General features: G+C 66.9%; 51 protein-coding genes, 1 tRNA gene, 1 pseudogene and 1 riboswitch. Of the genes and pseudogenes, 22 read left to right on the forward strand and 31 right to left on the reverse strand.

The features are described from left to right. Positions 1–246: 246 nt before the first annotated feature. Entirely contained in the window at positions 247–1,542 is a 1,296-nt protein-coding gene (locus tag FJU31_RS15795) for a tryptophan--tRNA ligase (RefSeq protein ID WP_150455580.1), read from the reverse strand. Positions 1,543–1,650: 108 nt separating this feature from the next. Here FJU31_RS15795 and FJU31_RS15800 point away from each other — a divergent pair, with 108 nt between their 5' ends. Continuing rightward, positions 1,651–2,463, forward strand: coding sequence for a hypothetical protein (locus tag FJU31_RS15800; protein ID WP_150455581.1), 813 nt, complete (start codon positions 1,651–1,653; stop codon positions 2,461–2,463). Positions 2,464–2,543: 80 nt separating this feature from the next. Here FJU31_RS15800 and FJU31_RS15805 read toward each other — a convergent pair whose 3' ends face one another. The 5 genes from FJU31_RS15805 to FJU31_RS19510 all read right to left on the reverse strand — a co-directional run bounded on the left by FJU31_RS15805 (position 2,544) and on the right by FJU31_RS19510 (position 5,736). Then, positions 2,544–2,765, reverse strand: coding sequence for a CsbD family protein (locus FJU31_RS15805; RefSeq protein ID WP_116863167.1), 222 nt, complete (start codon positions 2,763–2,765; stop codon positions 2,544–2,546). Between the two features lie 200 nt (positions 2,766–2,965). Beyond that, on the reverse strand, positions 2,966–3,103 hold the full coding sequence (locus FJU31_RS15810) for an entericidin A/B family lipoprotein (RefSeq protein WP_079224917.1): 138 nt from the start codon (positions 3,101–3,103) through the stop codon (positions 2,966–2,968). A 153-nt stretch (positions 3,104–3,256) separates the two neighbouring features. Continuing rightward, positions 3,257–4,177 carry an arginase gene (rocF, locus tag FJU31_RS15815; RefSeq protein ID WP_150455582.1) on the reverse strand — a complete coding sequence of 307 codons (921 nt, stop codon included), beginning with the start codon at positions 4,175–4,177 and terminating at the stop codon, positions 3,257–3,259. A 788-nt stretch (positions 4,178–4,965) separates the two neighbouring features. Further along, positions 4,966–5,304, reverse strand: coding sequence for a DUF3011 domain-containing protein (locus tag FJU31_RS19505; protein ID WP_246161381.1), 339 nt, complete (start codon positions 5,302–5,304; stop codon positions 4,966–4,968). Between the two features lie 12 nt (positions 5,305–5,316). Then, positions 5,317–5,736: a hypothetical protein gene (locus tag FJU31_RS19510; protein ID WP_246161384.1), complete on the reverse strand. Its 420-nt coding sequence runs from the start codon at positions 5,734–5,736 to the stop codon at positions 5,317–5,319. A gap of 161 nt (positions 5,737–5,897) precedes the next feature. On the opposite strand from FJU31_RS19510, the gene FJU31_RS15830 reads away from it, so the two are divergent. Next, positions 5,898–6,833: a hypothetical protein gene (locus tag FJU31_RS15830; protein ID WP_150455584.1), complete on the forward strand. Its 936-nt coding sequence runs from the start codon at positions 5,898–5,900 to the stop codon at positions 6,831–6,833. 83 nt (positions 6,834–6,916) lie between these two features. Here the strand turns inward: FJU31_RS15830 and FJU31_RS19570 are convergent, their stop codons facing one another. Continuing rightward, complete coding sequence (locus FJU31_RS19570; RefSeq protein WP_281290838.1) at positions 6,917–7,051, reverse strand: hypothetical protein; 135 nt, start codon at positions 7,049–7,051, stop codon at positions 6,917–6,919. Positions 7,052–7,331: 280 nt separating this feature from the next. On the opposite strand from FJU31_RS19570, the gene FJU31_RS15835 reads away from it, so the two are divergent. Then, positions 7,332–7,736: a hypothetical protein gene (locus FJU31_RS15835; protein ID WP_150455585.1), complete on the forward strand. Its 405-nt coding sequence runs from the start codon at positions 7,332–7,334 to the stop codon at positions 7,734–7,736. A gap of 10 nt (positions 7,737–7,746) precedes the next feature. Here FJU31_RS15835 and FJU31_RS15840 read toward each other — a convergent pair whose 3' ends face one another. After that, a complete protein-coding gene (locus FJU31_RS15840; RefSeq protein WP_150455586.1) occupies positions 7,747–8,139 on the reverse strand; it encodes an addiction module antidote protein in 393 nt (130 codons plus the stop codon). 415 nt (positions 8,140–8,554) lie between these two features. On the opposite strand from FJU31_RS15840, the gene FJU31_RS15845 reads away from it, so the two are divergent. Further along, positions 8,555–10,042 carry a S1 family peptidase gene (locus FJU31_RS15845; RefSeq protein WP_150455587.1) on the forward strand — a complete coding sequence of 496 codons (1,488 nt, stop codon included), beginning with the start codon at positions 8,555–8,557 and terminating at the stop codon, positions 10,040–10,042. A gap of 293 nt (positions 10,043–10,335) precedes the next feature. On the opposite strand, the pseudogene FJU31_RS19660 reads toward FJU31_RS15845, so the two are convergent. Both FJU31_RS19660 and FJU31_RS15855 read right to left on the reverse strand, forming a co-directional pair. After that, positions 10,336–10,536 (reverse strand): annotated as a pseudogene (locus tag FJU31_RS19660) (Arm DNA-binding domain-containing protein); the annotation flags it as partial. A gap of 233 nt (positions 10,537–10,769) precedes the next feature. Beyond that, positions 10,770–10,845: transfer RNA gene (locus FJU31_RS15855), tRNA-Thr, on the reverse strand. Between the two features lie 279 nt (positions 10,846–11,124). On the opposite strand from FJU31_RS15855, the gene FJU31_RS15860 reads away from it, so the two are divergent. The 4 genes from FJU31_RS15860 to FJU31_RS15875 all read left to right on the forward strand — a co-directional run bounded on the left by FJU31_RS15860 (position 11,125) and on the right by FJU31_RS15875 (position 13,596). Further along, on the forward strand, positions 11,125–11,574 hold the full coding sequence (locus FJU31_RS15860; RefSeq protein WP_150455589.1) for a roadblock/LC7 domain-containing protein: 450 nt from the start codon (positions 11,125–11,127) through the stop codon (positions 11,572–11,574). A gap of 82 nt (positions 11,575–11,656) precedes the next feature. After that, positions 11,657–12,016, forward strand: a complete 360-nt coding sequence (locus FJU31_RS15865) for a roadblock/LC7 domain-containing protein (protein WP_150455590.1) — start codon at positions 11,657–11,659, stop codon at positions 12,014–12,016. Between the two features lie 54 nt (positions 12,017–12,070). Next, a complete protein-coding gene (locus FJU31_RS15870) occupies positions 12,071–13,051 on the forward strand; it encodes a hypothetical protein (protein ID WP_150455591.1) in 981 nt (326 codons plus the stop codon). Then, a complete protein-coding gene (locus FJU31_RS15875) occupies positions 13,048–13,596 on the forward strand; it encodes a GTP-binding protein (RefSeq protein ID WP_150455592.1) in 549 nt (182 codons plus the stop codon). The genes FJU31_RS15870 and FJU31_RS15875 overlap by 4 nt, the downstream gene beginning before the upstream one ends. Here the strand turns inward: FJU31_RS15875 and FJU31_RS15880 are convergent. The 3 genes from FJU31_RS15880 to birA are packed head-to-tail and all read right to left on the reverse strand — an operon-like array spanning position 13,593 to position 16,136. Beyond that, complete coding sequence (locus FJU31_RS15880; protein WP_150455593.1) at positions 13,593–14,432, reverse strand: SPOR domain-containing protein; 840 nt, start codon at positions 14,430–14,432, stop codon at positions 13,593–13,595. The genes FJU31_RS15875 and FJU31_RS15880 overlap by 4 nt on opposite strands. 10 nt (positions 14,433–14,442) lie before the next feature. Continuing rightward, entirely contained in the window at positions 14,443–15,174 is a 732-nt protein-coding gene (locus FJU31_RS15885) for a type III pantothenate kinase (RefSeq protein ID WP_150455594.1), read from the reverse strand. Next, positions 15,171–16,136 carry a bifunctional biotin--[acetyl-CoA-carboxylase] ligase/biotin operon repressor BirA gene (birA, locus tag FJU31_RS15890; protein ID WP_150455595.1) on the reverse strand — a complete coding sequence of 322 codons (966 nt, stop codon included), beginning with the start codon at positions 16,134–16,136 and terminating at the stop codon, positions 15,171–15,173. Before birA ends, FJU31_RS15885 begins: the two co-directional genes overlap by 4 nt. Before the next feature lie 142 nt (positions 16,137–16,278). Between birA and FJU31_RS15895 the strand changes: the two genes are divergently transcribed. Together FJU31_RS15895 and FJU31_RS15900 are read left to right on the forward strand one after the other, a co-directional pair. Continuing rightward, complete coding sequence (locus FJU31_RS15895) at positions 16,279–16,563, forward strand: hypothetical protein (protein WP_150455596.1); 285 nt, start codon at positions 16,279–16,281, stop codon at positions 16,561–16,563. Next, the gene (locus FJU31_RS15900) at positions 16,530–17,348 is read left to right on the forward strand and encodes a M90 family metallopeptidase (RefSeq protein ID WP_188115513.1); all 819 of its coding nucleotides are present in this window, start codon (positions 16,530–16,532) and stop codon (positions 17,346–17,348) included. The genes FJU31_RS15895 and FJU31_RS15900 overlap by 34 nt, the downstream gene beginning before the upstream one ends. Before the next feature lie 48 nt (positions 17,349–17,396). On the opposite strand, the gene FJU31_RS15905 is transcribed toward FJU31_RS15900, so the two are convergent. From FJU31_RS15905 to FJU31_RS15925, 5 genes are all read right to left on the reverse strand, one after another. Beyond that, the gene (locus FJU31_RS15905; protein ID WP_150455597.1) at positions 17,397–18,821 is read right to left on the reverse strand and encodes an ATP-binding protein; all 1,425 of its coding nucleotides are present in this window, start codon (positions 18,819–18,821) and stop codon (positions 17,397–17,399) included. A 22-nt stretch (positions 18,822–18,843) separates the two neighbouring features. Continuing rightward, positions 18,844–19,527 (reverse strand): response regulator transcription factor, encoded by a 684-nt coding sequence (locus FJU31_RS15910; protein ID WP_079224892.1) that lies wholly within the window; start codon positions 19,525–19,527, stop codon positions 18,844–18,846. 71 nt (positions 19,528–19,598) lie between these two features. Further along, entirely contained in the window at positions 19,599–19,982 is a 384-nt protein-coding gene (locus FJU31_RS15915) for a hypothetical protein (RefSeq protein WP_150455598.1), read from the reverse strand. 213 nt (positions 19,983–20,195) lie between these two features. Further along, positions 20,196–21,200, reverse strand: a complete 1,005-nt coding sequence (gene dusA, locus FJU31_RS15920; protein WP_150455599.1) for a tRNA dihydrouridine(20/20a) synthase DusA — start codon at positions 21,198–21,200, stop codon at positions 20,196–20,198. Positions 21,201–21,323: 123 nt separating this feature from the next. Beyond that, complete coding sequence (locus FJU31_RS15925; RefSeq protein ID WP_150455600.1) at positions 21,324–21,779, reverse strand: hypothetical protein; 456 nt, start codon at positions 21,777–21,779, stop codon at positions 21,324–21,326. Positions 21,780–21,957: 178 nt separating this feature from the next. Between FJU31_RS15925 and FJU31_RS15930 the strand changes: the two genes are divergently transcribed. Beyond that, positions 21,958–22,248 carry a type II toxin-antitoxin system RelE/ParE family toxin gene (locus tag FJU31_RS15930; RefSeq protein ID WP_150455601.1) on the forward strand — a complete coding sequence of 97 codons (291 nt, stop codon included), beginning with the start codon at positions 21,958–21,960 and terminating at the stop codon, positions 22,246–22,248. Between the two features lie 33 nt (positions 22,249–22,281). Further along, entirely contained in the window at positions 22,282–22,575 is a 294-nt protein-coding gene (locus FJU31_RS15935; protein WP_150455602.1) for an addiction module antidote protein, read from the forward strand. A gap of 52 nt (positions 22,576–22,627) precedes the next feature. On the opposite strand, the gene FJU31_RS15940 is transcribed toward FJU31_RS15935, so the two are convergent. Next, a complete protein-coding gene (locus FJU31_RS15940; protein WP_150455603.1) occupies positions 22,628–24,082 on the reverse strand; it encodes a SulP family inorganic anion transporter in 1,455 nt (484 codons plus the stop codon). A 202-nt stretch (positions 24,083–24,284) separates the two neighbouring features. On the opposite strand from FJU31_RS15940, the gene FJU31_RS15945 reads away from it, so the two are divergent. Together FJU31_RS15945 and FJU31_RS15950 are read left to right on the forward strand one after the other, a co-directional pair. Beyond that, a complete protein-coding gene (locus FJU31_RS15945) occupies positions 24,285–25,241 on the forward strand; it encodes a cation diffusion facilitator family transporter (RefSeq protein WP_150455604.1) in 957 nt (318 codons plus the stop codon). 109 nt (positions 25,242–25,350) lie between these two features. Then, a complete protein-coding gene (locus FJU31_RS15950) occupies positions 25,351–25,776 on the forward strand; it encodes an organic hydroperoxide resistance protein (RefSeq protein ID WP_108758371.1) in 426 nt (141 codons plus the stop codon). Positions 25,777–25,936: 160 nt separating this feature from the next. Here the strand turns inward: FJU31_RS15950 and mmsB are convergent, their stop codons facing one another. The 5 genes from mmsB to FJU31_RS15975 are packed head-to-tail and all read right to left on the reverse strand — an operon-like array spanning position 25,937 to position 31,476. Then, positions 25,937–26,827, reverse strand: a complete 891-nt coding sequence (gene mmsB / locus FJU31_RS15955; protein WP_150455605.1) for a 3-hydroxyisobutyrate dehydrogenase — start codon at positions 26,825–26,827, stop codon at positions 25,937–25,939. Then, positions 26,824–27,999: an enoyl-CoA hydratase/isomerase family protein gene (locus tag FJU31_RS15960; RefSeq protein ID WP_150455606.1), complete on the reverse strand. Its 1,176-nt coding sequence runs from the start codon at positions 27,997–27,999 to the stop codon at positions 26,824–26,826. Before FJU31_RS15960 ends, mmsB begins: the two co-directional genes overlap by 4 nt. Beyond that, positions 27,996–28,793, reverse strand: coding sequence for an enoyl-CoA hydratase (locus tag FJU31_RS15965; RefSeq protein WP_150455607.1), 798 nt, complete (start codon positions 28,791–28,793; stop codon positions 27,996–27,998). The genes FJU31_RS15960 and FJU31_RS15965 overlap by 4 nt, the downstream gene beginning before the upstream one ends. Next, positions 28,790–29,956 carry an acyl-CoA dehydrogenase family protein gene (locus FJU31_RS15970; RefSeq protein ID WP_150455608.1) on the reverse strand — a complete coding sequence of 389 codons (1,167 nt, stop codon included), beginning with the start codon at positions 29,954–29,956 and terminating at the stop codon, positions 28,790–28,792. Before FJU31_RS15970 ends, FJU31_RS15965 begins: the two co-directional genes overlap by 4 nt. A 14-nt stretch (positions 29,957–29,970) precedes the next feature. Then, entirely contained in the window at positions 29,971–31,476 is a 1,506-nt protein-coding gene (locus FJU31_RS15975; protein WP_150455609.1) for a CoA-acylating methylmalonate-semialdehyde dehydrogenase, read from the reverse strand. Between the two features lie 114 nt (positions 31,477–31,590). Between FJU31_RS15975 and FJU31_RS15980 the strand changes: the two genes are divergently transcribed. Next, positions 31,591–32,958 (forward strand): helix-turn-helix domain-containing protein, encoded by a 1,368-nt coding sequence (locus tag FJU31_RS15980; RefSeq protein WP_150455610.1) that lies wholly within the window; start codon positions 31,591–31,593, stop codon positions 32,956–32,958. Between the two features lie 93 nt (positions 32,959–33,051). Here the strand turns inward: FJU31_RS15980 and FJU31_RS15985 are convergent, their stop codons facing one another. Beyond that, positions 33,052–34,926 carry a patatin-like phospholipase family protein gene (locus FJU31_RS15985; RefSeq protein ID WP_150455611.1) on the reverse strand — a complete coding sequence of 625 codons (1,875 nt, stop codon included), beginning with the start codon at positions 34,924–34,926 and terminating at the stop codon, positions 33,052–33,054. 162 nt (positions 34,927–35,088) lie between these two features. Between FJU31_RS15985 and FJU31_RS15990 the strand changes: the two genes are divergently transcribed. The 5 genes from FJU31_RS15990 (at position 35,089) to pncA (ending at position 41,233) form a co-directional block, all read left to right on the forward strand. Beyond that, on the forward strand, positions 35,089–36,495 hold the full coding sequence (locus tag FJU31_RS15990; protein WP_150455612.1) for an FAD-binding oxidoreductase: 1,407 nt from the start codon (positions 35,089–35,091) through the stop codon (positions 36,493–36,495). A gap of 425 nt (positions 36,496–36,920) precedes the next feature. Further along, positions 36,921–37,970: a bifunctional nicotinamide-nucleotide adenylyltransferase/Nudix hydroxylase gene (locus tag FJU31_RS16000; protein ID WP_425473722.1), complete on the forward strand. Its 1,050-nt coding sequence runs from the start codon at positions 36,921–36,923 to the stop codon at positions 37,968–37,970. 65 nt (positions 37,971–38,035) lie between these two features. Beyond that, positions 38,036–39,445, forward strand: a complete 1,410-nt coding sequence (locus FJU31_RS16005; RefSeq protein ID WP_150455615.1) for a nicotinate phosphoribosyltransferase — start codon at positions 38,036–38,038, stop codon at positions 39,443–39,445. A gap of 64 nt (positions 39,446–39,509) precedes the next feature. Then, positions 39,510–39,738: riboswitch (cobalamin riboswitch) on the forward strand. Positions 39,739–39,879: 141 nt separating this feature from the next. After that, the gene (locus FJU31_RS16010; RefSeq protein WP_150455616.1) at positions 39,880–40,551 is read left to right on the forward strand and encodes an epoxyqueuosine reductase QueH; all 672 of its coding nucleotides are present in this window, start codon (positions 39,880–39,882) and stop codon (positions 40,549–40,551) included. Positions 40,552–40,606: 55 nt separating this feature from the next. Continuing rightward, positions 40,607–41,233 carry a bifunctional nicotinamidase/pyrazinamidase gene (pncA, locus tag FJU31_RS16015; protein ID WP_150455617.1) on the forward strand — a complete coding sequence of 209 codons (627 nt, stop codon included), beginning with the start codon at positions 40,607–40,609 and terminating at the stop codon, positions 41,231–41,233. A 13-nt stretch (positions 41,234–41,246) separates the two neighbouring features. Here pncA and FJU31_RS16020 read toward each other — a convergent pair whose 3' ends face one another. The 3 genes from FJU31_RS16020 to FJU31_RS16030 form a co-directional block, all read right to left on the reverse strand. Then, on the reverse strand, positions 41,247–42,218 hold the full coding sequence (locus FJU31_RS16020) for a glutathione S-transferase family protein (RefSeq protein WP_150455618.1): 972 nt from the start codon (positions 42,216–42,218) through the stop codon (positions 41,247–41,249). A gap of 84 nt (positions 42,219–42,302) precedes the next feature. After that, the gene (gene purU / locus FJU31_RS16025; RefSeq protein WP_150455619.1) at positions 42,303–43,154 is read right to left on the reverse strand and encodes a formyltetrahydrofolate deformylase; all 852 of its coding nucleotides are present in this window, start codon (positions 43,152–43,154) and stop codon (positions 42,303–42,305) included. Between the two features lie 60 nt (positions 43,155–43,214). Continuing rightward, positions 43,215–43,469 (reverse strand): DUF2798 domain-containing protein, encoded by a 255-nt coding sequence (locus tag FJU31_RS16030; RefSeq protein WP_246161386.1) that lies wholly within the window; start codon positions 43,467–43,469, stop codon positions 43,215–43,217. Between the two features lie 122 nt (positions 43,470–43,591). Between FJU31_RS16030 and FJU31_RS16035 the strand changes: the two genes are divergently transcribed. Then, positions 43,592–44,503: a LysR family transcriptional regulator gene (locus tag FJU31_RS16035; RefSeq protein ID WP_150455621.1), complete on the forward strand. Its 912-nt coding sequence runs from the start codon at positions 43,592–43,594 to the stop codon at positions 44,501–44,503. Between the two features lie 3 nt (positions 44,504–44,506). Here the strand turns inward: FJU31_RS16035 and FJU31_RS16040 are convergent, their stop codons facing one another. The 3 genes from FJU31_RS16040 to FJU31_RS16050 all read right to left on the reverse strand — a co-directional run bounded on the left by FJU31_RS16040 (position 44,507) and on the right by FJU31_RS16050 (position 47,048). Next, the gene (locus FJU31_RS16040; RefSeq protein WP_150455622.1) at positions 44,507–45,610 is read right to left on the reverse strand and encodes an NADH:flavin oxidoreductase/NADH oxidase; all 1,104 of its coding nucleotides are present in this window, start codon (positions 45,608–45,610) and stop codon (positions 44,507–44,509) included. A 165-nt stretch (positions 45,611–45,775) separates the two neighbouring features. Continuing rightward, positions 45,776–46,582: an NAD-dependent protein deacetylase gene (locus FJU31_RS16045; RefSeq protein ID WP_150455623.1), complete on the reverse strand. Its 807-nt coding sequence runs from the start codon at positions 46,580–46,582 to the stop codon at positions 45,776–45,778. Positions 46,583–46,625: 43 nt separating this feature from the next. Then, positions 46,626–47,048: an acyl-CoA thioesterase gene (locus FJU31_RS16050; RefSeq protein WP_150455624.1), complete on the reverse strand. Its 423-nt coding sequence runs from the start codon at positions 47,046–47,048 to the stop codon at positions 46,626–46,628. Between the two features lie 93 nt (positions 47,049–47,141). Here FJU31_RS16050 and FJU31_RS16055 point away from each other — a divergent pair, with 93 nt between their 5' ends. Beyond that, positions 47,142–47,777 carry a LysE family translocator gene (locus FJU31_RS16055; protein WP_150455625.1) on the forward strand — a complete coding sequence of 212 codons (636 nt, stop codon included), beginning with the start codon at positions 47,142–47,144 and terminating at the stop codon, positions 47,775–47,777. Positions 47,778–48,094 lie beyond the last annotated feature (317 nt).

Here is a 48,094-nt window from a genome sequence, read left to right on the forward strand (position 1 = left end):
TCAAGGTCATCATCTGTGCGCTGATGCGCAAGCTCATACACCTGGTCTGGGGAGTACTGAAAAGCGGCCGACCGTTTGAGCCTGAAGTCGTCCTTGCCTAGGCAAGGACAACACGGTATCTACAAAGACAAAGCAAAGCCGAGCGTGGGCTCGGCTCTACAAAGGCAAAGCAAAGCCGAGCGTGGGCTCGGCTCTACAAAGGCAAAGCAAAGCCGAGCGTGGCTCGGCTCTACAGGAGCAAACAGGTCAGGCCGCTTCGCGCAGCACCGCCAACGCGGCCAGCACGGCATCGACCTCAGCTTCCAGCTTGAACAGCTCGCTCTGCAGCTGGTCGCCCTGCTCGGCCTGCTTGATCACGGCGATCAGCTGGCCGGCATCGCGCGGCGAATCGAAGCCTTCGCTCTGGATGAGCAGCGTGCCGTCGCCGGCGGTCAGCTTGAAGTAGAAGCGGCCGTCCCTCTCGCGGTACTGCTTGAACAGCGGCGGTGCCGCACGCGCGACGCGGGCATCCTCGCTGGCGATGTCGCCGGCGCTGGACAAGTCACGCAGGCCCACCGCATGGCGCAGTTCTTCCAGCAGCGGGGCTGCCAGCTGCTCGCGCAGCTGCTGGCCACGGCGCTTGAGCAGCGCTTCGATCTTTTCCGGCTCGGCCATCAGCGCGTTGTAGCGCTCGCGCAGCGGCGACAGCTCGTCGTCGATGCGCTCGAACAGCTGCTGCTTGGCATCGCCCCAGCTGATGCCGGCGGCGAAGGCCTTGGCGAATTCGGCAGTCTGTTCCGGGGTGGCGAAGGCCTGGTACATCTGGAACAGCGCCGAGCCTTCGGTGTCCTTCGGTTCGCCCGGCGCGCGCGAATCGGTCAGGATCGAGAACACCAGCTTTTTCAGCTCCTCGCGCGGCACGAACAGCGGGATGGTGTTGTGGTAGCTCTTGCTCATCTTGCGGCCGTCCAGGCCGGCCAGCGTCGCCACCTGCTCGTCGATGACCACCTCCGGCAGCGGGAAATACTCCTGCCCGTACACGTGGTTGAAACGCTGGGCGAAATCGCGCGCCATCTCGATGTGCTGGATCTGGTCGCGGCCCACCGGCACCTGGTTGGCCTTGAAGATGAGGATGTCGGCAGCCATCAGCACCGGGTACATGAACAGGCCGGCGCTGACGCCTGCGTCTTCGTCCACGCCCTCTTCCCGGTTCTTGTCGACCGCCGCCTTGTAAGCGTGGGCACGGTTGAGAATGCCCTTGCTGGCGATGGCGGTAAGGAACCACATCAGCTCGGTGGTCTCGCGGATGTCGCTCTGGCGGTAGAACCACACATGTTCCGGGTCGAGGCCGCAGGCCAGCCAGCTGGCCGCAATCTCCAGCGTCGCGCGCTGCGTGCGCTGCGGGTCCTGCGATTTGATCAGGCTGTGCAGGTCGGCCAGGAAGAAGAAACTCTCGATGTCCGGTGCGCGGCTGGCCGCGATGGCCGGACGGATGGCGCCAACGTAGTTGCCCAGGTGGGGCGTGCCGGAGGGGGTGATGCCGGTAAGAACTCGGGTCGTCATGACTGCGTGGGGTAACCTTCGATGAACGGGGCCAGTTTACCGTGCCCGCGACCAACCCCGTCAGGGCCTGCGGCGCGTTTGTTCACCCAACCCCGCTGGAGACGCCCGATGAAACGCCTGCTGCCCCTGCTGCTGATCCTGCCCCTGGCCGGCTTCCGCCCGGCCCCGCTGCCGCCGCCGCCCTCCCCGGACGGGCCGGTGCGGATGACCCTGGTCGACCGCGACCGCGGCACCGAACTGCGCAGCTACCCCGCCGACGGCCAGCGCTGGGTGGCCGGCGAGCGCGGCCATCGCTATGCGGTGCGCCTGCACAACGACAGCCCGCGCCGCGTGCTGGTGGTGCTGTCGGTGGACGGCATCAATGCCATTTCCGGCGAAGACGCCAATCCCTCGCAGACCGGCTACGTACTCAACCCCGGCCAGACCACAGACATCACCGGCTGGCGCAAGAGCCGGGACGAGGTGGCCCAGTTCGTGTTCAGCAGCCCCGGCGGCAGCTATGCCAGCCGCACCGGGCGGCCGGACAACGTCGGGGTGATCGGCATCGCGGTGTTCAACGAGATGTACCGCTGGCGCCCGCAGCCCCGCCCGGAACCGCGCCTGCGGCAGTTGCCGCCACCGGCGCCCGCGGCCCCTGTAGCCGAAGCGGCCACTGACAGCAGCGCCAGCCGTGCCGAAGGCTATGCCGCCACGTCGCAGGCCCCGGCACTGGGCACCGGTCATGGCGATCGCGAGACCTCGCAGGTGCGTGATACCGCGTTCGAGCGCGCCAGCCGCAGCCCCGCCCAGGTGCAGGAACTGCGCTACGACAGCGCACGCAACCTGCGCGCACGCGGCGTCGTGCCGGATACGCGCTCGCGCCTGCCGCGCGAACCGCAGGCCTTCCCCAACCGCTACGTGCCCGACCCGCCAGCACGCTGAGGCAGACAGCACGACGCCCGCACCATCACGGTACGGGCGTCGGGCTATGGTGGGCGCGCTGTGGGGGGAGCGCGACGGACTTACTTGAAGTCCGGGTAATCCTTGCGGACGCTGTCGGAGAACTCGCTCACTTCCTTCTCAGCGCGGTCCTTGGCCCAGCCGTAGCGTTCCTGCAGGCGACCTGACAGGTACTCGGCGTTGCCTTCGGCCACATCGAAATCGTCGTTGGTCAGATCGCCCCACTTGGCCTGGGCCTTGCCCTTCAGCTGCGACCACTTGCCGGAAATGATGTCTTTGTTCATTGCTGGAGTCCTCGGTTGCAACGGCGTTCTTACCGTGGCTGCAGCTTGGCGCACTCCGCGTTGAACACCAGTCAACCCGCAATGAAAAGCATGCTCACCTGCTTGAATGATTCACTACCGACGAGCTTGTCTGCGCGGAATGTGAAAAGAAAAAGGCCGGGACAGTGCCCCGGCCTCTTTGATTGGGCACCACCCCGGGCTCAGTTGCCCTTGGCGGCATCCTCAACCGACTGGCCAGCCTTCTGCACATCCTTGCCGGCGCCGGCAACGGTATTGCAGCCAGCCAGCATGGCCACCGAGAACATCGACAACAGCATCAGGGCAACTACACGCTTCATGGGTTTTCTCCTGGGGTTCGCCACTACATGGTTTTCATCGCGCTTGGCCACTCCCACAGTGGAATGGCCTTGCGTGACGTGCAATCTGGCGTCTGCCGCGTGCAGCGAGTGTGAACAGGGGTCGGAACCATTCAGCCCGCGGGCGTGCCGGCCTCAGTCGCGCATCAGCGTGGACTTGCCGAACAGGCTCTCCACCAGGTCCACGGCCAGCTCGGCGGTCGCGTTCTGCGTGTCCAGCAGCGGGTTCAGTTCAACGATGTCCAACGAGCCCATGCGGCCGCTGTCGGCAATCATCTCCATCACCAGCTGCGCCTCGCGGTAGTTCACCCCGCCCGGCACCGTGGTGCCCACGCCCGGGGCGATGCTCGGGTCGAGGAAGTCCACGTCGAAGCTGACGTGCAGGTGCGTGTTCCCGTCGATGCCGGCCAGCGCCGCTTCCACGGCGCGCTTCATGCCGTTCTCGTCGATGTAGCGCATGTCGTAGACATCGACCTTGTGGGTCTTGATCAGGCGCTTCTCGTCCGGGTCCACCGAACGGATGCCGATCTGGTGCATCTGCGCCGGGGTGATGGCCGGGCTGCTGCCGCCCAGCTGGGTCAGCGCGTCCGGGCCGAGGCCGCACAGGCAGGCCACCGGCATGCCGTGGATGTTGCCCGACGGGGTAACATCGCTGGTGTTGAAATCCGAATGCGCATCCAGCCACAGCACGCGCAGGGTCTTGCCCTGTTCGCGGCACCAGCGGGCGACGGCGGTGATCGAACCGATGCCCAGGCAATGGTCGCCGCCCAGCATGATCGGCATGCGCCCGGCCTGCAGTTCAGCGTAGCTGGCGTCCATCAGCGCTCGGTTCCAGGCCACCACCTCGTCCAGGTGGCGGTAACCCTGCACCGGCGAGGTCCACGGGTTGCGCGGGCCATCCAGGTTGCCCAGGTCGCGCACGTCCACGCCGCGCGCCGCCAGCGCCTCCGGCAGGCCGGCCACGCGCAGGGCTTCCGGGCCAAGCCGCGCACCACGATGGCCCGCGCCCACGTCGGTGGGCACGCCGATCAGGGTGACGGAAATGGGGTGGGCCATGGGTGCCTCCTGCAGACGAAAAAGAAGCACAGTCTAGCCAGAGGGATGTGACACCACTCGCGGCGGTGCAGCAGGGAGCCGGATGATCTGCCAACCGAAATGGAATCTGGGGTCAGACAAGCCCACTCTGGGCATGCGAGATCCGGACTCTGTTGACCGAACTAACATGTGAGTCGCGATCGCCTCTTGTTCATTTTCTTTCGCGGCACAACTCTGCATTGGCACTCTGAGTATCGGTGCACCTTTCTTTCATGCAGAACCGGAGAAGCAGTGCTGATGAAGTGCAGGATCAATGGGCTCGTAACGCTGACAATTGCCCTCGCGACGATTGTCCCCAGCGTTGCAATGGCAGCCTCACCGCGCATCACCCATACCGTAGTGTCCGAGGAGTTTTCCAAGCAGAGCGCTGACGCACGGCACGTCCTTGAGTGGGTGACTCAGAATGTCCGCCCTGCATTCGCACCGCTTGGCCATGGCACGGTGCACGTCGAGCACAGTGTCATGTCAGTAGGTCGGGTATCTGCAAGCTCCAATGACTCGATCCCGGGGAAACTGCCTACCGAGGGTGTTCCGGGTGAGATCTATAGAGTGGAAAACATACTCCCCGATGGGTCCGTACAGTCGTGGGAATTTACGTGGATCGCACCGTCGTCCGGTCATGGCGGCGGGTGGAGCGTCACCGGGTATACCTACAAAAAGGGTAGCGATCCCGTAGAACAGCAATAGCATTGCCGCGCCGCCACCATCGGCCACAGGCCCCGGCACACCGTGCCGGGGCGGTCCGGCGCTCAGCGGCGGCGCACCGGGGTCACGCTCTGCACTTCACCGTTGTTGCGCAGCATGCACAGGAACCGTCCATCGGGGTAATCGATGATCAGTTCCTGGTAGTCGCTGCCTACCGGTACCTGGGTCACCAGCGTGCCCTGTGCGCCCTTGCGTGTGTTGCAGGACCCTAGTGCAGTGCCGCCGCTGGGCGCGGAGTACGCAGCGCGCGAAGTATTGCGGAACACCGCGCGGCAGCCGCCATTCACCCACACCGAATGCCGTGACAGGCCCCAGTTCTGGCCCTGCTCGCAGCGGGTGCGGCTGAGCTGGCGGGCGACTTCCACGTTGCCGCGCGTGTCCATCTCGCACGACACCTAGCGCTGGTCGGTAGACTCGCAGGTGACTTCGCGCGGCAGCGCCGCACCTTCATCGTCACTGTCATCATGGTCGCGGCGATCATGTCGCTCGCCTGCCACGGACGCGCCGCCGCCGCTGACCTGGCAGATGCCATTGGCGCCGCCGCGGCCGGTGTAGCTGATCTGCGGCGCGCCGTCGTCACCGGTGGTGATCGACAGGGTCACCCCGCTCTGCGCATCGCGTGCTTCAAAATAGCGGTCGTTGAAGCGCTTCAGCGCCGCCTCCCGCCCCTGCACGTATACCGTCCCGCCCTCGTCGGCGTGGACATCCAGGCCGCCAGGGCAGCTGGCGTTGAAGAACGGCACGGCGGCCATGGCCGGGGCCGCGAAGGCGGAGCACAGCAGTGCAGCGGCAACGGAAACAGCGTGGCGGCGCATGATCGATTCCCGAAGTGGCCCGGACGGGAGGATGGCGACAGTATGCGACCTCACCGGGAGGGCAGATCGTGAGGAGGGTCATGAAGACGGGCACGGCGCTGCCGAACCTGCAGGGCCGGAGCTATCATCCCGACTCACCCACGGATGACCGGTTACCCGCCATGGCCGCACCTGACTTCGAACGTGCCCAGCAGTCGCTGCTGGAACTGCAGCAGCGCATCCACGCTTTCAGCCTGGAGATGGCCGACGAGTACGACCTGGACATCACCGACCCCGCCGGGCCGCTGTGGTCGGCACTGCAGACGCGGCTGACCGTCGCGCCGCTGTACGGCGGCCTGCACGTGGAATTTTTCGGCAACCCCTGGGACGCGCCGTTCGAGTGGACGCTGGCCTGCCTGTCTGATCCTGCCGTAGCCCACGCTGTCATGTCGTTGCGCTTCACCGGCGGCGATGAAGGCGCAAATGGCACCCGCGAATGGGAGTTCACTGCCCTGCTGGACAGCGACGTGCAGTTCCCTCGCCTGCGTTCCCTGGTGATTACCCCCACCGCACCGGAGCACCACAATGCCTCACTGATCCAGCGCGCTGGCTCGATCATGGAAGAGGCTGGCGAAATTGCCCGCTTCGCCAGCCGTGCGCCGTATCTGACCGAACTGATGGTGCCCAACGCGCCCGATGCCAGCTTCTTCGAGGTGCCGCTGCCGCATCTGAACATTCTGCAGATCGGTCCGGGCAGTGACACCCAGTGCTTCATCGAACATATGGCTGCATCGCGCAACCTGCCTGCACTGGGCCTGCTGGATTTCAGCGAGTCCACCGAACTGCAGTTCACCTGGGCCGATGCCCGCGAGGCCGATGCGGTGACGCCGTTCGCCGCCTACGAGCGTCTGTTCGCCAGTGACGCTTTCGCACCGGTGCACAGCTTCCGTCTGCGTAACAGCGCGCTGTCGCCGGCGCAGTTGCAGGCGCTGCAGGCGATTAAGCCGCGTCTGCAGTTCATGGTCATCCAGGCGGGCATGGGTGGCTACGTCAGCCATTTCGAGAAGAACGTGTTCCCGTGGCGACATCTGGTGCCGGGCGATACCGGCCAGCGGTAACGCTCTGCTTGGCACCGCACTGGGGGTTTGCATGGCTTGGCGCGGCTGTTAAGCCAGCTTTGCAGTGCATGCGGGGCTTGGCTTCAAGCGTCGCGATGTAGTTGATTGCGCCAGCGCACCTCGAATTCGCCTGCGCGCATTGTCGTTTTTGCCGCTCCGACAGGCAGAACAGGCCAATCGCGATAATTCATTTTTCCTTTCGGGAACGGCGGATTCATCAGAACAATTGATTGGTGCGTCACGACTTGGCGTGCCCAAGATGAATCGCCATCGATAAAGGATGGCCGGGACTTCCAAGCCCGCCGTGTCAATGATGTTTACGCTTGTCGGCCGGCGTCGCTCCTTCGTGGGCGACGCCGGCTGGCAATCCGTCTGCGGCGTTATGGCGGGCGGTGCGTGGGGGTCCTGTACCCGCCGGCTCATTGACTCGGTCTTGGAAGCCACGCATCGCTCGCCACCTTCGCTGGTGGCGCCTCCGTTCCTGCCGAGGATGCCCGCATGTCCAAATCCCGCCACCCGTATCTGGCCGCCACGCTCGGCGAGGCCATCACCCGCCTGCCGCCCGAACTGGCCCAGCCGCTGGAAGCCGCCTTCGCCGCCGCGAACGAAGCGCCCTCCCCCATCACCCTGCGCAGCTGCCTGCAGCAGATTGCGGCCGGCGATACGGCCGACGGACAGCCATGGCCTGGTCCGGTCCGCACACCCGGCGAGGCCGTCGCCAACGCACGCCGGGATCGCGCCGCCACAGGCTTGGTGTCGCTGCTGGAGCTTTACCACGCCACTGAACGCGTGCGCGTGGATGGCGAGGAGAAAGACGATATCGGCGACGGCTCGCGCGAAGGGTTGATGCTGGCTTGCCGGGGCCTGGCCGAGTACGTGGCGTTGCAGTCGCGGGCGGGGTGAGCCCTGCAACTCAGGCGACGTTCTTTGCCGTCGGCTTGCCTGCTTTGCGGGCAGGTTTGGGTTTCGGTTTGGGCTTGGCTGGCTTGCCGTTGCCATCGATCGGCACAAGGCTCAATCGAAACCCCAGCGACTTGGCCAGCTTGCTCAGATTGCCCATGGTGGGGTTTTCTTGACCACGCAGTATCTTGTACAAGGTCTCGCGGGCGATGCCGGTAGTGCGCGCGAGATCAGCAATGTTGCGCGCTCGTGCCACGACATCCAGCACCGATGCAATGAATGCCGCATCGTCGGGCGCATCGTCGGGCGCCTCCTCGAGCGCGGCCTCAATGAAGTGGACGATGTCCTGGTCGTCGTGCAGGTGTTCAGCCGCGTCCCAGTCATGCAGTTTCAGTGCGTTTTTCATGGCAGCCTGCCTTGTCTGATATCTCATGTTGCGTCTGTAAGCGTCAGGAATCAGAGCCGGCTCGCCAGCATGCGAGCGCGCTCGATGTTCGGGACTGGCTGTCTTTGTCGCCTCTGCACAGGCTACCGTGACGAACCTGCCCCCTGCCTAGTACACCGTCTCGTCGATCAGGGCTAGCCGCCAACCTTCGAGCCGGGTGGCGCCTGGCCCTGTCCAGCGGACCAATGAAGTGCGTCTGTGGTCTGTGCGGCCGGCCCGACTTCTGCGGCAGCGCCCCCAAGCGCCGGTGGACGTCAACTTGCCGACGACGCTAAGTCGGGACGCAGCTCACGACTTAACGAAGGAAAACTGAATTAGAGTCAACTCACTTCAGTTCAGTCAGGACTGAAGGCTGGCCATACATAAAGGAAGATCCATGATTGCTGGATGCAGAGCTATCTCACTTCTCTCGGTCATCCTCGCAGGGGTGTCTCCCGCCTTTGCCGACGACCATTCCACGGATCCCGCAACTCGGCACTATGCGGAAGCGATGAAAATAGGTACGTTTGAAGCGACTCAGCGCATGGAAGCGGAGCGGGCCGCTGGCAAGCTGAGCGCACGACTTCAAGTCGAGAGGCCGGAGACATTTGCCGGCCTTTACATTGAACATACGCCCGAATTCAAGATCGTCGTAAGGTTCACCGGAGATGCCTCAACCCAGCTGTCCGCCTACACCAAAGACCGACTCTACATTGCGGAAGCCGCACCAAGGTCACTCGAAGTTCTGCGCGCCACCCAACAAGAGGTGGCCAGTCAGCTCAACAAGGCAGGCATTGAGTTCGCGATCAGTTTAGATCTAAAGAGCTCGACCGTAGACGTATTCGTGCGTGACCCCGAAACGACCCGAGTCAAAATCGCCAAGCTTCTCGCCGCAGTTGACTTCATCCGGTTGAAGGAGACCGTAGGCTTCATTGAACCAACCAGCTCAGTGGCTGGCGGCCGGCGACTTGAAGGTGATCAACAACAGCTCTGCACTTCAGGATTCAATGTTGTCGAGACAGCAACTCGCGAGCTTGGCCTAGCAACTGCGGGGCACTGTGACGACAACAACTATCAGCGCAGCCCAAGTGCCCGCATCCTTTTCAAGGCTGAGCGCAACAAAGGATCCTATGATGTTCAGTGGGGTGCTCAGCGGCGAGGCGGCGTTCTATTTTCTCAGTCGAACGAGATCATTGTTGCTGGTGAGACATTACCGATCACGGACGAGGCGTCACTCATTGACACCGTTTCAGGAGCATCAGTCTGCAAGTACGGCGTAACGACCGGCCTCACATGCGGGACCATTAAAGAGACAGAGTTTTTAGCTAACTGGAAGGGTGAGGTTGGCACCTTCGTCCAGGTTGTTAGCGCTGATGGATCGCCGATGACCGTGGGCGGAGATAGTGGCGGCCCCGTCTACGCTGGAAGCACTGCTTACGGTCTTGTACATGGCAGAGGAGTCGAGGGGTCTGAATGGGTCAACGACCTGATATTCATGCCCATTGAACGCATGTCCACGCTTGGCGTTACCACCCTGACAAAGCCATTTAAATTGGATAGCATTCCAAATGTATCCGGAACAGGCGCCAGTGTCACCGCAGCGATTAACTTTAGCGGCCACCCCAGGTTCCCTGTCTATATCAACCTCGATGTCCTTACCTGCCCTACTGGGTGGATCTGTAGGGGAGGCCGGGCCAAGGTCGAAAAGAACATCCCGTCCCCAATCAACTTCACGTGGAGCTGCACACCCAGCAAGCCCGGCGAGCCCCAGGTCTCGAAAATTAGAGCTTCCCTAGAGGATGCCTCAGGTCTGGTGACCGAGTCGGTGGAATCGACAATCACCTGCACTACGCCGGCGACCAATCCCACATTGCAGGCGTCCTAAGAAGCAGCGCTGCAATCAAGGAAGGTGCGGCCATTTCCCTGACATGCGGCACAGTTCAGCTTTATGGCCTTCCCACAACTGTATGCCGACAGGTACACGCCGCTTTCCGGGCCGGAAGTCTGAGTGACACGCAGCGCTTGCAAAGGACTGCAAGGCACGCTGATAGGAACCGATCATGGATAGACTCGCCAGCCCTCTTGGGAGGGGGCTGAGCGAGACGCGGCTTGATCGTCAGCCCTACATCTTGATCTAAGCGGAAGGACTACGCTCGCGCGAATTTTGAGGCGTAGAGCTCAGCGAAGTTGCTGAAAAAGAATCACCTCGAATGCGCGCGCGGCGTCGCGCTTGTCACATACCTCCTTCAAGGTCACCTTCGGGTAGACCCCGATGGAGAGCAACTTCTCTTTACCCGCATGGCGGCACTGCATTCGCCAGTAGCGATTCCCATTGAGCATGACCTGCAGGTAGAGCCCTGCTCCTGCCGCAAGCTTGTAGGACTTCTCCTTGCCTTCGCGTTCCTTGCAGCCATATCCGTCAACGACTTATGGGCCATTGGGAGTACATCCTCCTATCTCTCTTGCTTTAATCCCCATGTACCCCCCAATTGCACCCCCAGTCCGTGCGGATGCTCATGGACGGCCGGGGACTATAAAGCACAAAAAAACCCGCTTTTTCAGCGGGTTGATTGTGCACCGTGGACATCCGTGGATGCCAGTGGATCGGAGGATGGTGCCGCTTATCCGAATCGAACGGATGACCTACTGTTTACAAGACAGTTGCTCTACCAACTGAGCTAAAGCGGCATGGCGCCCGCATGCGGCGGGGCGCGGTGAATTCTAGCCCAGTCGCGGTCCAGCATGCGAATCCAGTTGCGACAAGTTCTTCGTAGAGTGCGGCGCCAGGACACGTGATCGGGAAATGCCTGCGGCGTCAAACACTTGACGCAGGCGGCAGTCGAAATCATTTAGCGAACGTTACGGTGAATGAAGACCAATGCGTGCTAGATTTCACACTTCTGCAGTAATTTGCTTGACTTTATTGTTTTGCAGGGATCGCACAGACGGTCCACAGGGGAGATGGCCGTGCAGCGCAGTACGATCCACCAGCTGGTTCGCCCGCAGGGCGAAGCGCCGGCTGCAAGTTCGATGTACGACGTCGCTGCCATCGAGGCAGCGTTCGCGCAGGCGCGTGAGCGCGAAAGCAATTTGAGCCTGTTGATGCTGTCCACCGCCGATGGTCGCGCCATTGCCGAAGCGTCCCGCCTGGATGCTGATGGCCGCCGCATTGCGGCCATGGCCAACTCGTTCCTGACCCTGGGCGAGACCGTTTCCCGCGAGCTGAAACTGAGCGAAGCCGACTACGCCACCATCTGCACGCGCATGGGCAACGTGGTGCTGATCCGCATCGCTGGCGCCCGCCCGATGACGCTGACCGCCGTTGGCCGACCCGAATTGAACCTGGCCGTGCTGCTGTTCCACGCGCGCGAATGCGCGCAGCGGCTGATGCCGCTGCTGGACACCCGCACGGACTGACCCCCCGTTGTTCGACCTCGTCTGCGCAGGTCCTCCTGCGCCGTTTCCGTGTGCTTCTCCCTGGAACTCAAAAGGATTTTTCGTGCCCAACTTCACTTTGGAAAAACTCAACGGCATCGCCGGTTTCGTCGGCGCTGCGCTGGTCGACAGCGATAGCGGCATGGCCTTGGCCATGCTCGGCGGCGGCAACATCAACCTGGAACTGGCGGCCGCCGGCAACACTGAAGTGGTCCGCGCCAAGCGCCGCGTGGCCGAGTCGCTGGGCCTGTCGGACAGCATCGAAGACGTGCTGATCACCCTGTCCAGCCAGTACCACCTTATCCGTCCGCTGGAAAGCAATCCGCTGCTGTTCCTGTACGTGGTGCTGGACCGTAGCAAATCCAACCTGGCCATGGCCCGCCATGAACTGAAGTCGGTCGAGAAGTCCCTCGACTTCAGCTGATTGGCATCCCTCGGGGGCACTGCCTGGCAGTGCCTCCGCCCCGCGCCCCTTCCGATGAATACTCCGATCCGCTCGTTCCAGGTAGCTGCTGCCGGCCTGGACCTGCTGCACCATACCCGCCTGAAGCTGGCCTGTTCGCTGCTGCTCTCCGAACGCATTGACGTGACCGTACGCCCATGGGACGGCACCCCGTCCGATCTGCTGGTCGTGCATGTGGAACATCCCGACAGCCGTGGCGTGCTGGCCGATGCGCATGCGGCCGGTACGGTTACGCTGCGCGTGTCGCGGCGTGCAACCCAAGCGCTGGATGGGCTGCTGCCGCACGGCGCGACTGTGCGCGACATCAATCAACAGCTTCGCCACCTGCTGGCGTCGATACCGGCCACGCCGGTGCATGAGACCCGCAGCGACGTCACTGTCATGCCGCTGCTGTTGCAGTTGGCCGACGCCGCGGGCCCGGCGCAGCTGCACCTGCTGCAGCGTGGCGCCATGTGGCTGCTGCTGGACACCCACACGCGCAGCATCGCGCTGCCGGCACAGGCCACGCTGGCCGAGGTCTGCGCACAGTTGGATGCCACTTCCTGGTCGGCCCAGGTGATGGATCCCGCGGATTTCCAGCACCAGTACGCCTACCGGCTGCCACAGCGTCAGTCGCTGGAAGCGCTGTACTTCGCGCTGGCCCAGCACCGCCCGGAACTGCTGCCGGCCGCGCCAGCGTCGCTGCAGCTCCGCCACTGGCCGGATCTTGCCGCCGGCGAAGTGCCCAGCGCCTGGTTGCCGGCCATCGCGCGGCTGCACGCGGGTCCGTGCAGTCTGGACACGCTGGCACAGCATTGCCATCTTCCCCGTGCCACCATGGCATCCCTTTTCTCGGCCGCGTCCGCCTGCGGGTTGGCGTCATCCCCGGAGTCCGTCTTGCCGACTGTCAGCCAAAGCGCCTTGAGCGCAGGCCGCGCCGTACCTGGCGATACCCCCTTCCTGCTGCGCTTGGCGCGTCGTTTCGGGCTGGCGCTGTCGCGAGGGCAGGCCGCATGAACCTGCCTGCCAACAAGCTGGTGTTCGTAGGCGTGATGGGTGCGGGCAAGACCACCGCCGTGCGCGCGATTTCCGACGTGGAGCCGGTCAGCACCGAGATGCCGTTGAGCGAGCACGCGACGCCCGACAAGACCGAAACCACGGTCGCCATGGATTACAGCTCCATTGCGCTGGATGACGGCGAACTGCTGCATGTATATGGCGTGCCCGGCCAGCGCTACCTGGATTTCATGTGGCCACTGGTGACCGATGGGGCGCTGGGCGTGGTGGTGCTGGTCAGCGCCGGCACGCCGGACCCGGTGCACAGCACGCTGGAACTGCTGAAGGATTTTTCCCGGCTGGCACCGCAGGCCAGCCTGGCCGTTGGCGTCACCCGCACCGATGACCATCCTGGCTTCCTGCTACCGGAATTCCGCGACGCGCTGTTCGCCGCCGGCATGCACCTGCCGGTGCTGCGCGTGGATGCCCGCTCGACCATCCAAGTGACCTTCCTGGTGAAGTCGCTGCTGTCCTATCGACTCGCCCAGCAGCGCCAGGCCGGTTAGCGCAGTCGCGTGCATTCCAGCGACCGCTGCTGTGCGGCACCGCTGCGCTGCTGCGCCTGCGCCGGTTCGCTGCCAGCGGCCAGCTGCCCTTCCAGCCACCACTGCCCGGCATCACCGCTGGCCACCAGGCGCGGCTGGAAACCGGCCGCCTGCACGGCCGCGATGCGGCGCTCGGCGCCTTCGCGGTTGCGGTACTGGCCCAAGGCAATGGCATTGCTCTCTTCGCCTTGGCTGATGATGTAGTAATCATTGAGGCCGGCGGCGACGATGCGCTTGACCGTGGCCTGGGCGTCTTCGCGGCTGGCGGCGGCCGGCAGCAGCACGCGGTAGCGGGTGCTGCCGCTGGCGGCGGGCTGTTCGCGCAGGCGCGCGGCGGCCAGCAGCTTGCCAGCACGGCCCTGTGCGGCCACGGCCGCGGCACGGTCGGCGAACGGCCCGAGGGCGACACAGCGCGGCGGCGCAGCAGGCTTTTCCACGGCGGCCGTCTCGACCACGGGCTTCTGCACAACGGGCTCTGCCGGCTTGGCGGCCACGGCAAGCGCGGCCTCCGCAGACGGGGCGGCGTCGGCGGGCGGCGTGGTTGCCGGTGCCTCGGTGGCGACCACGGCAGCACTGGGCGCGGCCTCGCGCTCCTGCAGTGCTTCGGTCGGCGCGGCGGTGGCGGCGGTCTGCGCCACGGCAGCGGCATCGGTGCCGCCCGGCAGCCAGCGCAGCTCGGCCACGCCAGTGGCGGGCTGGGGCGGCGTGGCCGGCGAGGGTTCACTGCGCAGCAGCCACCAGCTGGCGACGCCTACGTTGAGGATGGCCAGGACGACGATCAGGGCACGGGTCAGCATGCTGCCGATACTAGCCTGCGGGCTGGTGCACCGCCCAGCGGGCGAGGCCGTCCAGCACCAGCGACGGGTGGTACTCGGCGCCGTCCAGCAACGGCATCAGCGCCGGTGCGCCGCCGCCATGTACCAGCAGCGCGGGGGCCACGCCCAGCAGTGCCTGCGCCTGGCGCGCACTGCGTTCGACCAGGGCCACGGCGGCGCCATCACAGCCAGATGCCAGCGCGTCGGCGGTGTCGTTGGCGAATTCGCTGTAGTCGCCGCCACTGGCCGGCAGCTGCACCGCACGCGCGTGCAACGCCTCACGCATGGTGGTGGGCGAGGCGGAAATACGGCCGCCGTGATGCTGGCCGTCGGCATCGAGCAGATCGATGGTCAGCGCGGTACCCACGCCTACCACCAGCACCGGGCGCCGCGCGGTCGCGGCGGCCAGCAGTGCGAGGAAACGATCGACGCCGAATTTTTCCGGCTTGGCGTAGGCAATGCGCACGCCTGCGCATTCGGCACTGGTGCGCACCACGCGCACATCGCCGAAGCGGGACTGCAGCTGCTGCAGCATGGCGGTGGTCAGCGACGGTGCGGCCACGCTGGCCACGAAGGCGGTACCGCCGGTGGGCAGGCTGTGCGGCGGCTGCGCGGCCATGCCCTCGGCACCATGCGCCCAGGCCTGCACATCACCGGCACGGTCACCCTGCAACGGCGCGAACTTGAAGCGCGAATTGCCGAGGTCGAACAACCAATCGCTCATGCCTTCCTCACGCTCACTTCGCCGGCATGCAGCAGGCGCTCGTGGCCATCGATGCGTACGCGCAGGGCGCCGTCATCGGCCAGGCCCAGCGCGGTGCCGTGCTGCCATTGGCCTTCCAGCTCCAAGCGCACCTCGCGGCCGGCCAGCATGTCGAAGGCGGCATAGCGCGGCAGGAACGGGGCCAGGCCCTCGCGGTCGAACGCGTCCAGCGCCGGCAGCAGGCGCGCCAGCACGGCGGCCACCACCACGTTGCGATCAACATGGCTGCCGGCCAGGGTGGCTAGGTCCACCCAGGGCTGGGTGATCTGCTCGGCGAAGGCCGACGGCATGTGCACGTTGATGCCGATGCCGATGACCGCGCGTGCCGGGCCAGCATATTCGCCGCCGCCCTCGGCCAGCAGGCCGACCAGCTTGCGACCGTCCACCAGCACGTCGTTGGGCCACTTCAGCTGCGCCTGGGTGTAGCCGAGGTCGTGCAGGGCCTCGGCCACGGCGACGCCGGCCACCAGGCTGAGGCCGGCCAGGCGGCCCAGGCCACCGGAGAACAGGCGCAACACCGACAGGTAGACGTGGGCGGCCAGCGGCGAGGCCCAGCTGCGGCCACGACGACCGCGACCGCCGGTCTGGCGCTCGGCCAGCAGGACGCAAACGCCGCGCTGCGGCGCGCTGCACCGCAACAATTCGGCATTGGTGGAATCCACCGTCCAGGCCACCTGCAGGTCATGCAGCAGCGCCACGGCGTCGTCGGGCAGGTGCGCGCGGATGGCCGCCGGATCCAGCAGCTCCAGCGGCTGGCTCAAGCCGTAGCCCTCGCCTGCACGGCCTTCGATGTCCACACCGGCAGCTCTAAGTCCTTGAATACGCTTCCAGATTGCCGCCCGGGTCTGGCCCAGCTCACGGGCCAGGCCGTCGCCGGACAGGCGACCGGCAGCGAGTTTGGCCAGCAATTGGCGATCGTCCACGGCAGTTTCCACAAGGTCAGAACGGAATTATGCGGGAAAGCCGCCAGCGGCGCCTGCGGGGTGCCGGCGGCGGGGCTTCCAATCCAGGGCCGGGTTCGGGCTAGAATCGGGAACTCACCCTCCCTTAACCTGGATGTCGTCAATGCGCCACTATGCCCATTGCCTGATCCTGCTGGCGATGCCCTTCGCGGCCTCGGCAACAGCATCGCTGGACGACAGCCGTGGGGCGTGCGTGTACTCCACCCCGGATGCCGCTTCGCAGCGTGCGTCCACCCCCACCGCTTCGGCCACTGCGGCCAAGCCGGCACCGGTGCGCCCGGCGGCGAGCAGCGCGGCCAGCAGTGGCGGCGGCGGCAGCGATGACGATGTGCTGCAGCGCATCCGCGCGCCGAAGTGGCACAGCTACCTGCCGGGTATGTTCCGCTGATCAAGTCGTTGCTGCAGTGGCTGCGGCCTGCGCCGCGGCCGATTGAAGAGGCGGTGTGGAATGAAGCCTGCGGCCGCGCCGCCTGGCTGCGGGGACTGGACGATGCACGCCGTGCGCGCCTGCGCGTGCTGGCCACCCGCTTCCTGCATGAGAAGACCATCACCCCGATCGGCGACCTGCAACTGCAGGTGACCGACGGCGTGCTGCTGGCCGCGCTGTGCTGCCTGCCGCTGCTGGAATTCGGCGAGGTCGGGCTGGAAGGCTGGTCGCAGCTGATCGTCTACCCCGATGCCTTCCGCGTGCACCGCAGCCACATGGATGCCGCCGGCGTGCTGCACGAATGGGAGGACGAGCTGATTGGCGAGTCGTGGGACAGCGGGCCGTTGATCCTGTCGTGGGCCGAAGTGCAGGCTGACCTGGCCGCGCCGCACGAGGGCTACTGCGTGGCCGTGCACGAGATGGTGCACAAGCTGGATGCACTGGATGGCGCGATGGACGGCACACCGCCGTTGCCGCGTGCGTGGCAGCGCGAATGGGCGGCCGCCTTCCAGCAGTCCTACGATGCGTTCTGTGCGCAAGTGGATGCCGGCGTGGAAACGCTGATCGACCCGTATGCGGCCGAGGCACCGGAAGAGTTCTTCGCGGTGGCCAGCGAGTACCACTTCTCCGCGCCGGATCTGCTGGCGCAGGCGCTGCCGGACGTGGCCGCGCACCTGCGGCGGTTCTATGGCGAGCCGCCGGCTGAAAGCAGTCGAGCATGGCTCGACTCTACAGAGCAGCGGTAGCGCCGGGCCATGCCCGGCGGATCGACGTGCAGTCGAGCAAGCTCGACTCTACGGCCCCGGCGGCAACCGCACTTCAAAGCGGGCGCCCCCCAGTTCGCTGGAGCGGGCCACCAGCAGTTCGCCGCGGTAATCCTTGATCAGGTCCTGCACGATCGACAGGCCGATGCCGTGGCCCTGCACGCGTTCGTCGCCGCGCACGCCACGCTGCAGCACCTTGCCGATGTCTTCCGGGGCGATGCCCGGGCCATCGTCGTCCACCGCCAGCAGCAGGCCGGCGCGGCGCGCGTTCGGTGCCGGCAGCGGCTGCGCGGTCAGCAGCACGCGGCGCTTGGCCCACTTGAAGGCGTTCTCCAGCAGGTTGCCCAGCAGTTCCTGCAGGTCGCCCGGTTCGCCATGGAAACGCGCGGCCGGGTCGATGTCGAATTCGCAGAACACGCCCTTCGACGCGTAGACCTTCTCCAGGCCACGCACGATTTCCTCGGCGTTGGATTCCACGGGCAGCGGCGCTGAGAACAGCTTGTGGCCCGACGAAGCGGCGCGCGCCAGCTGGTAGGACACCAGGTTGTTCATGCGCTGCAGCTGTACGTCCAGTTCCTCGCGCAGGGCGCCATCACCGGCACCGCTGTCCATCTGCGTGCGCAGCACGGCGATCGGCGTTTTCAGGCTGTGCGCCAGGTCGGCCAGGGTGTTGCGCTGGCGCTCGAGGTTCTCGCGCTCGCTCTCGATGAAGGCATTGATGCTGTCCGTCAGCGGCTCCAGCTCGCGCGGGTGGCGCTCGCTCATGCGCTCGGTCTCGCCGCGCTGCACCTTGGTCAGCTCGGTGATGACCCGACGCAACGGGCGCAGGCTCCACTGCAGGATGACCGTCTGCAGCAACAGCAGGATCAAGCCGATGCCGCCCAGATAGAACCAGACCCGGCTGCGGAACACGCGCAGCTGCGCGCCCAGCGCGCGCGAGTCTTCCATCACGTAGATGGTGTACGGGAATTCGGTGGCGGGGTCGGCGTCGGCATCCCACACCAGGCCCAGGCCGTAGCGGTACACCGAGCCCTGGCTGCCGTCGATCTGGATCATCGGCAGCGGGCCTTCGAACACTTCCTGGCGCGGAGCCAGCAGGCCGCCGCCCACAGTGGGCAGCATGGGGCCTTCGGCGGACATCGAATTGCCCTTGCCGTCCGGCATCACCACCTGCAGGTACAGGCCACTGCCTGGCACGTCGAAGCGCGGATCCGGCGGCTGCTCGCGGATGTACAGCGAGCGGTCGCGGGTGAAGTCGATGCCGGCCGCGTAGGCCGTGGCGTAGTTCTTCAGGCGCTCACGCAGGTTAGCCTTCGCCGTGTCGGCGAAGGCGGCATCGAGCGCGTAACCGGCCAGAGCCAGGAACGCGACCAGGCCCACGGACGCGGCGAACAGCTGGCGCGCCTGCAGTGAGCGCGGCCGCCAGCGTCGAAAGAACCACAGACGGCCGGACATCGTTTATCGCCTTGTGGAAGGCTCAGCCCTCGTTGCGCGGGATCGCGAAACGGTAGCCGCGGCCACGCACGGTCTCGATCGGCTTCAGTTCGCCGTCCGGGTCCAGCTTCTTGCGCAGGCGGCCGATGAAGACTTCCAGCACGTTCGAGTCGCGGTCGAAATCCTGCTGGTAGATGTGCTCGGTGAGGTCGGCCTTGGAGACAAGTTCACCGGCATGCATCATCAGGTATTCCAGCACCTTGTACTCGTAGCTGGTCAGGTCGACATTGCTGCCGGTGACGCTGACCGTCTGTGCTGCCAGGTCCAGGGCAACCGGACCGCATTCCAGGGTCGGCTTGCTCCAGCCGGCGGCGCGGCGCAGCAGCGCGTTGACGCGGGCCAGCAGCTCTTCAACATGGAACGGCTTGACCAGGTAATCGTCGGCGCCCTGCTTGAGGCCTTCGACCTTGTCCTGCCAGCTCGAACGCGCGGTCAGGATCAGCACCGGGAACTTCTTGCCCTCGTCGCGCAGGGCCTTGATCAGCTCCATGCCCGACATCTTGGGCAGGCCCAGGTCGATGATGCCGACGTCGAACGGCACTTCGCGGCCCATATACAGGCCTTCCTCGCCGTCCTGTGCGGCATCGACGGCAAAACCTTCGCGCTTGAGCCGGGCTGCCAGGGTCTCACGCAGCGGGGCTTCGTCTTCGACCAGAAGGATACGCATGAACTCTCCCTAGTGTCCTGGGTGTGGCCCGGAGGCCTGTGGGTACGGTGTATTACGGCAACTATCCCTGTTCAGGGGTTATCGCCGCGTAGTGATGACATATCCGACCGCGGCGTGCGCGGCTGTGAACGTGCCGGGGCGGGGTCGTCCATGTAGCGGACCCGGCCCCGGTCATCCATGTACTTGACCCGGTTGATGTCCCGGCCATCGAACGGCACGCGCTCGGCGCCGAGGATATGGCCACCGGTGGAGCGCTGCACCCGGCGCACGGCATCGGACAGCGAACGGTCGTCGCCACGGCCACCACGCTCCATCATGTCTGCGCGCATCGCCGCACGCGGCTCGCCGCCGCCACCGCGCGGTGGCTGCTGGGCCATCGCTGCAGCGAGGGGGGCAGCTGCCAGGACCACGCAGGTGGCCAGAGCAATGCGGCGGTGGAAGGGAGCGGAAGACATCGATGCGATCCTAGCCGAGCACGGCGATTCGTTCAAAAGTCGTAAATCCGGAGCGCCGGATACGGAACCCGGCCTTTACATTTCCTTTGCAAATGATTGGTTTGGCGCGGTGAATCCGATCTGAACTTTTCCGGGCGCCCTCCGGCGTCGTTCATCTAAGTGAACATTCGTAACGAATCCACGGGCCTTGTCAAGCCAGGAATGTGACTGAAATCACGCTGCGGCGCGATCGGCCTCACGCTCGGTGACCGCCAGCGCCTGCTCGATCAGCGCCCAGTCGGCGCCGGGGCGGTGTGCGCCCTCGCTCAGCACCTGGCGGAACGCGCGACCGCCCGGCTGGCCGTGGAACAGGCCCAGCAGGTGGCGTGTGATGTGCTTCAGTGCCAGGCCCTCGCCCAGGCGGGCCTCGATGTAGGGGCGCATCGCGCGCAGCCGCTCGCCACGCGGGCGCAGCGCGGCGCCGGTGTGCAGCGCCTCCAGCTGATGCAGCAGGTAGGGGTCGTGGTAGGCCGCGCGGCCCAGCATCACGCCGTCCACGTGCGCGGCCTGGGCCTGCACCGCCTCCACCGTGGCCAGGCCACCGTTGATGACCACCGGCAGCGCCGGGCGCTCCTGCTTGAGGCGGTAGGCCCAGTCGTACTTCAGCGGCGGAACTTCGCGGTTTTCCTTCGGCGACAGGCCCTTCAGCCAGGCGTTGCGCGCGTGGACCACGACCATGGCGGCACCGGCGGCGACCTGACGGTCGACGAAGCCGGCGAACACGTCGTACTTGTTGTCCTCGTCCACCCCCAGGCGGCACTTCACCGTCACCGGGATATCCACCGCCGCGACCATCGCCGCCACGCACTCGGCCACCAGCGCCGGTTCGCGCATCAGGCAGGCACCGAAACGCCCGGCCTGAACGCGGTCGGACGGGCAGCCACAGTTGAGGTTGACCTCGTCGTAGCCCCAGTCGGCGGCGATGCGCGCGGCCTGCGCCAGCAGGGCCGGATCGCTGCCGCCCAGCTGCAGGGCCAGCGGCTGTTCGCTGCCGTCGAAGCCGAGCAGGCGCTCGCGGTCACCGTGGATGACGGCGTTGGCGTGCACCATCTCGGTGTACAGCCGGGCACCCGGCGCCAGCACGCGGTGGAACACGCGGCAGTGGCGGTCCGTCCAATCCATCATGGGGGCAACGGACAGACGCAGGGAATCGGCGTAACGGGCGGTGGCGGACGTCATTGGGGTATTGATCGTGGGACTGGCATTGCCAGTGAGATCAATAGTTTACACCGGGTGGCTGAATCTGCCCGCGCTGGCGCGGCGGGGCGCTGCCCGACGTCCGCGCCAGCGGCTGGCATACCATCAGAGTTCCTGCGGGCGCTCCGGCTCGATCACCGGCGCGTGCATCTCGTAGTCTGTCTGCTTCCAGCCGCCGCCGCCGTCTCCCGACACCCATTGGAACGTCCAGGTCTCGATGAAGCCGCCGGGCAATTCGTTGGTGATGGTGATCCGCTCACCAGGCGCACCGGACCCTGGCAGCGAAACGGGCGTCGTCGCGCCCGCGCGAGCCAGAGCGTCGTACCCGACCCGGCGTTGGCGTACGGTCAGCGTTCCCGGCTCCATCACCCGGCGGTCCGCATCTGGAAGACCCTCCAGCCAACCCATGATCGCCGTTGCTTCGCGGGTACCGGCCCGATGATGTGACACGTGCTCGACGAACGCCGTCGGCGTCCCGGCGCCCGCGACGGCCGGTACCGGGGCCAAGCCAAGGGCCAGCAGCGGTGCGAGAAGAAGCGACCTGTTCCTGTTTCCTGCCATTGTTCATTCCATGAGGTGTGCGCGATTGCACGCCACCAGCGTGGGTGGCCCAGGGACATCAATCCATGAGGAAAATTGCAGTTCTACGCGCGGCGGCTCAACGCCCGCTGCGCGAAGCCCGCCAGTAATCGTCGCGCATGCCAATTGGAAGGTGTATCCTTTTGGATACGATCATTCGATGGCAATGCTCCATGCAACCGAGGCGTTTACGCGGTGGCTGCGCGGTCTCAAGGATCGCAGCGCCCAAGCGGTGATCGTGGAGCGTCTGCAACGCGTTGCCCGAGGACTCGAGGGCGATGTTCGAACGGTAGGCTGCGGGGTGAGCGAGTTGCGCATCAACCGTGGGCCGGGGTATCGGGTGTACTTCACACGTCGAGGAAGAACCGTCGTCGTGCTGCTCCATGGCGGCGACAAGTCAAGCCAGCATCGCGACATAGCCAAGGCGATCCGTCTTGCCGGAATGCTGTAACCGCCATCAATCCACTTCGTTCACGGGGACGCCATGAATAGACTGAAGACCGCTCCCTTCGATCCAGCCGACTACCTTCTGGACGACGAAGCAATCGCCACCTATCTGAGCGAAGCGCTTGCAGCAGGTGATGCAGGCCACTTCCAGGAAGCGCTTGGCACCGTTGCGCGTGCGCGCGGCATGCGCGCTGTCGCCGAAATATCCGGTCTCGGCCGCGAAAGTCTGTACAAGGCACTGCGGCCAGACGCACATCCGCGCTTCGACACCGTACAGCGCGTGTTGTCCGCCCTCGGTGTCCATCTCACTATCCAGGCCGGCAAGGCCTGATCGGAAAAGCTGCACCCGCCGGGTATGGCCCGGCGCTACCCACCCTGCCCGATCAGTGCCCGCCGCGCGCGCCGCCCACCTGCTCGATCAGGGTCTGGCTGGCGGCATTGAGGCCCACCACTGTCACCTGCGCACCCTGCGCGGCCAGCTTTTCCTGGGCGCGCTCCAGCGCCGCCACTGCGGTCAGGTCCCACAGATGGGCATCACGCAGGTCGATCTGCACCTTCGGCGCCACGTGCTGGTAATCAAACGCCGCCCCGAGCTGGCCAGCCGAGGCGAAGAACACCTGGCCGCGCACGCGGTAGACCTGGGTATCGGCGGTGTCGTTGCGCTGCACATCCAGCATGCGGCCGACCTTGCGCGCGAAGAACAGGGCCGACAGCAGCACGCCGCTGAGCACGCCCTTGGCCAGGTCGTGGGTGGCCACGGTAACCACGACGGTCAGCAGCATCACGGCGGACGAGCTTCGCGGATGGGTGCGGAGGTCACGCAGCGAGCGCCAGCTGAAGGTGCCGATGCTGACCATGATCATCACCGCCACCAGCGCGGCCATCGGGATCTGCCGCACCAGGTCGCTGCCGTACACCACCAGCACCAGCAGCAGCGCGCCAGCCACCAGGCAGGACAGTCGGCCGCGGCCACCGGAGGTCACGTTGATGACCGACTGGCCGATCATCGCGCAGCCGGCCATGCCGCCAAGGAAGCCGGTGACCGTGTTGGCCACGCCCTGGCCGACGCACTCGCGGTTGCGCTCGCTGGGCGTCTCGGTGATGTCCTCGACGATCTGCAGGGTCATCATCGATTCGAGCAGGCCGACCACGGCCAGCGTGGCCGACACCGGCAGCAGGATGCGCAGCGTTTCCCAGGTGAGGGGCACGTCGGGGATGAGGAAGTGCGGCAGGCTTTCGGGCGGCTGGCCCATGTCGCCGACGCTGCGCACGTCCACGCCGAAGCCGATGACCACGGCGGTGAGCACGACGATGGCGACCAGCGGCGACGGCACCGCGCGGGTGATGCGCGGCAGCAGGTAGATGATGGCCAGCGCGGCGGCACACAGCACGTAGACGGTGGGGCCGCGGCCGATCAGTTCCGGCATCTGCGCCAGGAAGATGAGGATGGCCAGCGCGTTGACGAAGCCGGTGATGACCGAGCGCGAGACGAAGCGCATCAGCGAGCCGAGCTTGAACACGCCGGCCAGCACCTGCAGCAGGCCGGCCAGGATGCTGGCGGCGAACAGGTACTGCAGGCCGTGGTCCTTGACCAGGTCGACCATCACCAGCGCCATCGCGCCGGTGGCGGCGGAGATCATGCCCGGGCGGCCGCCGGCGATGGCGGTGACCACGGCGATCGAGAACGCGGCGTACAGGCCGACCTTGGGGTCGACGCCGGCGATCAGCGAGAAAGCGATGGCCTCGGGAATCAGGGCCAGGGCGACGACCATGCCGGACAGCAGATCACCACGGATGTTGCCGAGCCATTGCTGGCGCAGGGGGTGGGACGTTTGCATGGGAAAACTCCGCGCGCACGGGCATGGGGCCACGTGGCGCTGTCAATCGGGAGCGGTCAATCAAGGACAGTCGACTGACAGTCGACTCTACCGGCGGGAGCCGGTACGTGGGAGGCGCGCAGTCTACGGGAAGCCGCGCGGCGGCGGTAGCGCGGGCGGGGCAGTACAGCAGCGGAGCATGGCTCCGCTCTACAATTGAACAATGGCCGCCGACGATCCCCGCTTCTTCGACCCCGCCACCGAACAGGGCGTGCTGCGCCTGTCCATCGCCTTCTCGCTGGCGGTTGCGCTGGCCGGGGTGGTGTTCGGCCTGCTGGCCAACTCCTCGCTGATCATCTTCGACGGCATCTACGGCCTGATCGATGTGGTGATGACCTGGCTGTCGCTGCTGGTGGCGCGCCTGATCGCGCTGTCCACGCAGACCGATGCGCTGCAGTCGCGGCTCAACCAGCGTTTCACCATGGGCTTCTGGCACCTGGAGCCGATCGTGCTGGGGGTAAGCGGCCTGCTGATGATCGGCGCGGCGCTGTACGCGCTGGTCAACGCGGTGGATGCGCTGATGTCCGGCGGGCGCCATATCGCGCTGGGGCCGGCGATTGTGTTCGGCGTGGTGTCACTGCTGGCAGAAAGTGCGTTCGGCGCCTTCGTGTGGCGCGCCAACCGTCGCATCGGTTCGGACTTCATCGCGCTGGATGCGAAGAACTGGGTGATCGCCGCGAGCATGTCGGCCTGCTACGTGGCCGCGTTCGTGGGCGGGGTGCTGGTGCAGGGCACATCGTTGGCCTGGGTCGGGCCCTACATCGATCCGGCCATCCTGGCGGTGGTCTGCCTGTTCGTGATGGTGGCGCCGCTGGGCACGGTGCGGCGGGCGCTGGCCGGCATCCTTCTGGTGACCCCGCCGGATCTGCAGGCGCACGTGGACGCCGTGGCGCGGGACATCGTGGCCCGCCATGGCTTCGTCGAACACCGCAGCTACGTGGCCCAGGTCGGCCGTGGCGAGCAGATCGAGCTGTTCTTCGTGGTGCGCGAGGACGACCCGCCGCGGCCCCTGGTGGAGTGGGACCAGCTGCGCGATGAGATAGGCGATGCACTGGGCGAAGCGTCCCCGGACCGCTGGCTGACCATCATGTTCACCACCGACCGCGAGTGGACCATCTAGGCCTGCAGGACGATGTGTCAAATATTCAAGACGAACTATCACCCATCGTCCTGCGGGACCGGGCAAAGTAGACCCATCGAAACACCCACCCACTGACCAGGAGCATCCCATGTCCATCGAAAAGGTTCTGTACACCGCCCAGGCCACCTCCACCGGCGGCCGTGAAGGCCGTTCGGTCTCCTCCGACAACGTGCTGGACATCCAGCTGTCGACCCCGCGCGAGCTGGGCGGCGCCGGCGGCCCGGGCACCAACCCGGAACAGCTGTTCGCTGCCGGCTACTCGGCCTGCTTCCTCGGCGCGCTGAAGTTCGTGGCCGGCCAGGCCAAGGTCGCGCTGCCGGCCGAGACCACCGTCACCGGCAAGGTCGGCATCGGCCAGATCCCCACCGGGTTCGGCATCGAAGCCGAGCTGACCATCAACGCCCCGGGCGTGCCGCGCGAGCAGCTCGAAGAGCTGGTGCAGAAGGCGCACATCGTCTGCCCGTACTCCAACGCGACCCGCGGCAACATCGACGTGACGCTGATCGTTGCCTGATGCAAAAATGGGCGGATGCCGGTCGAAACCGGGCATCCGCCCATCCCACCTCGGGTGGGCCCCGGCACAGGGCCGGGGACGCATTTGCTTGTGTAGAGCCGAGCCCATGCTCGGCTGATCCATGCAGCCGAGCATGGGCTCGGCTCTACACGTTCAAGCCTTATTTCCCGCTCGTGATGAGCTGCACGACGCTGGAGAAATCCAGCTTGCCGCGGCCGGCCTGGTGGTTCATCGAGTACAGGTTGCGGGCCACTTCGCCCAGCGGGATCGAGGCGCCGACGTTCATCGCCGCTTCCACCGCCAGGCCCATGTCCTTCAGCATCAGGTCGCTGCCGAAACCGCCACTGTAGCCGCGCGAGGCCGGCGCGTTTTCCAGCACGCCCGGCCACGGGTTGCACACTTCGGTGGCCCAGCTGCGGCCGGTGCTGACCGCCATCATCTGCGACAGCACCTTCGGGTCCAGACCGTGCGCCACGCCCAGGGCGATGGCTTCGCCGGTGACGGCCATGATCACGCCCAGCGCCATGTTGTTGCACAGCTTGGCCACTTGGCCGGCGCCGCTGGCACCGACGTGGAAGATGTTCCTGCCCATCGCCTGCAGCACCGGGCGTGCGCGTTCCAGTGCGTCCTCTTCGCCACCGACGATGAAGGTGAGCGTGCCGGCCTGCGCGCCGGCGGTACCGCCGGACACCGGTGCGTCGAGCATCTGCAGGCCTCGCGCGGCAGCGGCTTCAGAGACCTTGCGGGCGCTGGCCGGGGCGATCGTGCTGCAGTCGATGACCAGCGCACCGGCCGGGATGTCGGCGAGGATGCCGTCATCGCCGAGGTACACGCCTTCGACGTGGCGGCTGGCCGGCAGCATCGAGATCACCACTTCGGCGTCGGCCAGGGTGTCGCGCGCCGATGGTGCGGCGCTGGCACCGGCGTCGACGGCGGCCTGGACCGCGGCCGGCACCAGGTCGAACACACGCACGGAGTGGCCGTTCTTGACGAGGTTGGCGGCCATCGGGCCACCCATGTTGCCCAACCCGATGAATGCAATGCGGCTCATGCAAGGCTCCTTTCAGCAAGCGGAGTGCCCAGGTCGGCCAGCGGGTGCGCGGCCTCGGCCCAGGGGGAAACAAAGAAGGTGTCCGCCCACGCGGCGGTGGCCTCGGCCAGGGTGGCCGGGTTCCACTGCGGGTTGCGGTCCTTGTCGACCAGCAGCGCGCGGATGCCTTCGGCGAAGTCGCCCCGGGCGGCGCAGTGCAGCGCAGTGACGTACTCCAGGCGATAGACGCTGGCCAGGTCCTGGCCGGCGCTGCGGCGCTGCAGTTCGAAGGCCAACCGCGCCGAACCGGGTGCGCCGGCAGCAAGGGTCTTCTGTGCGGCCTGCAGCCAGGCATCGTCGGTCTGCAGGTCGCGGATGCGTGCGATGATCGCGGGCAGATCATCCCCTGCGCACAGCGCGTCGACCTGTGCGGCGTTGGCCAGCAGCGGGCCGGTGGCTGCATCGCTGGCATGCGACTGCAGCAGATGATCCAGGCGTTCATGGTTGTGCGCGGCATCGCCCGACCAGGCCACCTGCAGCAGCGCATCGAACACCGCGCTGCGGCGTTCTTCAGCAACGTGCACGTCGGCCAGGCCGGCGTAGATGGCATCGCCCGGGTTCAGCAGCGCACCGGTCAGGGCCAGGAACAGGCCGCCCTTGCCCGGCACGCGCGGCAGCAGCCAGCTGCCACCCACATCGGGGAACAGGCCCACCGTGATTTCCGGGAAGGCCAGCTTGGAGCGCTCGCTGACCACGCGGTGGCTGGCGCCGGACATCAGGCCGATGCCGCCGCCCATCACGATGCCGTGGCCCCAGCACAGGATCGGCTTGGCGTAGGTATGGATGAGGTAATCGACGCGGTATTCGACGTCGAAGAATTCGGCGGCGTAGTCGTTCTCGCGGATGTCGCTGTGGCCGGCGTCGCGGAAGGCGACCATGGCCTTGTACAGGCTGTGCAGGTCGCCACCGGCGCAGAACGCCTTTTCGCCGGCGCCCTGCAGTACCACCATCGCGATGCCGTCATCGCCGGCCCAGGCATTCAGCTGCTTCAGCAGCAGGTGCGCCATCGGCAGCGAGAAGCCATTGAGCGTGCGCGGTGCATTGAGCGTGGCGAAGCCGATGCGCGTGCCGTTGCCGGCCGCTCGCTCTTCGAACAGCACCGGTGCGTCGTCGGCAACGGTGTCGGTGGTCATGCGTTCTTCCACTGCGCGGCGCGCTTTTCCAGGAAGGCGCTCACGCCCTCGACCTGGTCGGCGGTGTCGAACAGATCGACGAAGGCTTCGCGCTCGGCCACCAACGCCGAGGCGTGGGTGCCGGTGCGGGTGGACTGCACCAGGGTCTTGCAGGCGGCGATGCTGGTCGGGCTCTGCTTGCTGGCCTTCTTCGCCCATTCCAGCGCCAGCGCCTTGGCTTCGCCCTTGCCGACCTTCTCTTCGGCAAGACCGATGCGCACGGCGGTTTCGGCATTGATGCGCTCGCCCAGCAGGATCATGCGCTTGGCCCAGCCCTCGCCGACCAGGCGCGGCAGGTTCTGGGTGCCACCGGCGCACGGCAGCAGGCCGACGGTGGCCTCCGGCAGCGCCACCTGGGCATGGTCTTCGATGATGCGCAGGTCGCAGGCCAGCGCGCATTCCAGGCCACCGCCCATGGCGTAGCCGTTGATGGCGGCGATGGACACGCCACGGAAGGCGGACAGCGCTTCGAAGGCTTCGCCGAAACGGCGCGCGGCTTCGCGTGCGGCGGCCTTGTCGCCCGAGGCGAATTGGTTGAGGTCGGCACCGGCGGAGAAGAACTTCTCGCCGTCACCGGTGATCACCAGCGCGTAGATCCCGCGGTCTGCATTGAGCGCGCCCACCAGGTCGCGCAGCGCGGACAGGCTGTGCACGGTCCAGGTGTGCGCCGGCGGGTTGTGCAGGGTGACCACGGCGGTATGGCCATCGGCCTCGACCTTCAGGCCCACGTGCTCCTGGGTACGCCAATCCTTCATCGCAGTTCCTCTTCGGTGTTGAGCAGGTGGCGGGCAACGATCACCCGCATGATCTCGTTGGTGCCTTCCAGGATCTGGTGCACGCGGCTGTCGCGCAGCAGGCGCTCGATCGGGTATTCACGGATGTAGCCGTAGCCACCGTGGATCTGCAGGGCTTCGTTGCAGATCTTGAAGCCGGCATCGGTGGCGAAGCGCTTGGCCATCGCGCACCACACGTTGGCATCGCTGGCACCGGCGTCAAGCTTGCGCGCAGCCGAGTGCACCATCTGCCGGGCGGCCACCAGTTCGATGGCCATGTCGGCCAGCTTGAACTGCAGCGCCTGGAAATCAGCCAGCGCCTTGCCGAACTGGCGGCGCTCGCCCATGTAGCGGCGTGCGGCATCCAGCGCGCCCTGTGCGGCACCCAGCGAGCACGCGGCGATGTTGATGCGGCCGCCGTCCAGCCCCTTCATCGCCAGCTTGAAGCCGCCGCCTTCCTCTCCCAGAAGGTGGCTGACCGGCACGCGGACGTTTTCGAAGGTGATGCCACGGGTGGGCTGGCTGTTCCAGCCCATCTTCTCTTCCTTGCGGCCATAGCTGATGCCCGGCAGGTCGGCGGGCACCGCGATGGCACTGACACCGCCCGCACCGGCACCGCCGGTGCGGGCCATCACCACCAGCAGCTCGGTGGCACCGGCGCCGGAGATGAAGGCCTTGGAGCCGTTCAGTACATAGAAGTCGCCGTCGCGCACGGCGGTGGTCTTCAGCGAGGCCGCATCGGAACCAGCGCCCGGCTCGGTCAGGCAGTACGAGGCCAGCTTGCTGCCCGAGGACAGATCGGTGCCCCACGCATCGCGCAGCTCAGCCTGGCCCCACTTGGAGACCATCCACGACGCCATGTTGTGGATGCTGACGTACGCCGCAGTCGACGGATCGACGTTGGCGAGCTCCTCGATGACGACGGCGGCGTCCAGGCGGCTGAGGCCGCTGCCGCCGACTTCCGGGTCCATGTACAGACCACAGAAGCCCAGTTCACCGGCCTTGGCGATCGCCTCGCGCGGAAAGGTGCCCTCCGCATCCCATCGCGCGGCGTGCGGCGCCAGTTCGGCCTGTGCGAAGTCACGCGCGGCTTCACGATACGCCTGCTGCGCTTCTTCCTGGTCCGTCGTCATCGAGTGGCTCATGGCTGCTCCTGCCCTTACTTCAGGCTGATGGTGGTGTTGACGCCGTGGCTCAGCGTCTCGTCATCGAACCAGCGTGCGGTGACGGTCTTGGTCTGGGTGTAGAACAGCACGACCTGCTTGCCGTACGGGCCCAGGTCGCCCAGCTTGGAGGCGCGCGAACCGGTGAACGAGAACAGCGGCACCGGCACCGGGATCGGCACGTTGATGCCGACCTGGCCGACGTCGATGTCTTCCTGGAAGCGACGGGCAGCCGCGCCGGACTGGGTGAACAGCGCGGTGCCGTTGCCGTTCGGGTTGCTGTTGACCATGGCGATGGCCTCGTCCAGCGTTGCCGCTTCGAGGATGACCAGCACCGGCCCGAAGATTTCTTCCTGGTAGATGCGCATGTCGGTGGTGACACCGGCAAAGATGGTCGGGCCGACGAAGTTGCCCTTCTCGAAACCATCGACCTGCGGGTTGCGGCCGTCGAGCACCAGCGTGGCGCCCTGCTCCGCGCCCGAGGCGATCAGGCCTTCAACGCGCTCGCGGGCGCTGCAGGAAATGACCGGGCCGACGTCGGTGCCGGACACGGTGCCGCCGCTGACCTTGAGGGTCCTGGCCTTGGCCACCAGGTCCTGCACCCAGTTGCGCGCTTCACCGACCAGCACCAGAGTGGAAGCGGCCATGCAGCGCTGGCCGGCCGCACCGAAGGCGGCGCCGACCATCGCGTTGAGGGTCTGTTCCTTGTTGGCGTCCGGCAGCACCACGGCGTGGTTCTTGGCGCCCATCATGCACTGCACGCGCTTGCCGGCCAGCGAGGCGCGGTTGTAGACGTGGGTGCCGACGCGGGTGGAGCCGACAAACGACACGGCCTTGATATCCGGGTGGTCGCAGATCGCGTTGACCACCTCCTCGCCACCGTGGACGACGTTCAGCACGCCCTTCGGGATGCCGGCTTCCAGCGCCAGTTCAACCAGGCGCATGGTCACCATCGGGTCCTGCTCGGACGGCTTGAGGATGAAGGTGTTGCCGGTGGCGATCGCCATCGGGAACATCCACAGCGGGATCATCGCCGGGAAGTTGAACGGGGTGATGCCGGCGCACACGCCCAGCGGCTGCATGATGCTGTAGGTGTCTACGCCGTTGGCCACGTTGTTGGCCAGCTCGCCCAGCTGCAGGTTGCCGATGGCAGCGGCGTGCTCGACCACTTCCAGGCCGCGGAACACATCGCCTTCCGCGTCCGGCAGGGTCTTGCCCTGTTCGGCGGTGAGGATGTGGGCCAGCTCGCTCATGTTCTCGCGGATCAGCTGCTGGTACTTCAGGAAGATGCGCGCGCGGGTGCCGATCGGGGTCTTGCGCCAGGTCTTGAAGGCTTCCTTGGCGGCGGCGACGGCGGCATCCACTTCACCGGTGGTGGCGAACGGCACCTGGGCCAGCACGTCCTGGGTGGCCGGATTGATCACGTCCTGCCAGTGGGAGGTGGCCGATTCAATGAACTGGCCATCGATCAGCATGCGGATACGGGGCGCTGCAACAGTCATGACGACAATCCCACGGGCTCGAAAGATGCTTGGCATTATTCACAGCACCCACCTCGATTTCCGGCCTGAATCCGCTTAATCTGGCCAACACGCCAGACGATTCATGTTAATTCTGTGAATTTCCAGCCTTCACAACGCCAGCTGGGCCTGCGCCTGCTACGCCTGCGCGAGCAGCGCGGCTACAGCCAGGTGGAGCTGGCCCGCGCCCTGGGCCTGTCGGCCAGCTACCTGAACCAGATCGAGCGCAACAAGCGCCCGCTGACGCCGGCCGTGCAGAAGAAGCTGGGCGAGGTGCTGGGCGATGTTTCCGCCCTGTTCGACGACGATGAGCCCGCCGCGCTGCAGGAGGCACTGGGCGAGACCCTGCGCGACCTCGGCCTGGCGGAGGTGAGCGCGACCGAGCTGCGGGCACTGGCCGGCAACCTGCCGCAGGTCAGCCGCGCCCTGCTGGACCTGCATCGCCGCCACCTGGCCCTGCGCGAGCATGCCGCCGCGCTGGAGTTCCAGCTGGGCGAGCCCGAGGCCGGCAGCACCCTGCCCGCCGGCGACCAGGTGCGCGAGTTCTTCAACCGCATGCACAACCACATCCCCGAGCTGGACGAACTGGCCGAGCGCCTGTTCGCCGAGTGGGGACTGTCACCCGGGCACGTGGCGCCGCGCCTGCGCCAGCTGCTGGCCGACCGCCACGGCGTGCTGGTGGAAGTGGCTGCGCTGCAGGCCGGGCGCGAAAAGCGCCAGTTCGATGCCGGCGCGCGGCGGCTGTGGCTGCCCGATTACCTGGAACCGGGGCAGCAGGCGTTCCAGATGGCGGCCGAGCTGGCCCTGCACGGTTACCTGCCGCAGATCGATGCAGTGATCGCCCGCGCGGGCTTCCACGACGATGCGCGCATCGCACAGGCGCGGATCGGCCTGTCGAACTACTTCGCCGGGGCGCTGGTGATGCCGTACATGCGCTTCCTGCGTGCGGCCGAGGCCAGCAGCTACGACATCGAGCTGCTGGCGCATCAGTTCGGCGTTGGTTTCGAGGCGGTGTGCCATCGGTTGAGCACGCTGGCGCGGCGCAGTGCGCCGGGGCTGCCGTTCTTCTTCATCCGCGTGGACCGTGCGGGCAATGTGTCCAAGCGCCATTCGGCCACCGATTTCCATTTCTCGCAGGTGGGTGGGTCGTGCCCGCTGTGGATCGTCTACGAGGCGTTCAACCAGCCGGGGCGGATCCTGACGCAGACCGCGCGCATGCCGGATGGGCGGCGCCACTTCTGGCTGGCGCGGCAGGTCAGCAGCGGGCCGGTGGGGCATGGCCAGCCGCGCAAGACGTTTGCGGTGGCGCTGGGCTGTGATCTGCAGCATGCGGAACGGCTGGTGTATTCGCTGGGGCTGGATGTGCAGAGTCCGGGGAATTCGGTGTCGATTGGCCCAGGGTGCCGGGTGTGCCCTCGGGAGGACTGCATGCAGCGCGCGTTTGCGCAGTTGCCGGGTCGGTAAGGGTCAGATGCGCTCTGGTAGGTGCCAACCTTGGTTGGCACGCTCCATCCGTGCGCGACGTGCATCCACGCATGGCGTGGATTTACTACCGGGTCAGTAGATCGGCGTGACCTTCATCTGCGGCAACGGACGTGGTGCGCCGTCGGTCAAGTCCGGGCCCAGGTCTTCCCAGGTGCGGCCCTGCTCCACCATCTGCGCCCACAGCTGCTGCGACCCACGACGCTTGTCTTCCGAGCCCAGCTTGTACGACGGCGGCACGGGCTCACCGCCTGCAACGATGGAATACGCCGCGCGGTAAGCCAGCACCTGCTGTGCGGGGTCGTCGGTGCGCGCCACTTCCAGCGTGTAGCGCTGGTAGGCCGAAGCGAGGTTGCGCCAGCGGATCCAGTAGTGATTTTCGAACGAGAACGCGCAGAAGCGTGCGCCGGCCAGGCTGCCCTTGTCGGCGATGCGGCTCAGCACCTCCTGCGGCATGTCCAGGTTCATGCCGCCTTCGTCGCCCTGCAGGCTCACATGCACGATGCGGTCGCGGTAGCCCGGTGCACGCGCCTGCAGCAGGTCGCGCCAGTTCTGCATGGTGGCCACCACCGCGAACAGGAAGCGACCCAGCTCGGCCGCCGCCAGCGGCGTGGCGATGGACTGGTAATGCCGCTGCCAGCCATGGCGGTTCTCGGTGGGCAGCACCACCGCGCGCTCCAGCGCCTGCTGGCCGGTGGCGCCGTGGCTCACATCCTCGGCGTGCTGTGGGTAGACCAGATTGATGGCGAAGGTCGGCCAACGTGGCATCGCCGCGTCGAACAGGTGGATGGGGAAGTTGCTGCTGATGCCACCATCGGAGAACCAGCAGATGCGGAAGGCGGTGATGATCGGCCCGCAGGATTGGCCGGCACTGGTCAGCCCTTCCATGCTGTCGGCCACATTGTGCTCGGCATCGGCCGCGGCCGGCGACGGCTCGCAGCGGCGCTCACGACGCGCGGGCTCATGCAGCGGCACCGCGCTGATCAGCAGCGGGAAGCTCAGGCTCATGCGCGTCGCCACCAGCACCGGCAGCTGCGGCCCCTGCGGCAGGTGGTAGTACTGCCGGCCTTCCACATCGACCGGCGCACCGGCATGGTCGACCAGCCACTGCACCACGCTGGCCGGGAACAGCTGTGCGAACTCCTCGCGCAGGAACCAGAACTGCGCGCCGCCCAGCGGCAGCGTGCGCGGTTCGTTGTGCGACACGCAGGTGGTGATCATCTGCAGGCTGATCGCGTGCGGGCTCTCCGGCTCGCCTGCATAGCGCGGTGCGTCGTGCAGGTCCGCGAAGGTGAGCGGCGCATCCGGCGACTTGCCGGCCAGCTGTTGCAGGCTGTGGTGCAGCCATTCGGTCAGCGCCGGTTTGCGCGCATCACGGCCCAGGCCGCTGCAGAGGCCCAACAGGTTGCGCCGCGCCACCCGCGCCACCCGCAGCGCGGCACCGGCCACACCGGCCCCATAGGCGCACAGCAGCGAAGGCAGCAGGGTGGCCGCCACACCGCTCCAACCGCCGCCCCACCAGCCCAGGCCGAGCAGCAGCGCCAGCGACACCAGCACTTCCAGCGGGGCGATCTCGAACACGGCCACCGCCAGGCACAGCAGCTTGCGCGGCCAGCCGTAACCACCGGTCAGCGCGGCCAGCAGCCGGTAGGCCGCCCGCGCACCGCGCGCCGGCTGGAACAGGCTGTAGATGAAGCCGCGCCGCGAAAGCTGCGCCGACACCGCCGACAGGCCGCCATAGCCGGCGTCGTCAGCCAGGTGCTCGCCGGCCTGCTGGCGGCGATCGCCATAGGCCGCCGCTGCCGCCACCGCCGCGGCGATGGCGCCGGCCGAGGTGCCACCGATGCTCTTGAACCGATAATCGCGGGCCAGCGCCAGTACCGCATTGGGGTACACGATGCCGCTGGTGATGCCGCCCTTCATGACCAGATCGCAGTACTTGTCTGCCACTACCCTGCCCCCGCTGACTGTGCCTGAGATGCCACCCGACGCTACGGATGCAGTATGACGCGAAGGCTTCTCACAGCCTGAGAACCCGCCCACGGAAGGACCACTGGCCGCCCCCGCCCGGCCCGTGCACACTGCGCCCAGGACACTCATGCAGGGATTGCCATGACCACCCGTCGCGCGTTCATCGCTGGCTGTGCCGTCGCCACTGCCGCCAGTGCCTGTAACCGGCGCGGCGCGCCGGTGGCCAACGACATCAGCCAGCTGGAACCCACAGACGTGGCCGGGGTGCGGGCCGTTGCCGAAACGGCCGACCTGCAGGCCGCCCTGCAGCAGCACCGGGGCACGGTCTGCGTGGCCGGCGGCCGCTACAGCATGGGTGGGCAGACCAGCGCGGCCGGCGCCCTGCAGCTGGGCCTGACGCCGAGCCACCGCCTGCTGCGGCTGGACGTCGCGCGCAGGGCGGTGCGCGTGCAGGCCGGCATGCGCTGGCGCGCGCTGCAGGAATGGCTGGACCCGCACAACCTGTCGGTGAAGGTGATGCAGAGCTTCAGCAACTTCACCGTCGGCGGTTCGGTATCGGTGAACTGTCATGGCCGCTACGTCGGCAGCGGCAGCATCGCCTCCACCGTGCGTGCACTGCAGGTGGTGCTGCGATCCGGCGAGGTGGTCGAGACCTCGCGCACGCAGCACCCGGAGCTGTTCGCCGCGGTCATCGGTGGCTATGGGCTGATCGGTGTTGTCAGCGAAGTAGAGCTCGACCTGACCGACAACGACCGCATGGCGCGGCACATGGAGCGGGTGGCGCTGGCCGATTACCCACAGTGGTTCCGCGAGAACGTGGCGTCGCGCAGCGATGCGTTGATGCACAACGCCGACCTGATTCCACCGCGTTTCGATGCACCGGTGACCGTGACCTGGAGGCGCAGCACTGCAGCGCTGACCGACACCCGGCGCCTGATACCCGTCGGTGCGAACTATGCCCACGAGCAGAACATGATCTGGGCCGTCACCGAACTGCCCGGCGGCCCGCAGCTGCGCGAGAGCTCGCTGGTGAAGCAGCAGATTGCCGAACCGCGGGTGATCCATCGCAACCTGGAAGCGAGCCTGGACGTGGCAGCGCTGGAACCCCGCACGCGCGCGATGTCGACCTACCTGCTGCAGGAATACTTCATCCCCGTGCGCAGCTTCCAGGCGTTCGCCACGCGCATGGCCGCGATCCTGCAGCACCACCGCGTGGACGCACTGAACGTATCGATCCGCCACGCACCCGCTGATACGACCGCGTTGATGAAGTGGGCGGACGAAGAAGTGTTCTGCTTCGTGCTGTACCACAAGCAGCGTCGGCATCCATGGGGCGACACCATGGCCACGCGCTGGACCCGCGCACTGATCGATGCTGCGGTGGACTGTGGCGGACGTTACTACCTGCCCTACCGCCCGCACGCCACAGGCGAGCAGTTCCAGCGCGCGTACCCGCAGTGGAACGCATTCGTTGAACGCAAACGCCAGTACGACCCACAGATGCAGCTGGTGAACCAACTCTGGCAGCGCTACCTCGCAGCGCCTTAGCAATGGGGTCAGAGCCCTTTGCTGCACAAAGGGATCCAACCCCGTGCCGTTCCGACAGACCGCAGCAAACTGTCGAAGGCGGGGTGGGTCCGGTTGAGGGGGCGTGAGCCGCATGGGCCCGAGGCATGCCTCGGGCGGGTTGGGCAGGACGCCCAACCCTGGTCTTGCCGTGTGCGCAGGACAGCGCACACGAGCAAGCGGCAACCGAGCTTACAGGGACGTACTTGCAGCGTCCCCCTCAACCGGACCCACCCCGCCAACCCGCGGAATCCCAGCTTCTGAAGTTGACGTCGACGTGCCTCGGCAGGTGCAGGGCGCAGCCCTGCCGGCAACCCACAACACTTGACCCCCACAACCATCGGCGTAGCATCAGCACCAAGCCAAGGGACAGACCCGCGGCTACCACAACGACATGAGGGATTCTCATGGAATTCGACTATCTCGTCTTCATCGGGCGTTTCGAGCCCTTCCACAACGGCCACGCCGCCGTTGCCCGCCTGGCCCTGAGCCGGGCCCGTAAGCTGATCTTCCTGGTCGGCTCTGCTGATACCCCCCGCAGCCTTCGCAATCCCTGGACCGTGGCCGAACGCGCCGTGATGATCCAGGCCGCCCTCGATGGCGACACCGAACGCCTGCTGATCCGCCCGCTGCGCGACCACCTCTACAACGAAGCGCAGTGGATCGCCAACGTGCAGCGCCAGGTGGCCGAAGCCCTGCGCAACGACGGCGCTGCCGCCGATGCCAAGGTCGGCCTGATCGGCATGGACAAGGACGCCTCCAGCTACTACCTGCGCGAATTCCCGCAGTGGCCGCTGGTGGACGTGCAGCACACTGCCACCCTGTCGGCCACCGAACTGCGCCGCTACCTGTTCGAAGCCGGCGACGTCGACTTCCACGGTGCGCTGCTGATGCTGCGTGGCAACGTGCCGGCGCCGGTGTACGACATGCTGGAGGCGTTCCGGAAGAGTGCACCGGCCTACGGCCAGCTGGTGGCCGAGTACCGCTTCATCGAACAGTACAAGGCCGCCTGGAAGGACGCGCCCTACGCGCCGACCTTCGTCACCACCGATGCGGTGGTGGTGCATTCGGGCCATGTGCTGCTGGTGCGCCGCCGTTCGGAACCCGGCAAGGGCCTGTGGGCACTGCCCGGTGGTTTCGTCGGCCAGGAACAGAGCCTGCTGGACAGCTGCCTGCGCGAACTGCGCGAGGAGACCCGGCTGAAGATTCCGCTGCCGGTGCTGAAGGGCTCGCTGAAGAGCCAGCAGGTGTTCGACCACCCCGACCGCAGCCAGCGCGGCCGCACCATCACACATGGTTTCCACTTCGAATTCCCGGCCGGCGAACTGCCGGCGGTGCGCGGCGGCGACGACGCCGACAAGGCGCGCTGGATTCCGGTGAGCGAAGCGCTGGAGATGGGCCCGCAGCTGTTCGAAGACCACCTGCACATCCTGGAGTTTTTCCTCGGCCGGGGCTGACCCGACCGGCTTTCCCCACCGGCGGATAGACCGCCGGTTTCACTCGACGCGAAGGAGCTTCCGTCATGCATTACCTCGATAATCTTCTCCTCGACACCGACAGCTACAAGGCCAGCCACTGGCTGCAGTACCCGCCGGGTACCGATGCCACGTTCTTCTACGTGGAATCGCGCGGCGGCCTGCACGACCGCACGGTGTTCTTCGGCCTGCAGGCGATCCTCAAGGACGCGCTGGCACGGCCGGTCACCCATGCCGATATCGACGACGCCGCTGCGGTATTCGCCGCGCATGGCGAACCGTTCAATGAAGCCGGCTGGCGCGATATCGTCGACCGCCTTGGTGGCCACCTGCCGGTGCGCATCCGCGCTGTACCCGAGGGCAGCGTGGTGCCCACGCACCAGGCGCTGATGACCATCGAATCAACCGATCCGGCCGCGTTCTGGGTGCCCTCGTACCTGGAAACCCTGCTGCTGCGCGTGTGGTACCCGGTCACCGTGGCCACCATCAGCTGGCATGCGCGGCAGACCATCGCCGGCTTCCTGCAGCAGACCAGCGACGACCCGCAGGGGCAGCTGCCGTTCAAGCTGCACGACTTCGGCGCACGCGGTGTGTCGAGCCTGCAGTCGGCCGCGCTGGGCGGTGCCGCACACCTGGTCAACTTCCTCGGCACCGACACCGTCTCGGCGCTGTGCCTGGCCCGCGCGCACTACCACGCGCCGATGGCCGGCTATTCAATTCCCGCCGCCGAGCACAGCACCATCACCAGCTGGGGCCGCGAGCGCGAAGTGGATGCGTATCGCAACATGCTGCGCCAGTTCGGCACGCCCGGCGCGATCGTCGCGGTGGTGTCGGACAGCTATGACATCTACCGCGCGATCAGCGAACACTGGGGCACCACCCTGCGCGATGAAGTGATCGCCTCGGGTGCGACCCTGGTCATCCGCCCCGATTCGGGCGACCCGGTGGAGGTGGTGGCCGAGAGCCTTCGCCGCCTGGACGAGGCCTTTGGCCACACGATCAACGGCAAGGGCTACCGCGTACTCAACCACGTGCGGGTGATCCAGGGCGATGGCATCAACCCGGACACGATCCGCGCCATCCTGCAGCGCATCACCGCGGACGGCTATGCCGCCGACAACGTGGCCTTCGGCATGGGCGGTGCACTGCTGCAGCGGCTGGACCGCGATACGCAGAAGTTCGCGCTGAAGTGCTCGGCCGCGCGGGTGGACGGTGCCTGGATCGACGTCTACAAGGACCCGATCACCGACGCCGGCAAGACCAGCAAGCGCGGCCGCATGCGCATGCTGCGCCGCCTGGACGATGGCAGCCTGCATACGGTGGCGCTGCCGGCCAGCGGTGACGACACCCTGCCGGCGGGCTTTGAGGATGCGATGGTGACCGTGTGGGAGAACGGCCGGTTGCTGGTCGACCAGCGGTTGGAGGACATCCGCGCGCGGGCTGCGGGCCAGCGATAAGGGTGCATCCACGCATGGCGTGGATCTACTGGAGCGCCCCCTTGACCCACGCCAGCAACGCGTCCACCGTGGGCACGCCGAAGGTATCCCTGCCGTCGTTGCGACTATGGCAGGGATTTGAATGGGAATCCGGTGAAGGCGCCTCGCGCGCCCATTCCGGAGCTGCCCCGCAGCGGTGAATGGAAACGAATCCTGCCAACAGCACTGGGCTCGCGCCTGGGAAGCGGCAGGTAGTAGGTGGGCTGCGGCCCGTGTCCATCAGCCCGAATACCGGCCCCGGCCGGGGGACACGACCGTCCCCTGACTCGACCTGGAATCTCCGCGGGGAGGTTGCCGGGGCCAATGTCGTCCTGCGCGTGCAGGCGGTGTGGCCGCGCGCGTCCTGTTCACGGTTTCCGGCCAGACCCGTTGCCCACGCCAAGATGCACCCGACGATGACCGAGTTCCAACGCCCCGCCCTGTCCCTGCCCGCCGACGGCAAGCGCCTGCTGCTGCATTCGTGCTGCGCGCCCTGCTCGGGCGAAGTGATGGAGGCGATCACCGCCTCCGGGATCGACTACGCGATCTTCTTCTACAACCCCAACATCCACCCGGTGAAGGAATACGAGCTGCGCAAGCAGGAAAACATCCGCTTCGCCGAGCAGCACGGCATCCCCTTCATCGATTGCGACTACGACACCGACAACTGGTTCAGCCGTGCACGCGGCATGGAAAACGAACCCGAGCGCGGCATCCGCTGCACGATGTGCTTCGACATGCGTTTCGAGCGTACCGCGCTGTACGCGCATGAGCACGGCTACGACACCATCAGCTCGTCGCTGGGCATCTCGCGCTGGAAGAACATGGCGCAGATCAACAACTGCGGTGTGCGCGCGGCCTCGCGCTACGACGGCCTGCAGTACTGGGACTACAACTGGCGCAAGGGCGGCGGTGCCAGCCGCATGGTGGAGATCAGCAAGCGCGAGCAGTTCTACCAGCAGGAGTACTGCGGCTGCGTGTACTCGCTGCGCGATGCCAACCGCCACCGCCGCGAAACCGGCCGCGAGCGTATCAAGATCGGCCTGCTGTACTACGGCCAGGACGCTGAAACGCCGCAAGGCGATTGACGTGTGCGCGGGGGGCGGCCACGCTGGTCGCCCCTCTGCTGTGCTGGACCCTGCCATGACCGCCCTGCCCGCCGATGTCGCCCTGCTGGTGATCGACCTGCAGCCGGACTTCATGCCCGGTGGCGCGCTGGCCTGTGACCAGGGCGATGCGCTGGTGGCGCCAGTTGTCGAGCTGCTGGCGCAGCGCCGCTACCGCACGGTGGTGGCCACCCAGGACTGGCACCCGGCCGACCACGCCTCCTTTGCCAGCCAGCATCCGGGCACGCGCCCGTTCGAGAGCATCCTGCTGCACGCGCAGCCGCAGACCCTGTGGCCGGACCACTGCGTGCAGGGCAGCGATGGCGCCGCACTGCATCCGGGCGTGGACTGGACCGTGGCCGACCTGATCCTGCGCAAGGGCACCCGCCAGCAGGTGGATTCGTACAGCGCGTTCCGCGAGAACCATGGTCCGGAGGGCGAGCGCCCGCCGACCGGCCTGGCCGGCTGGCTGCATGAGCGCCGCATCCGCGAGGTGCATGTGTGCGGCCTGGCGCGCGATTACTGCGTGCTGTGGAGCGCGCAGGACGCGGTGAAATCCGGTTTCCGGGTGAAGTTCCTGTGGGACCTGACCCGGCCGGTGACCGAAGCCAACGACGCGATGGTGCGCGAGGCCTTGGGCAAGGCAGGGATTGCGATCGTCTGACCCATTGCTGGCGTCACAGCTGCGCGGGCGGCAGGTCCCTCAACCATGCCAGCCCCTTCGCGACGATGCCGGACGGGTTCAACTGGCGATGGCTCTGGTAGTAGTGGTGGGTGATGTGGTGGGCATCCACCGTGCGGGCGACCGCAGGCATCGCCAGCATCCGCTGCAGCAGCCCGTTCAGGCCGGGGTAGCTGGCGATCTGCCGCACATTGCATTTGAAATGGCCGTGGTAGACCGCATCGAACCTCAGCAGCGTAGTGAACAGGCGGATATCGGCCTCGGTCATTCGACCACCCACCAGCCACGGCGACTGCTGAAGCTGCGCATCCAGCATGTCCAACGTTTCGAACAGCGGCCCCACGGCCTCGTCGTAGGCCTGCTGGGTACTGGCGAAGCCTGCCTTGTAGACGCCGTTGTTGACCGCTTCGTAGACGCGCGCGTTGATCGCATCGATGTCCGCACGCAGGGCCGCAGGGTAATAATCGCCGGGCAGCGCACCGTGACCGTCAAACGCCTCGTTGAACATGCGCAGGATGTCTGCCGATTCATTGCTGACGATGCTGCGCTGCTCGCGGTCCCACAGCACCGGCACGGTCACCTTGCCGGTCATGCCCGGCTTCGCGGCGGTGTACAGGTGATGCAGGTATTCCGCCTGCAGTTCCGGGTCGGGTATCACGCCGCGCCCTGGCTGGAACGTCCAGCCCTGGTCACCCATGTACCAGTGCACCACCGATACGGGCAGCACTGATTCCAGACCCTTGAGCGCGCGCATGATCAGGGTACGGTGGGCCCAGGGGCAGGCCAGGCTGACATACAGGCGGTAACGCCCGGATGCGGCCGCATGCCCTGGCTGGCCCTGCGGACCGGGCCCGCCATCGGCTGTCAGCCAGTGGCGGAACGTGGATTCCTCGCGGTGGAACTGCCCATCCTCGCCGGCGGCACCTGCGGTGCCGACCTGCCAGACGCCATCAACGAGCTGGCCCATGCTGGTGCTCCCTCTGCTGCAGAACCGGTACCGTAGCGCGTGGAGCCGCAACGTCCGGTGAGAACTGCGTGGAGGCGGGCCCCCTCAGCGGAACACCACCGTGCGATGCCCGTTGAGCAGGATGCGGTGCTCCACATGCCGGCGCACGGCGCGCGCCAGCACCTGTGATTCGGTATCGCTGCCCAGCCGCACCAGCTCGCGCGGCGCCATCGCGTGGTCCACGCGGGCCACGTCCTGTTCGATGATCGGGCCTTCGTCCAGGTCTTCGGTCACGTAGTGCGCGGTGGCGCCGATGATCTTGACCCCGCGCGCGTGCGCCTGGTGGTAGGGCTGCGCGCCCTTGAAGCTGGGCAGGAAGCTGTGATGGATGTTGATCGCGCGGCCGGCCAGGGCACGGCACAGCGTGGGTGAGAGGATCTGCATGTAACGCGCCAGCACCACCAGGTCGATGCGCTCGCGTTCGACCAGGTCGATGATCTGCTGTTCCTGCACGGCGCGCGTGTCCGCGTTCACCGGCAGGTGGTGGAACGGCACCTGGTAGGACGCGGCCAGCGGCGCGAAATCATCGTGGTTGGACGCCACCGCGGCGATGTCCACTTTCAGCTGGCCGCTGTGGGCACGGAACAGCAGGTCGTTCAGGCAATGGCCCTGCTTGCTGACCAGCACCAGCAGGCGCGCGCGACGGCGGCCGTCGTGCAGCTGCCAGTCCATGCCGTAGTCGGCGGCCAGCGCGGCCATCGCCGCATGCACGGTATCCAGCGGCAGGCTGGCGTCGCGGTCGAAATGCACGCGCAGGAAGAAGCGGCCGCTCTCCTCATCGCCGAACTGCTGGGCGTCGAGGATGTTGCAGCCGTGGTCGAACAGCAGCCCGGACACGCGGTAGACGATGCCGGTGCGGTCGGGACAGGACAGGGTAAGAATGGAATCGGGGCGCATCGCCCCAGTTTAGGGCAGCACCCTGCGGCAGTGCACAATGCTGTCAGATGCAACCGATCTTCAGTGCGGATGCACGGTCAAGGCTACCAGCCGCACCACCAGCGGACGCACCAGCAGCACACCGCAGAACGCGATCGGCATGGCCATCTGGTAGGCCGCCAGCACCCGCGCCAGGTAGCCGCTACCCAACCCGGCATTGGCGGCGGTAATGACCAGGCACATCAGCAGCGCCATCAGGCCGGCCATGAAGAAAGCGAAGACAAACGGCGTGCTGCGGGCGTGCAGCTTCCAGCGGGGCGATCGGGAGTGGGCCATGGCACATCGCATCGAATGAAGTGGGCCGGCAGGCTAGTGGTGCTGCGGCCCGGGCACAGCCCCTCCTCGCTTCGCACAGACCCAAGCGATACTCGCCCTCCCGCATGGCAAGCTGGTCGGTCATGAACCTGTTGCAGCTCATCCGCAGCTTCACCCGCACCGCAGACACCGGCAGCATTGCCGCTGCGGCCCGCCACCTTGGCATCAGCGCCACCGCCGTGGGCCAGAACATCCACCGGCTGGAAGCCCACCTGGGCGTGCGCCTGCTCAACCGCAGCACGCGGCAGCTGGCGCTCAGCGAGGCCGGTGCAGTGTATCTGGCGCAGGTGCGGCACATCGAGGCCGACCTGGCACGCGCGCAGGCGATGGTCACCGCCGGCGATATCGAACCGTCCGGGCCGCTGCGCATCGCCAGCAGCAGCGCGTTCGGCCGCCACGTGCTGGCACCGCTGCTGCCCAGCCTGCAGCAGCGCTACCCGCAGCTGCAGCTGGAACTGCGCCTGAGCGATCGCGCCGTGCAGCACGGGCCGGAGGCGGTGGATGCCAGCATCCGCATCGGTGCGCAGCTGGAAGACGGGCTGGTGGCGCGGCCACTGGCGCGCATCCCGTTCGTGTTCTGTGCCTCACCGGCCTACCTGGAGGCGCACGGCACGCCGGGCGACCCGGTCGCATTGAACGGCCATCGTGGGCTGCTGCACCGCTTCCCCACCGATGGCCGGCCGCTGCGCTGGGGCCTGCTGAAGGATGGCCAGCGGGTGGACGCGGCGCTGCCGGCGAGCATGGTCTGCGATGACATCGACGCGCTGGCCGAACTGGCCGCTGCAGGCGCGGGCATCACCCGGCTGGCCGCGTTCGTGGCCGAGCCCTATCTGCGCGATGGCCGCCTGCAGGCGGTGTTCGGCCCGGCCAGCGACTGGCAGCCGGAGCCGATGGAGGTGTTCTTCTGCGTGAGCGACCGCCGCGATTTCACCGCGAAGATCCGCGCGCTGTTCGAGCACCTGCAGGCCGGCATCGCGCCGGCCTGGCAGGTCTGAGGCTCAGCGCGCGCGGAACACGTTGCGCGCTTCGCGCGGCTCGCAGCGCAGGTACTGCGGCGACGGCACCACGCTGTCGCCCAGCGCGGCGGCGGCGTGCCACGGCCAGCGCGGGTCGTAGAGGATGCCGCGGGCCAGGGCGATGGCGTCGGCCTGGTTGTGGCGCAGGATCGATTCGGCCTGTTCCGGCTCGGTGATCAGGCCGACCGCGATGACCGGCATGCGCAGCTTCTTGGCCTTGATGGCCGCCGCGAACGGCACCTGGTAGCCCGGGCCGACACTGATCTTCTGGCGCTCGTCGAGGCCGCCGCTGGACACGTGCAGGAAGTTGCAGCCGCGTGCATCGAGGATCTGCGCCAGCGCTTCGCTCTGCACCAGGTCCCAGCCGCCGTCGACCCAGTCGGTGGCGGAAATGCGCACGCCCACCGAGACCGTGTCCGACACCGCCGCGCGCACCGCATCGAATACTTCCACCAGCAGGCGCAGGCGGTTCGGCAGCGAGCCACCGTAGCCGTCGGTGCGGCGGTTGCTGAGCGGGGACAGGAACTGGTGCAGCAGGTAGCCGTGCGCGGCGTGGATCTCGATCAGCTCCAAGCCCAGCCGCTCGGCGCGCACCGCGCTGGCGGCGAAGGCGGCGATGACCTCGGCGATGCCGGCCTCGTCCAGTTCCTGCGGCGCCGGGTCGGCGGCATGGAATGGCACCGGCGACGGCGCCACGGTGGCCCAGCCGTTGGCATCGTCGGCCGGCAGCTGGCGGCCGCCGTCCCACGGGCGGGCGGTGGACGCCTTGCGGCCGGCGTGGGCCAGCTGGATGCCCAGCGGCATCGTCGACCAGCGGCGGACGCTGGCCAGTACCTGCGCCAGCGCGGCCTCGGTACCGTCGTCCCACAGGCCGAGGTCGGCCCAGCTGATGCGCCCGCGCGGCTCGACCGCGGTGGCTTCCAGGATCAGCAGGCCGGCGCCGGACTGCGCCAGGGTGCCCAGGTGCATGGCGTGCCAGTCGCTGGCGCGGCCATCTTCGGCGGAGTACTGGCACATCGGCGCGATCACGATGCGGTTGGGCAGGGTCAGGGGGCCGAAGGACATCGGCGAGAACAGCTGGCTCAAGACGGTCAGGACATGCGGAGGGGGTGCGTATTGCACCGCTGCACGGCCTGCGGATCAACCGTCTGGATGGATCGCTGTTTCGCGGGGGCGGGTTATCGGTAGCGCCGGGCCACGCCCGGCGGGCAACGGCGGCCGCGCTGCGCGCTCGCCCGGCGTGGCCCGGCGCTACCGGATCGCGAAACCCGCCAACGCCTCGGCGCAGTCCCGTTCATCCTTGAACTGAAGCAGGTCATCGGCGCGGGTGCGGCCGCGGTTCAGCGCCGCCACCGGCAACCCGGCCTTTGCGGCGGCCTGCACGAAGCGGAAGCCGGAATAGACCATCAGCGAGGAGCCCACCACCAGCACGGCATCGGCCTGCTGCAGGTGCGCGTGCACGGCCGCCACGCGCTCGCGCGGCACGTTTTCGCCGAAGAACACGACGTCCGGCTTCAGCAGGCCGCCGCAGTACGGGCAATCCGGCACCACGAAGGCGGAGAAGTCGGTTTCCAGGTCGGCGTCGCCATCCGGGGCGATGCCCGCTTCCAGCGCGTCCCAGCCCGGATTGGCTTCGAGCAGGCGCTGCTGGAAATCCTCGCGCCCGCTGCGGCGTTCGCAGCCCATGCAGCGCACCCGATCCAGCCGCCCGTGCAGGTCGATCACGTTCTGGCTGCCGGCGCGCTGGTGCAGGCCGTCCACGTTCTGCGTCAGCAGCACCTGCAGCGTGCCGCGCGCTTCCAGCGCAGCCAGTGCCTGGTGGGTGCCGTTGGGCAGGGCCAGGCCGAAGCGCGGCCAGCCCAGCAGGCTGCGCGCCCAGTAGCGCTGGCGGGTGGCCGCCTCGCCCATGAAGGCCTGGTAGGTCACTGGCGGCGTGCGCTTCCACTGGCCGTCGGTATCGCGGTAATCGGGGATGCCCGAGGCCGTGCTGCAGCCGGCGCCGGTCAGCACGAACAGGCGTTGGGCGCGGTCGATGAAGTCGGTCAGCGGCGGGGTCATGGCAGCAAAATGGGGGCGCGCGGGCGCCCCCGCAAGCGCATGGTCAGCTGGCCGGGTCGGCCGCCGGGGCGTCCGGCAGGCGCGGGACGGCGGTCGGCTGGCCGTCATCGCCCAGCGCGATCATCACGAAGTGGCCGCGGGTGCACAGCTTGCGCTCGCCGCTGTGCAGGTCTTCGGCAATCAGCTCCACCTCGACCTTCATCGAGCTGCGGCCCACTTCGACGATGCGACCCACGGTTTCCACCATCTGGCCGATGCGGATCGGCAGCTTGAAATCGACCTGGTCGCTGCGCGCGGTCACCACGGTGCGGCGCGAATAGCGGGCGGCGGCGAGGAAGGCAGCCTTGTCCATCCACGCCAGCGCCTGGCCACCGAACAGGGTGCCCATGTGGTTGGTGTGGTTGGGGAAGACGATTTCGGCCATGCGCACTTCGATGGGCGGCACGGTTTCGGGGATGGGGGTCATGGCGGGGCCATCGGTGTGGGGTGCGGCGATTTTAAGCCAGGCCCGGTGCAGCCGGCGCTACACTGCGCCACGCCCACCGCACGGAACGCCGCCATGCCCGCCGCCGCCGACCTGCTGGCCTTCGCCCTGCTGTCGCTGGGCATGGTGCTCACGCCTGGGCCGAACATGGTCTACCTGGTCTCGCGCTCGATCTGCCAGGGCCGCCGTGCCGGGCTGGTGTCGCTGGGCGGCGTGGCACTGGGCTTCGTCTTCTACATGCTGTGCGCGGCGCTGGGCATCACCGCCCTGCTGATGACCGTGCCCTTCGCCTACGACACGCTGCGCATCGGCGGCGCGCTGTACCTGCTGTATCTGGCCTGGCAGGCGGTGAAGCCGGGCGGCCGCTCACCGTTCGCAGTGCATGCGCTGCCCGTCGACAGCCCGCGCCGGTTGTTTGCGATGGGTTTCCTGACCAACCTGCTGAACCCGAAGATCGCGGTGATGTACCTGTCCCTGCTGCCGCAGTTCCTGCACCCGGACGGCCACGGCAGCGTGCTGGCCCAGTCGGTGGTGCTGGGCTTCACCCAGATCGCGGTCAGCCTGGCAGTGAACATGGTGATCGTGCTGATGGCCGGCAGCATTGCCGCGTTTCTGGCCGCGCGGCCGAGCTGGCAGGCCGTGCAGCGCTGGCTGATGGGCACGGTGCTGGCCGGGCTGGCCGTGCGGATGGCGGTGGAAGGGCGGCGGTAGTTGTAGAGTCGAGCTTGCTCGACTGATCTTCGCGAACGGCAGTCGAGCATGGCTCGACTCTACAGAAGCACAGCAGTCGAGCAAGCTCGACTCTACCTCTACAGAAGCACAGCAGTCGAGCAAGCTCGACTCTACAGAAGCACAGCAGTCGAGCAAGCTCGACTCTACGGAAGCAAGAAACCCCGGCATTGGCCGTAATGCTGTTCACTTAAGCAGCCGGGCCAATCAGAATCCGATGCCAGTCTTCTGGCATCGGATTTTTTGTGGCCGTCCAACAGCAATTGCTCGACCTTGGTGACCTGTTCAATTTCTCCGAC

Origin of the sequence: Stenotrophomonas cyclobalanopsidis, from assembly GCF_008710035.1 — a bacterium.
Taxonomy (GTDB): Bacteria; Pseudomonadota; Gammaproteobacteria; order Xanthomonadales; family Xanthomonadaceae; genus Stenotrophomonas; species Stenotrophomonas cyclobalanopsidis.

Bases quoted from the DNA above. Each gene is read 5' to 3' on its own strand.
- FJU31_RS15910 (WP_079224892.1), bottom strand. From the start codon at position 19,527: ATGCGTATCCTTCTGGTCGAAGACGAAGCCCCGCTGCGTGAGACCCTG.
- FJU31_RS16010 (WP_150455616.1), top strand. From the start codon at position 39,880: ATGACCGAGTTCCAACGCCCCGCCCTGTCCCTGCCCGCCGACGGCAAG.
- FJU31_RS15805 (WP_116863167.1), bottom strand. From the start codon at position 2,765: ATGAACAAAGACATCATTTCCGGCAAGTGGTCGCAGCTGAAGGGCAAG.
- FJU31_RS15925 (WP_150455600.1), bottom strand. From the start codon at position 21,779: ATGGCAGGAAACAGGAACAGGTCGCTTCTTCTCGCACCGCTGCTGGCC.
- FJU31_RS16050 (WP_150455624.1), bottom strand. From the start codon at position 47,048: ATGACCCCCATCCCCGAAACCGTGCCGCCCATCGAAGTGCGCATGGCC.
- FJU31_RS16055 (WP_150455625.1), top strand. From the start codon at position 47,142: ATGCCCGCCGCCGCCGACCTGCTGGCCTTCGCCCTGCTGTCGCTGGGC.
- FJU31_RS15895 (WP_150455596.1), top strand. From the start codon at position 16,279: ATGCGCCACTATGCCCATTGCCTGATCCTGCTGGCGATGCCCTTCGCG.
- FJU31_RS15915 (WP_150455598.1), bottom strand. From the start codon at position 19,982: ATGTCTTCCGCTCCCTTCCACCGCCGCATTGCTCTGGCCACCTGCGTG.
- FJU31_RS15935 (WP_150455602.1), top strand. From the start codon at position 22,282: ATGAATAGACTGAAGACCGCTCCCTTCGATCCAGCCGACTACCTTCTG.
- dusA (WP_150455599.1), bottom strand. From the start codon at position 21,200: ATGACGTCCGCCACCGCCCGTTACGCCGATTCCCTGCGTCTGTCCGTT.
- FJU31_RS15840 (WP_150455586.1), bottom strand. From the start codon at position 8,139: ATGAAAAACGCACTGAAACTGCATGACTGGGACGCGGCTGAACACCTG.
- FJU31_RS15975 (WP_150455609.1), bottom strand. From the start codon at position 31,476: ATGACTGTTGCAGCGCCCCGTATCCGCATGCTGATCGATGGCCAGTTC.
- FJU31_RS15990 (WP_150455612.1), top strand. From the start codon at position 35,089: ATGACCACCCGTCGCGCGTTCATCGCTGGCTGTGCCGTCGCCACTGCC.
- FJU31_RS15870 (WP_150455591.1), top strand. From the start codon at position 12,071: ATGAATACTCCGATCCGCTCGTTCCAGGTAGCTGCTGCCGGCCTGGAC.
- FJU31_RS19505 (WP_246161381.1), bottom strand. From the start codon at position 5,304: ATGGACACGCGCGGCAACGTGGAAGTCGCCCGCCAGCTCAGCCGCACC.
- FJU31_RS15830 (WP_150455584.1), top strand. From the start codon at position 5,898: ATGGCCGCACCTGACTTCGAACGTGCCCAGCAGTCGCTGCTGGAACTG.
- FJU31_RS15800 (WP_150455581.1), top strand. From the start codon at position 1,651: ATGAAACGCCTGCTGCCCCTGCTGCTGATCCTGCCCCTGGCCGGCTTC.
- FJU31_RS15965 (WP_150455607.1), bottom strand. From the start codon at position 28,793: ATGAAGGATTGGCGTACCCAGGAGCACGTGGGCCTGAAGGTCGAGGCC.
- pncA (WP_150455617.1), top strand. From the start codon at position 40,607: ATGACCGCCCTGCCCGCCGATGTCGCCCTGCTGGTGATCGACCTGCAG.
- FJU31_RS15960 (WP_150455606.1), bottom strand. From the start codon at position 27,999: ATGACCACCGACACCGTTGCCGACGACGCACCGGTGCTGTTCGAAGAG.
- FJU31_RS16035 (WP_150455621.1), top strand. From the start codon at position 43,592: ATGAACCTGTTGCAGCTCATCCGCAGCTTCACCCGCACCGCAGACACC.
- FJU31_RS16005 (WP_150455615.1), top strand. From the start codon at position 38,036: ATGCATTACCTCGATAATCTTCTCCTCGACACCGACAGCTACAAGGCC.
- FJU31_RS15880 (WP_150455593.1), bottom strand. From the start codon at position 14,432: ATGCTGACCCGTGCCCTGATCGTCGTCCTGGCCATCCTCAACGTAGGC.
- FJU31_RS15835 (WP_150455585.1), top strand. From the start codon at position 7,332: ATGTCCAAATCCCGCCACCCGTATCTGGCCGCCACGCTCGGCGAGGCC.
- purU (WP_150455619.1), bottom strand. From the start codon at position 43,154: ATGCGCCCCGATTCCATTCTTACCCTGTCCTGTCCCGACCGCACCGGC.
- FJU31_RS15945 (WP_150455604.1), top strand. From the start codon at position 24,285: ATGGCCGCCGACGATCCCCGCTTCTTCGACCCCGCCACCGAACAGGGC.
- FJU31_RS16000 (WP_425473722.1), top strand. From the start codon at position 36,921: ATGGAATTCGACTATCTCGTCTTCATCGGGCGTTTCGAGCCCTTCCAC.
- rocF (WP_150455582.1), bottom strand. From the start codon at position 4,177: ATGGCCCACCCCATTTCCGTCACCCTGATCGGCGTGCCCACCGACGTG.
- FJU31_RS16030 (WP_246161386.1), bottom strand. From the start codon at position 43,469: ATGGCCCACTCCCGATCGCCCCGCTGGAAGCTGCACGCCCGCAGCACG.
- FJU31_RS15905 (WP_150455597.1), bottom strand. From the start codon at position 18,821: ATGTCCGGCCGTCTGTGGTTCTTTCGACGCTGGCGGCCGCGCTCACTG.
- FJU31_RS16045 (WP_150455623.1), bottom strand. From the start codon at position 46,582: ATGACCCCGCCGCTGACCGACTTCATCGACCGCGCCCAACGCCTGTTC.
- FJU31_RS15875 (WP_150455592.1), top strand. From the start codon at position 13,048: ATGAACCTGCCTGCCAACAAGCTGGTGTTCGTAGGCGTGATGGGTGCG.
- FJU31_RS15885 (WP_150455594.1), bottom strand. From the start codon at position 15,174: ATGAGCGATTGGTTGTTCGACCTCGGCAATTCGCGCTTCAAGTTCGCG.
- FJU31_RS15970 (WP_150455608.1), bottom strand. From the start codon at position 29,956: ATGAGCCACTCGATGACGACGGACCAGGAAGAAGCGCAGCAGGCGTAT.
- FJU31_RS19570 (WP_281290838.1), bottom strand. From the start codon at position 7,051: ATGAATCCGCCGTTCCCGAAAGGAAAAATGAATTATCGCGATTGGCCT.
- FJU31_RS15795 (WP_150455580.1), bottom strand. From the start codon at position 1,542: ATGACGACCCGAGTTCTTACCGGCATCACCCCCTCCGGCACGCCCCAC.
- mmsB (WP_150455605.1), bottom strand. From the start codon at position 26,827: ATGAGCCGCATTGCATTCATCGGGTTGGGCAACATGGGTGGCCCGATG.
- FJU31_RS16020 (WP_150455618.1), bottom strand. From the start codon at position 42,218: ATGGGCCAGCTCGTTGATGGCGTCTGGCAGGTCGGCACCGCAGGTGCC.
- FJU31_RS15940 (WP_150455603.1), bottom strand. From the start codon at position 24,082: ATGCAAACGTCCCACCCCCTGCGCCAGCAATGGCTCGGCAACATCCGT.
- FJU31_RS15845 (WP_150455587.1), top strand. From the start codon at position 8,555: ATGATTGCTGGATGCAGAGCTATCTCACTTCTCTCGGTCATCCTCGCA.
- FJU31_RS15810 (WP_079224917.1), bottom strand. From the start codon at position 3,103: ATGAAGCGTGTAGTTGCCCTGATGCTGTTGTCGATGTTCTCGGTGGCC.
- FJU31_RS19510 (WP_246161384.1), bottom strand. From the start codon at position 5,736: ATGCGCCGCCACGCTGTTTCCGTTGCCGCTGCACTGCTGTGCTCCGCC.
- FJU31_RS15950 (WP_108758371.1), top strand. From the start codon at position 25,351: ATGTCCATCGAAAAGGTTCTGTACACCGCCCAGGCCACCTCCACCGGC.
- FJU31_RS15930 (WP_150455601.1), top strand. From the start codon at position 21,958: ATGGCAATGCTCCATGCAACCGAGGCGTTTACGCGGTGGCTGCGCGGT.